Annotated in this window: 48 protein-coding genes (2 of these 48 only partly in view); 20 read left to right on the plus strand and 28 right to left on the minus strand. The window is 64.3% G+C overall.

The genetic code is table 11. From position 1 onward, the window contains the following. Positions 1 to 970: the 3' portion of a stealth family protein gene (locus CHB96_RS11980; RefSeq protein WP_371829008.1), read on the plus strand. Its footprint begins 524 nt before the window's first position; 970 of the gene's 1,494 nt are visible here — the last part of the coding sequence; the start codon falls outside the window, past its left edge; its stop codon occupies positions 968 to 970. Here the strand turns inward: CHB96_RS11980 and CHB96_RS11985 are convergent. Beyond that, positions 967 to 1,872, minus strand: coding sequence for a phosphodiesterase (locus CHB96_RS11985; RefSeq protein WP_089246375.1), 906 nt, complete (start codon positions 1,870 to 1,872; stop codon positions 967 to 969). The genes CHB96_RS11980 and CHB96_RS11985 overlap by 4 nt on opposite strands. Before the next feature lie 192 nt (positions 1,873 to 2,064). Here CHB96_RS11985 and CHB96_RS11990 point away from each other — a divergent pair, with 192 nt between their 5' ends. Then, the gene (locus tag CHB96_RS11990) at positions 2,065 to 2,859 is read left to right on the plus strand and encodes an alpha/beta fold hydrolase (RefSeq protein WP_089246377.1); all 795 of its coding nucleotides are present in this window, start codon (positions 2,065 to 2,067) and stop codon (positions 2,857 to 2,859) included. 35 nt (positions 2,860 to 2,894) lie between these two features. Here the strand turns inward: CHB96_RS11990 and CHB96_RS11995 are convergent, their stop codons facing one another. Continuing rightward, positions 2,895 to 4,010, minus strand: a complete 1,116-nt coding sequence (locus CHB96_RS11995) for an acyl-CoA dehydrogenase family protein (protein ID WP_089246379.1) — start codon at positions 4,008 to 4,010, stop codon at positions 2,895 to 2,897. A gap of 10 nt (positions 4,011 to 4,020) precedes the next feature. Then, entirely contained in the window at positions 4,021 to 5,196 is a 1,176-nt protein-coding gene (locus tag CHB96_RS12000; protein ID WP_089246381.1) for an acyl-CoA dehydrogenase family protein, read from the minus strand. Positions 5,197 to 5,271: 75 nt separating this feature from the next. On the opposite strand from CHB96_RS12000, the gene CHB96_RS12005 reads away from it, so the two are divergent. Genes CHB96_RS12005 through CHB96_RS12020 form a run of 4 tightly spaced genes read left to right on the plus strand, consistent with a single transcriptional unit; the run spans position 5,272 to position 8,559 of the window. Further along, positions 5,272 to 5,838, plus strand: coding sequence for a histidine phosphatase family protein (locus CHB96_RS12005; protein ID WP_089246383.1), 567 nt, complete (start codon positions 5,272 to 5,274; stop codon positions 5,836 to 5,838). A 1-nt stretch (position 5,839) separates the two neighbouring features. Further along, positions 5,840 to 6,322, plus strand: coding sequence for a RidA family protein (locus CHB96_RS12010; RefSeq protein WP_089246385.1), 483 nt, complete (start codon positions 5,840 to 5,842; stop codon positions 6,320 to 6,322). A gap of 12 nt (positions 6,323 to 6,334) precedes the next feature. Beyond that, on the plus strand, positions 6,335 to 7,822 hold the full coding sequence (locus CHB96_RS12015) for an ABC transporter permease subunit (protein ID WP_089246387.1): 1,488 nt from the start codon (positions 6,335 to 6,337) through the stop codon (positions 7,820 to 7,822). Next, entirely contained in the window at positions 7,819 to 8,559 is a 741-nt protein-coding gene (locus CHB96_RS12020) for an amino acid ABC transporter ATP-binding protein (RefSeq protein WP_089246389.1), read from the plus strand. The genes CHB96_RS12015 and CHB96_RS12020 overlap by 4 nt, the downstream gene beginning before the upstream one ends. A 52-nt stretch (positions 8,560 to 8,611) precedes the next feature. On the opposite strand, the gene CHB96_RS12025 is transcribed toward CHB96_RS12020, so the two are convergent. The 6 genes from CHB96_RS12025 to CHB96_RS12045 all read right to left on the minus strand — a co-directional run bounded on the left by CHB96_RS12025 (position 8,612) and on the right by CHB96_RS12045 (position 14,361). Continuing rightward, positions 8,612 to 10,681 carry a xanthine dehydrogenase family protein molybdopterin-binding subunit gene (locus CHB96_RS12025; protein ID WP_089246391.1) on the minus strand — a complete coding sequence of 690 codons (2,070 nt, stop codon included), beginning with the start codon at positions 10,679 to 10,681 and terminating at the stop codon, positions 8,612 to 8,614. Beyond that, a complete protein-coding gene (locus CHB96_RS12030; protein WP_089246393.1) occupies positions 10,678 to 11,673 on the minus strand; it encodes an FAD binding domain-containing protein in 996 nt (331 codons plus the stop codon). Before CHB96_RS12030 ends, CHB96_RS12025 begins: the two co-directional genes overlap by 4 nt. After that, a complete protein-coding gene (locus CHB96_RS12035; RefSeq protein ID WP_089246395.1) occupies positions 11,670 to 12,164 on the minus strand; it encodes a 2Fe-2S iron-sulfur cluster-binding protein in 495 nt (164 codons plus the stop codon). The genes CHB96_RS12030 and CHB96_RS12035 overlap by 4 nt, the downstream gene beginning before the upstream one ends. Before the next feature lie 124 nt (positions 12,165 to 12,288). Then, positions 12,289 to 13,788 carry a carboxylesterase/lipase family protein gene (locus CHB96_RS12040; RefSeq protein WP_176444260.1) on the minus strand — a complete coding sequence of 500 codons (1,500 nt, stop codon included), beginning with the start codon at positions 13,786 to 13,788 and terminating at the stop codon, positions 12,289 to 12,291. Positions 13,789 to 13,862: 74 nt separating this feature from the next. Next, positions 13,863 to 14,036, minus strand: a complete 174-nt coding sequence (locus CHB96_RS29670) for a hypothetical protein (protein ID WP_176444261.1) — start codon at positions 14,034 to 14,036, stop codon at positions 13,863 to 13,865. Next, positions 14,023 to 14,361, minus strand: coding sequence for a hypothetical protein (locus CHB96_RS12045; protein WP_089246399.1), 339 nt, complete (start codon positions 14,359 to 14,361; stop codon positions 14,023 to 14,025). The genes CHB96_RS29670 and CHB96_RS12045 overlap by 14 nt, the downstream gene beginning before the upstream one ends. A 125-nt stretch (positions 14,362 to 14,486) precedes the next feature. On the opposite strand from CHB96_RS12045, the gene CHB96_RS12050 reads away from it, so the two are divergent. Next, positions 14,487 to 16,049 carry a S1C family serine protease gene (locus CHB96_RS12050; RefSeq protein WP_089246401.1) on the plus strand — a complete coding sequence of 521 codons (1,563 nt, stop codon included), beginning with the start codon at positions 14,487 to 14,489 and terminating at the stop codon, positions 16,047 to 16,049. Between the two features lie 496 nt (positions 16,050 to 16,545). Here the strand turns inward: CHB96_RS12050 and CHB96_RS12055 are convergent, their stop codons facing one another. After that, positions 16,546 to 18,339, minus strand: coding sequence for a DEAD/DEAH box helicase (locus CHB96_RS12055; RefSeq protein WP_245865519.1), 1,794 nt, complete (start codon positions 18,337 to 18,339; stop codon positions 16,546 to 16,548). 93 nt (positions 18,340 to 18,432) lie between these two features. Between CHB96_RS12055 and CHB96_RS12060 the strand changes: the two genes are divergently transcribed. Both CHB96_RS12060 and CHB96_RS12065 read left to right on the plus strand, forming a co-directional pair. Further along, positions 18,433 to 19,050, plus strand: coding sequence for a phosphoribosyltransferase (locus CHB96_RS12060; protein ID WP_089246754.1), 618 nt, complete (start codon positions 18,433 to 18,435; stop codon positions 19,048 to 19,050). Between the two features lie 178 nt (positions 19,051 to 19,228). Further along, a complete protein-coding gene (locus CHB96_RS12065) occupies positions 19,229 to 21,016 on the plus strand; it encodes an AMP-dependent synthetase/ligase (protein ID WP_176444262.1) in 1,788 nt (595 codons plus the stop codon). Positions 21,017 to 21,085: 69 nt separating this feature from the next. On the opposite strand, the gene CHB96_RS12070 is transcribed toward CHB96_RS12065, so the two are convergent. Further along, complete coding sequence (locus CHB96_RS12070) at positions 21,086 to 21,700, minus strand: alpha/beta hydrolase (RefSeq protein ID WP_089246403.1); 615 nt, start codon at positions 21,698 to 21,700, stop codon at positions 21,086 to 21,088. Positions 21,701 to 21,756: 56 nt separating this feature from the next. Between CHB96_RS12070 and CHB96_RS12075 the strand changes: the two genes are divergently transcribed. Next, the gene (locus CHB96_RS12075; RefSeq protein ID WP_089246758.1) at positions 21,757 to 25,143 is read left to right on the plus strand and encodes a TM0106 family RecB-like putative nuclease; all 3,387 of its coding nucleotides are present in this window, start codon (positions 21,757 to 21,759) and stop codon (positions 25,141 to 25,143) included. Here CHB96_RS12075 and CHB96_RS12080 read toward each other — a convergent pair. Beyond that, positions 25,140 to 26,324, minus strand: coding sequence for an amino acid deaminase/aldolase (locus CHB96_RS12080; RefSeq protein ID WP_245865522.1), 1,185 nt, complete (start codon positions 26,322 to 26,324; stop codon positions 25,140 to 25,142). The genes CHB96_RS12075 and CHB96_RS12080 overlap by 4 nt on opposite strands. Positions 26,325 to 26,358: 34 nt before the next feature. Then, complete coding sequence (locus tag CHB96_RS12085; protein WP_089246407.1) at positions 26,359 to 26,991, minus strand: TetR/AcrR family transcriptional regulator; 633 nt, start codon at positions 26,989 to 26,991, stop codon at positions 26,359 to 26,361. Positions 26,992 to 27,068: 77 nt separating this feature from the next. On the opposite strand from CHB96_RS12085, the gene CHB96_RS12090 reads away from it, so the two are divergent. Together CHB96_RS12090 and CHB96_RS12095 are read left to right on the plus strand one after the other, a co-directional pair. Continuing rightward, on the plus strand, positions 27,069 to 28,397 hold the full coding sequence (locus CHB96_RS12090; RefSeq protein WP_089246409.1) for a D-arabinono-1,4-lactone oxidase: 1,329 nt from the start codon (positions 27,069 to 27,071) through the stop codon (positions 28,395 to 28,397). 6 nt (positions 28,398 to 28,403) lie between these two features. After that, on the plus strand, positions 28,404 to 29,900 hold the full coding sequence (locus CHB96_RS12095) for a molybdopterin-dependent oxidoreductase (RefSeq protein ID WP_089246411.1): 1,497 nt from the start codon (positions 28,404 to 28,406) through the stop codon (positions 29,898 to 29,900). A gap of 6 nt (positions 29,901 to 29,906) precedes the next feature. On the opposite strand, the gene CHB96_RS12100 is transcribed toward CHB96_RS12095, so the two are convergent. Both CHB96_RS12100 and CHB96_RS12105 read right to left on the minus strand, forming a co-directional pair. Then, the gene (locus tag CHB96_RS12100) at positions 29,907 to 30,839 is read right to left on the minus strand and encodes an adenosine deaminase (protein WP_089246413.1); all 933 of its coding nucleotides are present in this window, start codon (positions 30,837 to 30,839) and stop codon (positions 29,907 to 29,909) included. A gap of 10 nt (positions 30,840 to 30,849) precedes the next feature. After that, on the minus strand, positions 30,850 to 31,641 hold the full coding sequence (locus CHB96_RS12105; protein ID WP_089246415.1) for an enoyl-CoA hydratase/isomerase family protein: 792 nt from the start codon (positions 31,639 to 31,641) through the stop codon (positions 30,850 to 30,852). Between the two features lie 85 nt (positions 31,642 to 31,726). Here CHB96_RS12105 and CHB96_RS12110 point away from each other — a divergent pair, with 85 nt between their 5' ends. After that, complete coding sequence (locus tag CHB96_RS12110; protein ID WP_089246417.1) at positions 31,727 to 32,872, plus strand: acyl-CoA dehydrogenase family protein; 1,146 nt, start codon at positions 31,727 to 31,729, stop codon at positions 32,870 to 32,872. 59 nt (positions 32,873 to 32,931) lie between these two features. Here the strand turns inward: CHB96_RS12110 and CHB96_RS12115 are convergent, their stop codons facing one another. Next, complete coding sequence (locus CHB96_RS12115) at positions 32,932 to 36,315, minus strand: pyruvate carboxylase (protein WP_089246419.1); 3,384 nt, start codon at positions 36,313 to 36,315, stop codon at positions 32,932 to 32,934. Positions 36,316 to 36,583: 268 nt separating this feature from the next. On the opposite strand from CHB96_RS12115, the gene CHB96_RS12120 reads away from it, so the two are divergent. Genes CHB96_RS12120 through CHB96_RS12130 form a run of 3 tightly spaced genes read left to right on the plus strand, consistent with a single transcriptional unit; the run spans position 36,584 to position 40,049 of the window. Beyond that, positions 36,584 to 38,323 carry a PEP-utilizing enzyme gene (locus CHB96_RS12120; protein WP_089246760.1) on the plus strand — a complete coding sequence of 580 codons (1,740 nt, stop codon included), beginning with the start codon at positions 36,584 to 36,586 and terminating at the stop codon, positions 38,321 to 38,323. Then, the gene (locus tag CHB96_RS12125) at positions 38,320 to 39,270 is read left to right on the plus strand and encodes a TIGR03619 family F420-dependent LLM class oxidoreductase (RefSeq protein WP_089246421.1); all 951 of its coding nucleotides are present in this window, start codon (positions 38,320 to 38,322) and stop codon (positions 39,268 to 39,270) included. Before CHB96_RS12120 ends, CHB96_RS12125 begins: the two co-directional genes overlap by 4 nt. After that, complete coding sequence (locus CHB96_RS12130; RefSeq protein ID WP_245865525.1) at positions 39,267 to 40,049, plus strand: SDR family NAD(P)-dependent oxidoreductase; 783 nt, start codon at positions 39,267 to 39,269, stop codon at positions 40,047 to 40,049. The genes CHB96_RS12125 and CHB96_RS12130 overlap by 4 nt, the downstream gene beginning before the upstream one ends. A gap of 52 nt (positions 40,050 to 40,101) precedes the next feature. Here CHB96_RS12130 and CHB96_RS12135 read toward each other — a convergent pair whose 3' ends face one another. Genes CHB96_RS12135 through CHB96_RS12150 form a run of 4 tightly spaced genes read right to left on the minus strand, consistent with a single transcriptional unit; the run spans position 40,102 to position 44,689 of the window. Beyond that, entirely contained in the window at positions 40,102 to 40,929 is an 828-nt protein-coding gene (locus CHB96_RS12135; RefSeq protein WP_245865527.1) for a sugar phosphate isomerase/epimerase family protein, read from the minus strand. A gap of 7 nt (positions 40,930 to 40,936) precedes the next feature. Then, complete coding sequence (locus tag CHB96_RS12140) at positions 40,937 to 42,064, minus strand: sugar ABC transporter substrate-binding protein (protein ID WP_089246425.1); 1,128 nt, start codon at positions 42,062 to 42,064, stop codon at positions 40,937 to 40,939. Between the two features lie 38 nt (positions 42,065 to 42,102). After that, positions 42,103 to 43,131, minus strand: a complete 1,029-nt coding sequence (locus tag CHB96_RS12145; RefSeq protein ID WP_245865529.1) for an ABC transporter permease — start codon at positions 43,129 to 43,131, stop codon at positions 42,103 to 42,105. Between the two features lie 10 nt (positions 43,132 to 43,141). Then, the gene (locus tag CHB96_RS12150; protein ID WP_089246429.1) at positions 43,142 to 44,689 is read right to left on the minus strand and encodes a sugar ABC transporter ATP-binding protein; all 1,548 of its coding nucleotides are present in this window, start codon (positions 44,687 to 44,689) and stop codon (positions 43,142 to 43,144) included. 170 nt (positions 44,690 to 44,859) lie between these two features. On the opposite strand from CHB96_RS12150, the gene CHB96_RS12155 reads away from it, so the two are divergent. Beyond that, on the plus strand, positions 44,860 to 45,387 hold the full coding sequence (locus CHB96_RS12155; RefSeq protein WP_245865558.1) for a VOC family protein: 528 nt from the start codon (positions 44,860 to 44,862) through the stop codon (positions 45,385 to 45,387). A 1-nt stretch (position 45,388) separates the two neighbouring features. On the opposite strand, the gene CHB96_RS12160 is transcribed toward CHB96_RS12155, so the two are convergent. Together CHB96_RS12160 and CHB96_RS12165 are read right to left on the minus strand one after the other, a co-directional pair. Further along, the gene (locus tag CHB96_RS12160) at positions 45,389 to 45,862 is read right to left on the minus strand and encodes a nuclear transport factor 2 family protein (protein ID WP_089246431.1); all 474 of its coding nucleotides are present in this window, start codon (positions 45,860 to 45,862) and stop codon (positions 45,389 to 45,391) included. Between the two features lies 1 nt (position 45,863). Then, positions 45,864 to 47,306, minus strand: a complete 1,443-nt coding sequence (locus CHB96_RS12165; protein WP_089246433.1) for an aldehyde dehydrogenase family protein — start codon at positions 47,304 to 47,306, stop codon at positions 45,864 to 45,866. Positions 47,307 to 47,565: 259 nt separating this feature from the next. Between CHB96_RS12165 and CHB96_RS12170 the strand changes: the two genes are divergently transcribed. The 3 genes from CHB96_RS12170 to CHB96_RS12180 are packed head-to-tail and all read left to right on the plus strand — an operon-like array spanning position 47,566 to position 51,814. Continuing rightward, positions 47,566 to 48,192: a hypothetical protein gene (locus CHB96_RS12170; protein WP_089246435.1), complete on the plus strand. Its 627-nt coding sequence runs from the start codon at positions 47,566 to 47,568 to the stop codon at positions 48,190 to 48,192. Continuing rightward, positions 48,189 to 50,732, plus strand: coding sequence for a putative PEP-binding protein (locus CHB96_RS12175; protein ID WP_089246437.1), 2,544 nt, complete (start codon positions 48,189 to 48,191; stop codon positions 50,730 to 50,732). The genes CHB96_RS12170 and CHB96_RS12175 overlap by 4 nt, the downstream gene beginning before the upstream one ends. After that, on the plus strand, positions 50,729 to 51,814 hold the full coding sequence (locus tag CHB96_RS12180) for an acyl-CoA dehydrogenase family protein (protein WP_245865531.1): 1,086 nt from the start codon (positions 50,729 to 50,731) through the stop codon (positions 51,812 to 51,814). Before CHB96_RS12175 ends, CHB96_RS12180 begins: the two co-directional genes overlap by 4 nt. Before the next feature lie 4 nt (positions 51,815 to 51,818). Here the strand turns inward: CHB96_RS12180 and CHB96_RS12185 are convergent, their stop codons facing one another. The 6 genes in view from CHB96_RS12185 to CHB96_RS29960 are tightly spaced (at most 18 nt apart) and all read right to left on the minus strand, a layout consistent with a single transcriptional unit that may run on beyond the window. Further along, positions 51,819 to 53,066: an acyl-CoA dehydrogenase family protein gene (locus CHB96_RS12185; protein WP_089246439.1), complete on the minus strand. Its 1,248-nt coding sequence runs from the start codon at positions 53,064 to 53,066 to the stop codon at positions 51,819 to 51,821. 15 nt (positions 53,067 to 53,081) lie between these two features. Continuing rightward, complete coding sequence (locus CHB96_RS12190; RefSeq protein ID WP_089246441.1) at positions 53,082 to 54,230, minus strand: thiolase family protein; 1,149 nt, start codon at positions 54,228 to 54,230, stop codon at positions 53,082 to 53,084. Next, complete coding sequence (locus CHB96_RS12195; protein ID WP_089246443.1) at positions 54,227 to 54,613, minus strand: Zn-ribbon domain-containing OB-fold protein; 387 nt, start codon at positions 54,611 to 54,613, stop codon at positions 54,227 to 54,229. Before CHB96_RS12195 ends, CHB96_RS12190 begins: the two co-directional genes overlap by 4 nt. 2 nt (positions 54,614 to 54,615) lie before the next feature. Next, a complete protein-coding gene (locus CHB96_RS12200) occupies positions 54,616 to 56,004 on the minus strand; it encodes a dihydrolipoamide acetyltransferase family protein (protein ID WP_245865533.1) in 1,389 nt (462 codons plus the stop codon). After that, on the minus strand, positions 56,001 to 57,026 hold the full coding sequence (locus tag CHB96_RS29955; RefSeq protein WP_217899946.1) for an alpha-ketoacid dehydrogenase subunit beta: 1,026 nt from the start codon (positions 57,024 to 57,026) through the stop codon (positions 56,001 to 56,003). The genes CHB96_RS12200 and CHB96_RS29955 overlap by 4 nt, the downstream gene beginning before the upstream one ends. Positions 57,027 to 57,044: 18 nt before the next feature. After that, positions 57,045 to 57,671: the 3' portion of a thiamine pyrophosphate-dependent dehydrogenase E1 component subunit alpha gene (locus CHB96_RS29960; RefSeq protein WP_245865536.1), read on the minus strand. 402 nt of this gene lie beyond the right edge of the window; only the last 627 of its 1,029 coding nucleotides appear in the window; its start codon lies off the right edge, out of view; the stop codon is at positions 57,045 to 57,047.

Here is a 57,671-nt window from a genome sequence, read left to right on the forward strand (position 1 = left end):
CGAGAACATGTTCGCCGCACACGCGTCGGACATCGATTTCGACATCGACATCGTCTTCTCCTGGGTCGACGGTTCGTCCGCGGAATTCCAGGCACAACGGGCCCGCCGGATGAAGAACTACGTCGTCGGCGAGGGCGACGACTCACCTGCGCGCTTCCGGCAGATCGACGAGCTCAAGTACGCGCTTCGATCGGTGCACATGTACGCGCCGTGGATCCGACGCATCTTCGTCGCAACGGATTCGGATCGACCCGAATGGCTCGCCGACGACCCGCGCGTGACGTTCGTGCCGAGCGAGACGTTCTTCGTCGACACATCCGTTCTGCCGACGCACAATTCGCAGGCGGTGGAGTGCCAGCTGCACCACATTCCTGGCCTGTCCGAGCACTTCCTGTACTCGAACGACGACATGTTCTTCGGCCGTCCCGTCGGTCCACAGATGTTCTTCTCCCCCGGTGGAATCAGCATGTTCATCGAGGCGACGACGCGAATTGGGTTGGGCTACAACGACGCCGACCGCAGCGGCTTCGAGAACGCGGCACGCGTCAACCGTCGACTCCTGCAGGATCGATTCGGACGCATGACCACTCGGCACCTCGAGCACGCGGCAACACCGCTGCGCAAGAGCGTCATGCAGGAAATGGAGAACGAATTTCCCGACGAATTCGCCTCCACCGCAGCCAGTGTGTTCCGTGCAAGCACCAACATCTCGGTCACGAACTCGCTGTACCACTACTACGCACTGATGAGCGGCAAAGCCGTCGTGCAGCGTGACGCGCGGGTGAAGTACATCGACACCACCTCGCACGCCGGCCTGCACGCGATGGAAGGCCTCCTGCCCAAACGCGCCATGGATTTCTTCTGCCTCAACGACGGAAGCTTCCCCGAAGTGGACCTCGACGTCCGCACCCGACGCGTCACCGAGTTCCTCGAGCGCTACTACCCGATCGTCGCGCCCTGGGAGAGCTAGAGCGAGACCGTCGAATGCCTTGTGCTGTCGGCGATTCGGACGCCGTTCGCTGCGAGGCGGCGCGCGACCTCGTCGGCAGGCACGTACTCACCCACCGTGTCGTACGAGCCGATCGGCACGACGGAATGAACGACGGTGTCGTCGTACACCTGCACCAGATTGAAGGCTTGCGCGCCGTCGCGGCCGCGAATGGCTCCCGGCTCGACACCCAAGTCCTGGGTGTAGCAGGTCGCCGACGCCACCGACACCGGGATTCCGGCGAACGTCGCCGACGTCGAATAGTGAAGATGCCCTGCCAGGATCGAGCGCACATCGGTTCCACGCAGAACGTCCGCAAGGTTCTTCTGATCCAGTAACTCGACGAGAACAGCGAGATCCAGCACCGCCGGAACCGGCGGGTGATGCATCGCGAGAATCGTGCCGAACTCGGCAGGCTCGGCGAGAACATCTGCGAGCCAGTGTAATTGGTCGTCGGATATCTCGCCGTGGTGATGGCCGGGGACCGTCGAATCGAGCGTGACGACGCGAAGCCCGTCGATGTCGTGCACTTGATCGATCGACCCCGTCGAAGGAATCTCGTCGAGCAACCGGGTGCGGAAGGTCGCCCGGTCGTCGTGATTGCCCATCGCCCAGACGATCTGGGCGCCCAGCGCTTCCGCGACTGGTTCGACCAGGGACCTCAGTGTGTCGTATGCACGAGATTCGCCGCGGTCGGTCAGGTCGCCGGTGAACACCAGCGCGTCGGGACGAACCTCCGATGCCTCGATGTTCGCCAGCACACGGCTCAACCGGGCTTCGCTGTCGACGGCACCGTAGAGGTCACCGTCGGCGATGAGATGCGTGTCGGTGATGTGCAGCAAACAGTGATTCGGCCGCGGATACTCCGCTGTCCGAGCCTTCATCGGTCTCTCGCTTCCGATTCGACATCAGTGGTTCCTACGAGTTCACAGTAACCACCCTTCCTGAAACTAACCTTCGGAATACGGGACGAGAACACTGCGGAAACACGAAGCCGGTGCCTGAAAAGCACTCGGCATCCCCGGACACCCCGGATGATCTAGATTGAGGTGCACTCCATCCGAGAGGAAGTGCACATGTTGCTCACTCGATCGAAGATCGCTGCTGTCACCGCAGCCGTAGCCGCCAGTCTGACGTTCGGCTCGGGCGTCGCCGCTGCCCAGGATCTGCCGACCGTCGTGCTCGTGCACGGCGCCTTCGCGGACACGTCCAGTTGGGACGGTGTCGCGTCCGACCTGCGGGCACGCGGCTACGACGTCGTCGTTCCCGACAACCCACTACGTGGCCCCGGCTACGACTCCGCCGCCGTCGAGAGCGTCGTCGAGGACATCGACGGTCCGGTCGTGCTCGTCGGCCACTCCTACGGCGGCACCGTCATCACCAACGTCCATGCCGACAACGTCGAATCGCTCGTCTACGTGGCGGCCTTCGTGCCCGCCGCGGGTGAGCCCGCCGCGCTGGCACTCGACCCGTTCCGGTTCGGGCTGACGTCACTGGTACCGCCGGTGCTCGGACTCGAGATCGTCGACGACTCCACCAACATCATCGGCAAGAACGTCGATTCGTACATCGACCCCGCGCTGTTCCGGCAGTACTTCGCGCCCGACGTCAGCGACGAGCAGGCATCGAAGATGATCGCGAGCCAGAAGTCCATCGCCGCGACCGCCCTCGTCGAACCGAGCGAGCCGCCGTCGTGGGCGGACACGCCCAGCTACGCCCTGATCCCGCAGCAGGACCAGATCATCCCGCCTGCATCGGAGAAGTTCATGGCCGAACGCGCGGGCGCGAAGATCACCGAGGTACCCGGGTCCCACGCAGTGCTCGTGTCGAACCCGGGTGCCGTCGTGGATCTGGTGGTGCAGGCGTCCTAGGCGCTCCGCGCATGTGTGCGGAAATACATAGCCCGCTATGTATTTTCGTGCACGGGCGCTGCCAGGCGCCTCAGATGATCATCCGCACCACCGAGCGTGTGCTCGATCGCCGTCAGACGCGAAACATAATGTCCGACGGGGTATTCGGCGGTCACGCCGATACCGCCGTGCAGCTGGATCGCCTCCTGCCCGAGCTTGCGCGACGACCGTGAAATCTGCAGCTTCGCCCGCGACGCGACGACAGGATCCACCACGTCGTCGGCGAGGTTCATCGTCGCGTACAACGACATGCTCCGCGCCAACTCCAACAGCACGTACATGTCGGCCGCCCGGAACGTCAGCGCCTGGAACTTCGCGAGCGGAACGCCGAACTGCTTGCGCTGCTTCAGATAATCGGTCGTCAGGCGCAGCGCCTCTTCCATCGCTCCGACTGCCTCGGCGCACAACGCTGCCTGCGCGCGCACCTCCGACGCTTCGATCGCCGACGTCGCATCGCCTCCGTCGCCGAGTGGCTCCGCCGCCACGTCCGCGAACGAGATCTGCGCCGCCCGCCCGCCATCGTGGGTGCGATATCCCGTGCGCGTCAAGCCGTTCGCGTCACCGTCGACCAGGAAGAGTCCGACGCCACCGCCAGGCAGCGTCGCGCTGACGACGAGCGTATCCGCGCTCGCGCCGTGGGGCACTGGATTCTTGACCCCGTTCAACGCCCAGGATCCACCGTCCTCGGTGGCCGTCGTTCCGACGGTGATGTTCGGCCAGCGGCTTCCGGTTTCGTTGTGCGCGAACGCAAGAAGCGTCGTGCCCTCGGCGACACCGGGCAGGATTCGCCGACGCTGATCAGTGCTACCGACGTCGGAGATCAGGCCGCCGGGAACAAGGACGGCGTCGAGAATCGGTTCGGGTGCCAGGCGTCGACCCACCTCGGTCATGACGGCCATGATCTCCACCGGACCGGCATCCATACCGCCGTCGTCCTCGGCGAAACTCAGCCCGAGCAGGCCGACCTCGGCGAGCTGCTTCCACACTGCCGTCGACCAGCCTGGGTCGTCGGCGACGATCTTGTTGCGCTTCTCGGTGTCGTAGGCGCGGGTGAGCACCTCACGAGTGGTGTCCCGGAGAAGTTTCTGTTCTTCGTTCAGTTCGAAATCCATGGCTGAAACCTCACAATCCGAGAATCGTCGACGCGATGATCTGACGCTGCACTTCGTTGGAGCCGCCGTAGATCGACACCTTGCGGTAGTTGAGATACGTCGGCACCGACCGTTGTGCCCAACCGGGACTGTCGATGTCGTCACCTGCCTGGTACGGCAACGAGTCCGGTCCGGCGATGTCCATCAGCAACTCGGTGACCGACTGCTGCAGCTCCGAACCGCGAAGCTTCAGAATCGACGACGCCGGGTTCGGCTTACCGTCCGATGACGACGAAATCAGCCGCAGCTGAGTCACATCGAGAGCCTGCACTTCGTTGTCGAGCTCCGCGAACCGAGCCGCGAACGCCGGATCGTCCAGGAGTGTGCCGTTGCCCAGCCTGATCGCGGCCGCGTGCTCCCTCGCCTGCTCGAGCCAGACCTTGGTGTGCCCGAGTCGCGTGATGCCGGTGCGCTCGTTGCCGAGCAGGAACTTCGCGTAACTCCATCCCGAGTTCTCTTCACCCACAAGGTTTTCCGCAGGTACGCGCACGTCCTCGAAGAACACCTCGTTGACCTCGACGCTGCCGTCGATCAACTTGATCGGGCGCATCGTGATGCCGGGAGTCTTCAGATCGATCAGCAGGAACGAGATTCCGGCCTGCTTCTTCGGAGCGTCGGGATTGGTCCGGACGAGCGCGAAGATCCAATCCGCGTACTGCCCCAGCGTCGTCCATGTCTTCTGGCCGTTGACGATGTAGTCGTCCCCGTCGCGCCTGGCCGTCGTACGCAGGGACGCGAGGTCCGAGCCTGCTTCCGGCTCCGAGAATCCCTGACACCACCAGATGTCGAGATTCGCCGTGGGCGGTAGGAATTTCTCCTTCTGCTCCTGCGAACCGAACGTCGCGATGACCGGCCCGACCATCGACGCGTTGAACGTCAACGGCTCCGGAACCGATGCCAGCTGCATCTCGTGGAGCCAGATGTGGCGCTGTGTCTCGGTCCACTCCCGTCCGCCGAACTCGACGGGCCAGTTGGGCACGGCCAATCCATTGGCGTTGAGAAGACGCATCGTCGTGACCATGTCGTCACGCGTCAGTTCGATGCCCACCCTGCTCTTCTCGCGGATCTCCGCGGGTATCTCGGTGGTGAAGAACGTCCGCATCTCCTCGCGGAATGCAGCTTCCTCTTCTGTCAGGGCAAGATTCATGAGATCCCTCCGCTTAACTTCCACATATGTCACCTCGACCGTACTCCCCGGTAACTGGGATACTCTGCGGTTACTATGACTTTTCTGGCGCTGGTTCGGCACGGTGAAACCGACTGGAATCTGCACGGGCGCCTGCAGGGCAGCTCCGACATCCCGCTGAATGCGACGGGACAGGCGCAGGCACGTGAGGCCGTCTACGAACTGGAAGGCCGTTCGTGGGACCTTCTCGCCAGCTCGCCGCTGTCCCGCGCCGCCGAGACCGCCGACATCATCGGCTCTCACCTCGGCATCGCGCGCACCGCGACCTATCCCGATCTCGCCGAACGGCACTTCGGCGAGGCCGAGGGATTCACCGACTACGACGCCTATTCCCGCTGGCCGCACGGCATGTATCCCGGCCTGGAGACACGTCGGGATCTGATGATCCGCGGCGTGCGAGCCGTCGACGAGATCGCGTCGACGCATCCGGATTCCTCCGTCATCGCCGTCGCCCACGGCGGCGTCATACGCGCAATCTTCGACGCGATCCGCGGGGTCGCGTCGCCGCGCATTCTCAATTGCGGCGTCTCGACGTTGACGCACGACGGAACCGCGTGGACCGTGGAGACGATCAACAGCGTTCCCGCACGAAGGACGTGGTGAGATGAACATCGAGCGGAGAATCTCCGAACTCGGATTCGTACTGCCCGATCAGGCGCAGGCGCCGCCCGGATTCGAGTTCGCGTTCGAGTGGGCTCGTGTGCGAGGCAACCGCGTGTACGTGTCCGGCCATTCGCCACTCCACGCCGACGGCACACTCGCCGGGCCGTTCGGGGCCGTCCCGTCGAAAGTCACTCTCGACGCAGCCACCGACGCAGCCCGAGACTCCGCGCTCGCCGCGCTCGCGAGTGTCCGACGGGCCATCGGCGATCTCGATCGAATCAGCGCATGGCTCACCGTGTCCGGGATGGTCAACGCCGACCACGGATTCACGCAGACGACGACGGCGATCAACGGCTTCTCCGACGTCGTCGTGCAGATCTTCGGACCCGAGATCGGCGCACATGCTCGCACCGCCGTCGGAGTGGCAGCACTCCCGATGAACAACGCCGTGGTTGTATCGGCAGAGATCGAAATCGACGGCTAGGAAGGCACTCTCGTGCACCGGAAAGCGTTCGCCCTGTTGGCCGCTGTTGTCGCGCTTCTGGCCGTGGCGGGGTGTGGGTCGTCGTCGGGCCCTCTTCTCGACCAGGTGAAAGAGCGCGGCGTCCTCGTCGTCGGCACCGAGGGGACCTACAGTCCGTTCAGCTATCAGGGCTCCGACGGGCAGCTGACCGGTTACGACATCGACGTCGTCGATGCTGTCGCCGAGGAACTGGGTGTGCGCGTCGAATATGTGCAGACGCCGTTCGATTCGATCTTCGCCGGCCTCGAATCGCAACGCTTCGACCTGATCGCGAACCAGGTCACGATCAACCCGGAACGCCAGGGCGCCTACGACCTGTCCAAGCCGTACACGGTGTCCGAGGGTGAAATTCTCACCGCGGCGAACAACACGTCGATCACGTCCGTCGACGACCTTGCCGGAAAGACGACAGCACAATCGTCGACGAGCAACTGGGCGCAGGTCGCCGCCGATGCAGGCGCGAACGTCGAAGCCGTCGAAGGATTCGTGCAAGCCGTCACCCTCGTCAAGGACGGGCGCGTCGACGCCACCGTCAACGACAGCTTGGCCGTCGCCGAATATCTGAAGACGACCGGCGACACCGGAGTGAAGGTGGCCGCCGAGACCGGCGACACCAGCTATCAAGCCTTTGCGGCTCGCAAGGACAGCGGCTTGATGGACGAAATCGACTCTGCCATCGACACGTTGCAGGCCGACGGCACACTCGCACAGATCTCGGAGAAGTACTTCGGATCCGACACCGCGGCGCCCACCGCCGATACACAGGCGCCGACGTCGGACGCATCGTCGTCGGAATCCCAATCAAAGCTGGATCTGATTCTCGACAACCTGTGGCCGATGCTGAAAGCCACTGTCACGATGACCATTCCGTTGACGGCCATCAGCTTCGTCATCGGCCTCGTCATCGCACTCGGCGTCGCGCTGGCGCGGATCTCGTCGAAGAAGGCGTTGTCGTCGGCTGCGCGCTTCTACGTCTCGATCATCCGCGGCACTCCCCTACTACTGCAGCTGTTCATCGTGTTCTACGCGCTGCCCGAACTCGGCGTCGTGATCGATCCGTTCCCTGCTGCCGTCGTCGCGTTCAGTCTCAACGTCGGTGGCTATGCGGCAGAGGTCATTCGAGCCGCGATTCTCAGTGTGCCCAAGGGGCAGTGGGAAGCAGCCGAGACCATCGGCATGGGATATCGGACGTCGTTGCAGCGCATCATTCTTCCGCAGGCGCTGCGCACCGCCGTTCCGCCTCTGTCGAACACGCTCATCTCACTCGTGAAGGACACGTCGCTGGCGTCGACGATTCTGGTGACGGAACTGTTGCGCGTCGCACAGCTCGCGGCCGCACCGACGTTCGACTTCTTCGCGTTGTACAGCGTCGCGGCGATCTACTACTGGGTGATCTGCATGATTCTCTCGTTCTTCCAAGGCAAACTCGAAGTCCGACTCGACAGGTACGTGGCGAAATGACAGATTTGTTGGAGGTCCGTTCCCTGAAGAAGTCGTTCGGGACACTCGACGTTCTGAAGGACGTCTCGTTCTCCGTGCCACCGGGAACCGTCACCGTCATCATCGGGCCGTCGGGGTCCGGAAAGACAACTGTGCTGCGGGCGCTGAACGCGCTCGATCCCGCCGACTCTGGCACGATCCGTATCGGGGATGTGTCCGTCGACTTCTCGGGCTCGACGACTCAGTTGCGGGCCTTTCGCGCCCAGAGCGGCATGGTATTTCAGCAGCACAATCTCTTTCCGCACAAGACCGTGCTCGAGAACGTCATCGAGGGTCCGGTGATCGTCCAGAAGCGGCCGAAAGACGAGGCCGTTGCCGATGCTCGCACACTGCTGGAGCAAGTCGGTCTTGCCGACAAGGCCGACCAGTACCCGTTCCAACTGTCCGGCGGTCAGCAGCAACGCGTCGGGATCGCGCGCGCATTGGCGCTCCGGCCGAAGCTGATGCTGTTCGACGAGCCCACGTCAGCACTGGACCCCGAACTGGTCGGCGAAGTCCTGTCGGTGATCAAGAGCCTTGCGGCGCAGGGGTGGACGATGGTCGTCGTGACACACGAGATCCGCTTCGCCGAACAGGTCGCCGACGAGGTTCTGTTCATCGAGGGTGGCGTCGTCGTCGAGCGGGGTGCGCCGGCGGATGTGTTGAAGAATCCATCCGAGGTCAGGACTCGCCAGTTCTTGCAGCGGATATTGGCCTGACGGCATGTGCACGAAAATACATAGCGGGCTATGTATTTTCGTGCACATGGGGTTACAAGTGCGGGAGAACCTTGTCGACCGTGATCGGGAAATCCCGGACCCGCACGCCCGTCGCGTGGTAGACCGCATTACCGATCGCCGCGGGTGAGCCGACGATCCCGATTTCACCGATCCCCTTGCCGCCCATGGGATTCAACTCGTCGTCGTTCTCCTCGACCCACACTGCTTCGATGTCGGGGGTGTCCGCGCACACCGGCACGTGATACTCGGCGAGATCGTGGTTGGTGAAGCCGCCGAACTCCCGGTCGGTGTTACCCGTCTCCATCAGCGCCATACCGAGCCCGAACGTCATTCCGCCGATCAGCTGCGACCGCGCCAGCCTCGGATTCATCACGCGCCCGATCCCGAACACACCGAGCATGCGTCGCACCCGAACCTCGCCCGTGTCGATGTCGACCTCGACCTCGGCGAACTGCGCACCGAACGCCATGCGCGCCAAGTCTTTCTGCTCGTCCAAGTCGTCGGAGGTCTCGACGGTCACCTCGGCCGGGCCGCTGGCGTCGTCGATGCTTCCGACTCGGTCGACGAGCGCGCGACACGCCTTCGTCACTGCCCAGCCCCACGACGACGTACCCGACGAACCGCCCGCGCCGGGCGCCTTGGGCAGCGCGCTGTCGCCGAGCTTCAGTTCGACGCGATCCGCGGACACCGCAAGTGCGTCGGCGGCGATCTGGCGCAGCACCGTTCGCGCACCGGTACCGATGTCCGACGCGGCGACGGACACCGTGATCGAACCATCCTCGCTCAATGATGCCGACGCCGACGACGGGCTGATCAGCACCGGGTAGCTTGCCGTCGCGACGCCTGTCCCGATGAGCTTGCGACCCTCACGTCGATGTCCTGGATGCGGGTCACGCTCGGACCAGCCGAAGCGCTCGGCTCCCTCGCGCAGACATTCGACCACACTTCGGCTTGAAAAACGTTGATCGCTTGCGGGATCCACGTCCGGCTCGTTCAGTATCCGCAGTTCGATCGGATCGATGCCGACCGCGTACGACAGCTCGTCGATCGCCGTCTCCTGCGCAATCATGCCGGGTGCTTCGCCCGGGGCCCGCATCCACCGCGGCGTCGGCACATCGAGAACGGCCAGGCGATGCGTCGTACGGCGGTTGGGTGAGGCGTATATGTGCCGTGTCGACTCGGAGGTCTGCTCGCAGAACTCGAACACATGTGACGTCTGCTGAAACGAATCATGCACGAGTGCAGACAGTCTGCCGTTCGAGTCCGCACCGATTCGGAAGTGATTGATGGTCGGCGTCCGGTACCCGACGAGGTCGAACATCGACTGCCTTGGCAATGCCAGCTTGATCGTCCGCCCTGTTGCACGGGCTGCCATCGCCGCGAGAACAGCGTTGGGTCGGGTACTCCCCTTGGAACCGAAACCGCCGCCGACATTTTCGGAGATTACACGGACCTTCTCCGGATCGACATCGAACAACGTCGCCAGATCGTCCTGGACGCCGGACGGCGCTTGCGTCGAATCCCACACGGTCAGAACGTCATCCGCCCATCGCGCCGTCGTCGCATGAGGTTCCATCGGATTGTTGTGATTCGCGGCCGTCGAATACCACCGATCGATCACGTGTTTCGCCGACGCGAGTGCCGCGTCCGGGTCCCCGATGGTCACGTCCGTCGGGAATCCGGCGTTGACCGATTCCGGTGCGAACAGCGACGAATGGTCCGCCGTCAGGCCGTTGTCGGGGGTCTGTTCGTCGGCGTACGTCACCTGGACGCGATCGGCGGCGTCCCGTGCAGCCTCGTACGTCTCCGCCACGACCGCTGCGACGATCTGTCCGCGGTACGACACCCGATCCGATTGCAGCACAGCAAGTTCACCGTCTTCGATGTCGCCGAGCTTCTCGGCATTACCGTGCCAGAGGAGTTCGACGTCGCCGTCGGCCATGACGTCGACAACCCTGCCTTTCGCGATGGCGGCGGGAACGATGGCGCAGTACGCGGTTGCCGCATCCTTCGGTTGGTCGACCGCGTACCGCGCGGCGCCGGTGACCTTCGCGATGCTTTCGGTACGGACGATGGGCTGGCCGATGGCTGCGGTACTCATTCGGAGGACTCCCGTCGGGTCAATTCGGTGAGGGCCTCGGTCACGAGACCACGCACCAGCGGGATCTTGAACGTATTGTCGCGCAGCGGTTTCGCTGCCTTCAATTCCAGGTCGATCGCTTCACGGAACACCTCCGGTTTTGCTGCCCTCCCCAGCAGATCACCTTCGGCGGTGTACGCACGCCACGGCTTGTGCGCGACCCCGCCCAGTGCGATCCGCGCCTCGGTCACCTGGCCGTCCTCGACGCGCAATACGGCCGCAACCGAGGCGAGCGCGAATGCGTACGACGCCCGATCCCGCACCTTGCGGTACAGCGACACCGTGCCCGCGGGGAGTTCGGGAATCTCGAGACCGGTCACGATCTCGTCGTGCTCGATGGTCGTGTCCGTCTGTGGAGCGTCACCCGGGAGTCGATACAGCTCGGCGATCGGCACCCGGCGCGTCCCGTGCGGACCCGCGACATCGACGACGGTATCGAGAGCCGTCAGCGCGACAGCCATGTCCGAGGGATGCGTCGCAACGCAGTGTTCCGACGCGCCGAGAATGGCGAGATTGCGATGTTCCCCCTCGATCGCGGGACATCCCGAACCGGGCTCACGCTTGTTGCACGGCTTGCTCGAGTCCATGAAATAGACGCACCGAGTGCGCTGGAACAAGTTGCCACCGGTGGTGGCCATGTTCCGCAGCTGCCCCGAGGCACCGGACAGAATCGCCCGCGACAGAACCGGGTACCGACTGCGCACGACGGGATGCACCGCTAGATCGCTGTTCGTCACCGCCGCGCCGACGCGCAGGCCACCGTCGGCCGCGATCGTGATCTCGCCGAGCGGAAGACGGGTGACGTCGATCAGCGAAGTCGGTTGCGCCGAACCGAGTTTCATCAAGTCGACGAGGTTGGTCCCGCCGCCGAGAAGCGAGGCACTCGGATCGGCGACGAGGCGGGCAATGGCGTCGTCGACATCGGTTGCGACGTCGTAGTCGAAGGTCTTCACCGACCCGCCTCCTGCACGGCTGGAATGATGTTGGCGTACGCGCCGCAGCGGCAGAGATTTCCGCTCATGCGCTCGCGGACTTCCTCGCGGGTGAGTTTCGGCGGAGCGTCCTCGGTGACCGCGCTCGGCCACCCCTGTTTCGCTTCTTCGAGTACGCCGACGGCGGAACAGATCTGCCCCGACGTGCAGAATCCGCACTGGAAGGCGTCGTTGTCGATGAATGCCTGCTGCACCGGGTGAAGGGTGTCGCCGTCGGCCAGACCTTCGACGGTGGTGATGTCGCGCCCTTGGTAGCCGATCGCGAACGCCAGACAGCTGTTGATGCGTCGGCCGTCGACCAGCACCGTGCACGCTCCGCACTGGCCGTGGTCGCAGCCCTTCTTGGCGCCGGTGAGGTCGAGGTGTTCGCGGAGTGCGTCGAGCAGAGTGGTCCGCACGTCGCAGTCGATGGTCTGTTCGGTGCCGTTCACACGGAGGGTGACTCTGCTCATGTCGGGGCGATTACCCCTCCTCTTGATCGCCAAACTCTAAGTGCGACAGGGTAGGTGAGGCAAACCTACCAACCCATGTGCATAGAAATACGTAGTGGGCTATGTATTTCTATGCACATGGGTTTCAGGAGAAGGCCACGACCTCTTCCCCCCACGCCCGGCGGAGCTCGAAGTCCGGGTCGTCGACCTCTCGGTCCTCCTTGTCGATGAGCAGCGTGGTCCGCGACGTCTCGTCGTACGACGTCCACGGCTGCCTGCCGTGCGCGAAGTCGATCCACCGCTGCTGCATGCGCCGCGCGACGATCTTCGCAGCCTTCCGACCACCGAGTTTGTACGTCGGATCCTTCGGGATCACGCCGAAGTTACCGAACACGTACGGCACTTCCGTCCCGTGCGTCGCGCCGATACCGGTCAGTCTGAACAGCGGAGACGCATGATCGAAGCGGTACACGTACGTCGGCGCGAGTCGGCTGTGCGCTTCGGCGATCCACAGCGTCGGCATGCGGAACGCCGCATCCCGGGAAATCTCCATCGCTGTCTTCCTGGACGGATAGTGCGGGTATGCGAGCGCGATCTCCGCTTCCTCATCCTCCGGCAGTTGCGGGTGATCAGCGGCGATTGCCTGGAACATCTCGTGAATCTTGTCCGGTGTGATCGGCATCAGTGGCGACTTCATCAGCTTGAACAGCGACGCTTCGTCACGGTTGGTCCCGATAAGCAGAGGCACCTGCGACTGCCTCCCCTTCTGGAACGATGCCACCGGGTAATGGGGTACGACGTCGCCGTCCACCGTCGGTGCCACCGCGAGTGTTCCGGGCACCTTCGACGGGATGTCCTGGACCAACTCGGCGCCGACACGAACGAACTCGTCGACGGACAGCTCGCGCAACCGGTCCGGCTTCACATCTGCCAGTTCGAGAAAACGCTCCGCGATCGACGACGCCCTCGCCGCCCCGTAGACCGATGTCGCCGGCGAGCTCTCGGCGATGGCACGGTGAAACAGCCCCGCGGCTGCAGGCGAGGTCAGCAGTGTCGTCACGGCGCCACCACCCGCGGATTCACCGAACAGAGTGACGTTCGACGGGTCCCCACCGAATGCGTCGATGTTGTCGCGCACCCACTCGAGTGCGGCGATCTGGTCCCGTAGACCGAGATTGGAATCGAAATCCCCGAACGACGAGAAGTCCAGGAAACCGAGTGCACCGAGCCGATAATTGATCGTCACGAGTACGACGCGACCCTGTCGGACCAGATTGTGGCCGTCGAACATGCGTTGCGCCGACGACCCGATGAAGTACGCGCCGCCATGGATCCACACCATCACCGGCAGATCATCCGCGTTGTCCGGCGCCCAGACATTCAGCGTCAGACAGTCCTCGCCGAGGGTCAGACCGGGATCGATCGGCATCGGACCCTGCGCGCTCTGCGGTGCGATGTGCCCGAACTCGGTCGCTGAGCGCACTCCCGTCCACGACTCGGGCTTCGTCGGGGCTCGTAACCGCAGCGCCCCGATGGGCGGCGCCGCATACGGGATGCCCTTCCAGACGGCGATACCGTCGTCGACGATGCCTTCGACCTGGCCGTACCGAGTCCTCGCGATCACCGTGCAATCATGCCTCGCCATGTGTCCGAGGGCTCCACAGTTCCGAGAAACGCCACAGCTCGCCCCTCCAAGCGTGGGACGTGACGATTGTCGCGCTAGCTCCCGATCCGATCAGGCCCAGCAGTCGGACGACCAGCGGCGGCATCGCGCAGCCAAGAGGGAACTTCGCGACCGGCGCGTTGACGCATGTCGATCGCAGCGCGTGCGGCTGCCGCTGCTTCGCGCAGCCAGTCTTGCCGCTGAGAGGTGTCGTTTTCAGTTGCAGTCATTGCGCCCCTCCTCGGAATTCTTGGATTCAGTCTCCTCCGCTGCAGCGATCCGCGCCAGCCGTCTTTCGGCTGCGAACTCCGCCGCCTCCGTCAAAACCTCCTGCTCGGTCGGGGTGATGAGCTTGGACCGGGTCAGGGTGCTGTACAGACGCCAGCCGAGTTCGACTTCATTCGTGTTGTCCCTGACAGTCCGGTCGAGACACCAGGTAATGCGCTGCCACGCTTGTGCGCGTGCGTCGGCAACGGTGCGCTGTCTGATGGTGCCGATGACACCGGCGACGCCGAACACACCGATGATCAGGGTGATCCAGGTTTGTGCGGGCAAATGACGGCCTTCCTGCCGGTCCGGGCGGGGGATTGCCGGGACAGTAGAGGATCGCACCGACAAGAAACCGTCGCTCCAAGTCCCTTCCAACCGGTCTCCAAGTAGGTGCGGCCACAGTTCCCACCATGACAACAACAGCCCGCAGAGCATCTGCAGCCGCACTGGCCATGGTCGCCGGCGCCGCACTCCTGTCCGCATGTTCCTTCTCCATCGGCACCGGCGGCGACGCCGAGGCGAGTCCCGACGGGGCCGTCGAGTTCAAGGATCTGCAATCCGCGACGATCCAGCTCGAGGCCCTCGGCACCTTCGTATCCCCGCAGGAAGGTGGCTACGAAGCCGCCGGACGCGGTTCCGGTTTCCTGATCTCGTCCGACGGTTACGCCCTCACCAACAACCACGTCGTCACCGGCGCAGGCACATTGAAGGTCTGGCGAGGCGGAGACCAGAGCGACACACTCGGTGCCCGCGTCGTCGGATCGTCGGAATGCCTCGATCTGGCCGTCGTGAAGCTCGAAGGCGACGACTTCCCGTTCGTCGCCTTCCACGAGGGAGCCATCGACACCGCCGACGAAATCTACGCTGCCGGTTACCCGCTCGGCGATCCGACGTTCACGATGACCAAGGGCATCGTCTCCAAGGCGGACACTGCCGGTGACACGCCGTGGGCATCGCTCGATCACGTCATCGAGCACGACGCGAAGATTCGCAGCGGCAATTCCGGTGGCCCCCTCGTCGATCCCGACGGCCGACTCGTCGGTGTCAACTATGCGGGTAACGACAAGTACGACACCAACATGGCCATCCATCGCGACGAAGTGCAGAACGTCGTCGACGACCTCAAGAGCGGACAGAACGTCCTCAGCCTCGGCATCAACGGCGAAGCGCTGACCGACGACGAGGGCACCGGGCTCGGCGTCTGGGTCAACTCGGTTGCGTCGGGATCCTCTGCAGACAAGGCCGGAATCGAAGCCGGCGACCTGCTGACCAGCATGGAAGGCGTCACCCTCGGGACCGACGGCACGATGGCCGATTACTGCAGTGTCCTGCGCACTCACGGCCAGGATGCGACGCTGTCGGTCGAGGTCTACCGCCCGTCGAGCGACTCGTACCTGCGCGGACAGTTCAACGGTGACGCCATCGAGGAGACGACGACCGTGTCCTCACGGGTGTCGACTCCGTCGAACGGAAGCAGCGTGTCACCCACGAGCACAGGCGGATTCACGATGGTCGAGGACAACGACGGTGTCGTCAGCGTCGACGTCCCGGCGGCATGGAACCAGGTGGACGGCAGCAAGTTCGTCGACGACCGCAACAACTACTTCTTCGGCGTCGAAGCCAGCGCGAATCTTGCTCAGTACCAGGGTGGTTGGGGCGCCGTCGGCACATCGGTGATGGCATCGGACACCGCGGTGGCCAACTCGTCGCCCGAGGATTTGCTGAATTGGGCGACGGCGTCACTGCCGCAGTCGGGATGCGTCTCGACCGGACGCGAAGATTACAGCGACGCACTGCACACCGGACGGTTCGAGGTCTGGACCGGCTGCGGAGAGACCGCCGCAACGTACATTCTCGTTGCTGCACAGGCGGATTCGGGTCGATACCTGACACTCGTCGCGGTGCAGGCCAACAGCGACGCCGACCTCGACGCCGCCGACCGAGTGATGAACAGCTTCACCGTCACGCTCTGACCCTCTACCGAGATCGAAGTTACGTCCCGTTTCCCAGCGAATTCGGGACGTAACTTCGATCTCGGCGTAAGGGGGGGGCGGACCCTCGGTGAGCGAGGGCCTCCTTCGGTCACTCAGAGTGACCGAATGTCACATTCGGTCCACGGGGGTGGGTTTTCGGTCCACACAAGGCGAGGAAATCCGAATGGTCTTTATTTATAGAATATTTATCTTATTTCGGAATTGTTTCGCCACGCACTACTCGGTCGCGGGATGAGGGTTTACCCTGAAGTTCGGCGTACCGACGCGCCAGCTCCACACCCCCTCATTTCAAGGAGTTCACCATGTTCGACCTCGCATTCTTGTCCGACTTCTTCGGCGCCTTCTCCGATTTGTTCGGCGCTTTGGACTTCTTCAGCGGATCAGCTGACGCGTAATAACAGACGTGCGGTTTTGAAATGACGGAAGCCTCGGATCGAATTGATCCGAGGCTTCCGTTGTCCCATTCGACAAACGCTCAGTCGCGCGGGCGCCGACCCTTGAACTTGCCGCCACCACGCGGAGGACGCCCACCGGGAGGACCCTGGTCGGGCTGGAGCTGAATCAGCACACCACTGATTCGGGTGCGCCGCAACGCTTCCACGGTTTCGTCCGCGAGATCGGCAGGCAGTTCCACGAGCGAGTGGTCGGGCCGAATACTGATGTGCCCGAAATCGCTTCGGCGTAGGCCACCTTCGTTCGCAATTGCGCCGACGATGGCACCCGGTGCGACGTGATGCCGCTTGCCGACGGCGATGCGGTACGTCGCCATCTCCTGGCCGGTCTTGCGGTGATGCGAGCTGGCCGCATCCTCGTCGAAGCTGCGGGGAGGCCGCGGCTCGCGCTTCTCGCGGGGCGCACGCGGCGGGGCCGGCGGCTCGGGCTTGAGCAGGAACTCCTCGCCGTCGCGGGACTGTACTGCCAGAGCTGCGGCGATGTCGGCGAGCGGAATGTCGTGCTCACGCTCGTAGTCCTCGATCAGCTTGCGGAACAGTCCGAGATTCTCCGAGTTCAAGCTCTCGGTGATCGAATCGCCGAACTTCTGCACGCGCTGCGCATTGACGTCCTCGACGCTCGGCAGCTGCATCTCGGTGATGGGCTGACGCGTCGCACGCTCGATCGCCTTGAGCAGATGACGCTCCCGCGGAGCGACGAACAGCAGAGCCTCGCCCGCGCGGCCGGCGCGGCCGGTACGACCGATGCGGTGAACGTACGACTCGGTGTCGTGCGGAATGTCGTAGTTGATGACGTGCGAGATACGTTCGACGTCGAGGCCACGAGCGGCGACGTCGGTCGCGACGAGCACGTCGATCTGGCCGTTCTTGAGCTGGCCGATGGTGCGCTCACGTTGGGCCTGCACGATGTCACCGTTGATCGCCGCAGCCGAGAACCCGCGGGCCCGCAGCTTGTCGGCGAGCTCTTCGGTGGCCTGTTTGGTCCGGACGAACATGATCATCGCCTCGAACTCTTCGACCTCGAAGATTCGAGTGAGCGCCTCGAGCTTGCGCTGATGCGCGACCTGCACGTACCGCTGCGTGATGTTGGGAGCCGTCGAGGTCTTGGTCTTGACGGTGATCTCGACCGGATCGTGTAGGTACTGCTTGGAGATCTTGCGAATCGCGGGCGGCATGGTCGCCGAGAACAATGCGACCTGCTTGTACTCGGGGGTGTCGGAGAGGATGCGTTCGACGTCGTCTTGGAAGCCCATCTTGAGCATCTCGTCGGCCTCGTCGAGAACGAGGTACTCGAGCTGCGACAGGTCGAGCGTGCCCTTTTCGAGGTGATCGATGACACGACCGGGCGTTCCGACGATGATCTGTGCGCCCTTACGCAACCCCGACAGCTGGATGCCGTAGGCCTGGCCACCGTAGATCGGGAGGATGTGCAGGCCGGGGATGTTGGCCGCGTACTTGCCGAAGGCCTCGGCCACCTGCAGTGCGAGCTCACGCGTCGGAGCCAGCACGAGCGCCTGCGGCACCCGGCGTTCGACGTCGAGGCGCGACAGGATCGGAATGGCGAAGGCGGCGGTCTTGCCCGTGCCGGTCTGCGCGAGTCCGACGACGTCGCTGCCGTTCATCAACGGCGGAATGGTGGCAGCCTGGATCGGCGACGGGGTTTCGTAACCGACGGCGTGGAGCGCCTTCAGAACCCTCTCGTCGATGCCGAGGTCCGCGAACGTCGCCTGTGCGTTGTCGTCGGACGAATCCGGGCTGGTGGAACTGGACTCGTCTTTCGTCACGGCGGCATCCTGGTTCGGCTCTGTTGTGCTCATATACAGCCGAGTTTAGTCCCTGTCACGAACATCCTTGACCGAGTGGCCGGATTCGCCCGCGAACGACCGACCGCAGCTCTAGCGTCGAAGGCGATGATGTTCACCGATCGCACCGAAGCCGGCCGGATTCTGGCGAAGGATCTGGACCGTTTCAGGGACCGGAATCCGTTGATTCTGGCGCTCCCGCGCGGGGGCGTGCCCGTCGCCGCCGAGATCGCTTCCGCGCTCGACGCCGAGCTCGACGTGATCCCTGTCCGCAAGCTCGGGGTTCCCCATCAGCCCGAACTGGCGATGGGCGCGATCGGCGAGAACGACATCGTGATTCTCAATCAGCACGTCATCGATCGGATGCAGATCTCGGCCGACGACATCGACCTCGTTCGACGGCAGGAAGAGATCGAGCTCGTGCGTCGCGCACATCGGTGGCGGCGGCATGGGCCACGCTCACGCGTCGGCAGGCTCGCGATCGTCGTCGACGACGGGATGGCGACGGGCGCGACCGCGGAAGCCGCATGCCGCGTCGCTGCCGCCGAGGGCGCGGCCGGGATCGTGCTCGCGGTCCCGGTCGCATCCCCCGATGCCGTGGCCCGAGTCCGGCCGCTCGTGGACGAGGTCCTGTGCCGCGTCGATTCGACTCTCAGTGGCGTCGGCGCTGCGTACGGCGATTTTCACCAGCTGACCGACGACGAAGTGACCGCCCTGCTTACGTGATCCAATCGACACTCACAGTCGAAAATGCTGCGGATTACCGTTATTGTGCACTGCGAGTCACACATAACTCCGCACGCCAGGTCGAAAATTCGCAAACCGGACAACCATCGGTAGTGCACTACGACCCATAATGTGATGAAATGCACACCAATACGTCAGTTTTTCGGAGGGGATTCAAGTGCGCGAATATTCTGTGCCGGCATCGTTCACCATTCCAGACGATGCCTCGATGGCCGATACCGTGTTCCGATACGAGAAGGAGTCCCCGAACCTCGTTCCGTTCCAGCGCCTGGTCGACGGCGCGTGGAGCGACGTCACCGCGGCGCAGTTCGCGCGTGAGGTGAAGGGCGTCGCCAAGGGTCTCATCGCGTCGGGCATCGAGCTCGGCGACCGCGTCGCAATTCTTTCTGCCACTCGGTACGAGTGGGTCGTTCTGGACTACGCCATCTGGACCGCGGGTGGCTGCACCGTCGCCATCTACGAGACGTCGTCGCCCGACCAAGCTCAGTGGATCCTCGAGGACTCGTCCACCAAGCTCCTCGTCGTCGAATCGCCCGCGCACGCCGAAGCACTGAAGGACGTCACCGAAGGTGCGGCCGAGCTGCGCGAGGTTCTGCAGATCGACGCGGGCGCTCTCGACGAACTGACCACCCGTGGCGCCGACGTCAGCGACGACGACCTGCATGCTCGCCGTGGCCAGGTCACCGCGACGTCGCCCGCGACCTTGATCTACACGTCGGGAACCACCGGTCGCCCCAAGGGTGTCCAGCTGACGCACTCCAACTTCTACGCCGAGACCAAGGCCGTTCAGCTCGCACTCGGCGACGCCATGAAGGAGGGCAGGCGGACGCTGATGTTCCTGCCGATGGCCCACGTGTTCGCGCGTGCCATCTCGTTCGGCGCCTTCGAGTCGAAGACCACCGTCGGCCACACGTCCGACGTGACGACGCTGCTCGATCAGTTCGCCCTCTTCAAGCCGAACTTCATCCTGTCGGTACCGCGTGTGTTCGAGAAGGTCTACAACTCGGCGAAGCAGAAGGCGCACGACGGTGGCAAGGGCAAGATCTTCGACAAGGCTGCGGCTACCGCGATCGAGTGGAGCGAGGCGCAGGACAAGGGCGGCGCAGGTCTGCTGCTGAACCTCAAGCACACGGTGTTCGACAAGCTCGTCTACTCCAAGCTCCGCGCGGCGCTCGGCGGCGAATGCGACCGTGCCGTGTCCGGTGGCGCTGCGCTCGGCGCGCGTCTCGGCCACTTCTTCCGCGGCGTCGGCATCCCGGTCTACGAGGGCTACGGCCTGACGGAGACCAGCGCGGCCGTCACGGTGAACACCACCAAGGACCAGCGAGTCGGCAGTGTCGGCAAGCCCATCAACGGTCACGCCGCGAAGATCGCCGAAGACGGCGAGCTGCTGGTCAAGGGACCGGTCGTCTTCGGCGGCTACTGGCACAACGACAAGGCCACCGCCGAATCGATCGTCGACGGTTGGTTCCACACCGGTGACCTCGGATCGATCGACCAGGACGGGTTCGTCTCCATCACGGGCCGCAAGAAGGAAATCATCGTCACCGCGGGTGGCAAGAACGTCGCACCCGCTGTTCTCGAAGATGCACTGCGTGCGCACGCGCTCATCAGCCAGTGCCTCGTCGTCGGCGATGCGAAGCCGTTCATCGGCGCGCTGATCACCCTCGATCCCGAGGCGCTGCCCGGCTGGAAGGAACGCAACGGCATCACCGACGGCATCGCGTTCGCGGAACTGTCCACACACGCCGACCTCGTCGCCGAGATCGATCAGGCCGTTGCCGACGCGAACAAGAAGGTCTCCAAGGCCGAGCAGATCAAGAAGTACAAGATCCTGGAGCTCGACTTCACCGTCGAGACCGGCGAGCTCACGCCGACGATGAAGCTCAAGCGCAACATCATCCACTCCGAGCGTGGGGCCGAGATCGAGTCGATCTACAGCTGATATTCGTCGAGATCGAAGTTGTGCACAGTATTCAGCCGATTTTCGTGCACAACTTCGATCTCGCGAGTGCTATACGTAGCTGAGCAGGAAATCCGCAGCCTCGAGCGACACCGTGCGATGCACCTTCTCGTGCAGTAGATCGTGGCCTGCGTTCTCGAACTCTCGCAGACGCGCGCCGGGAACCGACGGAATCCACGCACGGACCGCGTCGATGGGTGCCATTCGGTCGTCGACTCCATGCATCGCCAGCAGCGGCACCGTCGAGGTGTTGAGGTCGGACGCCTTTCCCGTCGTCGACGTCGGCGTTCCGCACAGCACGGCCGAGACGAAATGATCCGGATCCTTGTGCAGCGCCGCGATCGCCGTCGCGGCACCGAGCGAGTGACCCATCAGTGCCATCGGAACACCCGTCCTCTCGGACCTGGCGATCTCGGCAAGTTGCAGAGCGTTGTCGGCGAGACCACCGATCTGCGACGCGTCGGACAGCTCGCCCTCGGTCAGCCCGTGGCCGACATGATCGACGGCCCACACATCGATGTTCTCTGCGTTCAGCACCCGAGCGAAGCGATGGTAGTTCCCGCTGTTCTGGCCGAGACCGTGGAGAAACACCAGAACTAGACGGGGATGTGCCGTCGTCCATGATCGATAGTGGACAGCACCGGTGACTCCTTCGAAAAACGGCATTGGGCTATTTTGCCTGGTTCGGTTTCGTGTCGTTGCATTCCCCTACAGTTATGCGCGTGTTCCTCCTCGACGACCAGGTTGTCTACAGCGCGAGCGACCTCTCGGCGGCGGCCGTCTGCGAGTACGCCATGCTGCGCACGCTCGACGCACATCTGGGCCGCGTCGAGGCCGTGCGCACCGAGGCCGATCCGATGTTGGAGCGCACGTCGTCGCTCGGATTCGACCACGAACGTCGACAGTTGGAGGCGTTCCAGAAGACGTTCGGCGCCGGAGTGTCGATCATGCCGCGGCCCGAGCGCACCCGCCTCGCCTACGCAGACGCGAACGCAGCCACCATCGAGACAGCGCTGTGGGGATACGACGTCCTGTATCAGGCAACGTTCTTCGACGGCCGGTTCCTCGGTTTCTGCGACTTCCTCGTCAAGGAGGATCACGGCTACTCGGTGTACGACACCAAGTTGTCCCGGTACGCCCGCGTCCCGGCGTTGCTGCAGCTCGCCGCATATGCAGACGCGCTGGAGAGAAACGGCATCGAGGTCGCGGACTCGCTGCATCTGATGCTCGGTGACGGCACGACGACCGACCATGCGCGCAAGGATCTGCTGCCCGTCTTCCGTCGTCAGCGAGCGCACCTCGAGGACATACTCGATCAGCACGTCGCCGACGACGCACCTGTCGACTGGGCCGATCCGAGGTATACCGCCTGCGGCCGGTGCGACGCCTGCGAGGAACAAGTGGTCGCGCGTGACGACCTTCTTCTCGTCGCGGGACTCAGCGGCGGCCACCGTGCGCACCTGATCGACGCGGGTATCACCACGACCAGGATGCTCGCAGCGCACGACGGCCCCGTCGACGGCATGTCGTCGCGCATGCTGACGAACCTGCGGTCACAGGCCGCTCTGCAGGCGAAACAAGCCGACAGCGGCGTCGCAGAATACGAGATCCACGACGCCGACGCACTCGGCGTCATCCCCGAGCCGGATCCGGGCGACATCTTCTTCGACTTCGAGGGCGATCCCTTGTGGGCCGAGCCTGGCTCGACCGAATGGGGCCTCGAGTACCTGTTCGGCGTGCTCGAGGTCGACGGGACCTTCCTTCCGTTCTGGGCACACGACCGCGCGCAGGAACGCCAGGCGCTCATGGATTTCCTCGAGTACGTCACTTCGCGACGCAGACAGTTCCCCGGGATGCACGTCTACCACTACGCGGCCTACGAGAAGACCGCCCTTCTGCGGCTCGCCGGACGCTACGGCGTCGGCGAGGACATCGTCGACAATCTGTTGCGGCAGAACGTGCTCGTCGACCTGTACCCCGTGGTGCGGTCGTCGCTGCGGATCGGCGAAAGGTCCTACAGCATCAAGAAACTCGAACCGCTGTACATGCCGGCGAGCCGAGACGGCGACGTCACCAATGCTGCCGCGTCGATCGTCGAGTACGCCAACTGGTGCGACCTACGCGACGAAGGCCGGACCGAGGAGGCAGACGCACTGCTGTCGGCGATCGCCGACTACAACGAATACGACTGTGTCTCCACAATCCGATTGCGAGATTGGTTGCTGGACAGAGCATCCGAAGCAGGTGTCGCACCCCGGCCGATCGCCGAGATCCCGCTCGAGATCGACGACCAGGCGACGCCGCTCGAACAGTCACTCCGCGAGTTCGCAGGCATCGGTGAACGGAACGAGATCCAGCAGGCGGTCGCGCTCTACGGTGGTTCCATCGGCTACCACCGTCGGGAACGAAAGCCGTTCTGGTGGGCGCACTTCGACCGACTGCAGAAGCCCGTCGACGAATGGGCCGAAGCGGCAGACGTGTTCACGATCGAAACCGGTACGGTCGAATCCGAGTGGGCGAAGACGACGCCGCGGCAGAAATTGTTGCGACGACGTCTCCGACTGACCGGACACGGGGGCGCCGACACATCGGTGCGGCTGTTGTACGACGTGCCCGCTCCCGACGGGCTCGAACAACCGAATCCGACCTATCGAGCATGCAGCCGCGGCGACGTGGTGGAATTCGGCGACACGTTCGTGGTGGTCGAGGAGAAGCTCGTCGCGGGTGCCGACGCCTATGCCGACCTCCCGATGGCACTGGCGCCGACGTCGCCGATTCCGACGGCGAGCATGGAAGCAGCCATAGCGCTTGCGGCAGAACATGTTCAGAGCGCGCTTCCGATACTGCCTCACACTGCCGTCGCCGATCTGGTCTCGCGTTCGGCACCCAGAACTCTGTCCGGTGAGCCGCTCCCCCGGGCCACGGACAGCGACTACATCGGTGCGATCCGCGCCGCTCTCCTCGACCTGGACAACTCGTATCTTGCGGTGCAGGGCCCACCCGGGACCGGCAAGACCTATACAGCGGCGGCCGTCATCTCGTCGTTGGTCCTCGACCATCGGTGGCGGATCGGCGTTGTCGCGCAATCACATTCGGTCGTCGACAACTTGCTGCAGGGCATCGCGAAAGCCGGTGTACCGGTGGAGCTGATCGGCAAGAAGAAAGCGCCGGACGGGCTCACCGAGCTGAAAGAGGGCGACTACCCGAGCTTCGTCGCGGACGCCGCCGACGGCTGCGTCGTCGGCGGCACGGCGTGGGATTTCTCGAATGCGAAGCGTGTGGAACCGGGCGCGCTCGATCTGCTCGTCATCGACGAGGCCGGGCAGTATTCACTGGCGAACACCATCGCCGTCGCGCAGTCGTCACGAAACCTGTTGCTGCTCGGCGATCCTCAGCAGCTGCCCCAGGTGAGCCAGGGCACACACCCCGAGCCCGTCGACGAGTCGGCGCTCGGCTGGCTGTCGGCAGGCCACGGCGCGCTACCGGCGGACCGCGGTTACTTCCTCAGCCGAACGTGGCGCATGCATCCCGATCTGTGCGCACCTGTCTCCGCCCTGTCCTACGAGGGAAAACTCTTCTCCAACGAAGCGCACACGCTACAGCGCACCCTCGTCGGCCTTCGTCCAGGTCTGCACACCGTCTACGTCGAGCATCACGCGAACACCACGGACTCCCCTGAGGAGGCCGACGAGATCCGTCGACAGATCGAGAAGCTGCTCGGTGCGCAGTGGACCGATCCCAAGACCCACGACGGCAGCCGCGGACTCGAGCCCACCGACTTCATCGTCGTCGCTCCGTACAACGCCCAGGTGAACCGCATTCGCGAACATCTCGACGACGCCGGACTGGACGACGTTCTCGTCGGTACCGTCGACAAGTTCCAGGGACGTGAGGCGCCCATCGCGATCGTGTCGATGACCGCGTCGAACCTCGGTGAATCACCCCGTGGCGCAGGCTTTCTGCTGTCGAAGAACCGGCTCAACGTCGCGATCTCGCGCGGACAGTGGGCCGCGTTGCTCGTACAGTCGTCGACGTTGACGCAGTATCTCCCGTCGACACCGGACGGCCTCGAAATGCTGGGCGCATTCATGGCGCTCAGCGACGGCTAACCGAAGTTCTTTCCCTCGCCGCGGTAGGTCGGCACGGTGGTGACGCGGCCGTCGGACTCGACGATGTGCAGCGCGTCGAATCGCTCGCAGACCTCACCCGCCTTGGCGTGGCGGAACCAGATCCTGTCACCGATCGAGATGCCGGTACCGGTGACGGGTGTCTGCACCTCCCCCGCACCTTCGTTTCGGAGAAGTTTCAGGCCGCCGCGAACCACGCTGCTGCCGAACGCGATCGGCGACGGCAGCCGCGACGTCGATGCAGGCCCCGACGCGATGTAACCACCACCGAATGCCGTGGCCACCTTCGGAGTCGGGGTTCGGACGACCGACAGCGCAAAATACAGAGCGGGATTCGACTCGAACGCCTTGTAGCGATCGAACAGAGTCGGTGAGAACAGTCCCGAGCCCGCCGTCACCTCCGTCACGACGGGATCAGCACTGCTGACCTCGAGCGAACCGGTGCCCCCGCTGTTGACGAACTCCAGATCGCCGACGGCGTCCTGCACCGCGTCGACGACGGCCTTTCTGCGCGTGCGTAATTCAGCGGCCGACGCACGTTTGACGAGCTCGACGGCGAAGTTCGAGTCCGGCAACCCCGCAATCTGCGCCTCGTAGAACATGAGTCCGACGACGCGGAATCCACGGTCCTTCGCCTCGCGCGCGAATCGGGCGACCTGCGCAGGCTCGCGCAGCGGTGACCGACGCACCCCGAGGTGCAGGGGCCCGAGCCGCAGCGATGCGTCGACGTCGATGCATACGCGCGGCTTGAGTCGGTCCGAGCCTGCGGCTGCGCGGATGATGTCGAGGTGCTTGGTGTCGTCGACCATCAGTGTGATGCGGCCGGACAGCACTCGGTCGCGAGAGATCGCGGCGATCGCGGCGTCGTCGACCGTCGGATATCCCATCAGGACGTCCTGTGCGCCGAGACCGGCAAGCCAGAGCGCCTCGGCCGGTGAGTACGTCATCAGTCCGCGAAAGCCTTCTCGCGCAGTGAAATCCGGGCCGAGGACACGCTCGAGAACGGCGCGGGTGCGGACGGACTTGGATGCGACCCGCACCGGCTTTCCGCCTGCCCGACGGGTCAGCTCGGCGGAATTGGCGTCGAGCGCGATGGCGTCGACGGCAGCGAACGGTGGTTCGAGCGCCTCGGTGGCCGAGGCGATACGGTCGAGTGCGGTCACGCGGGTTACGTCCTTGTCGGTGAGAAGTGTGATGTCACACTTCTACAGCCTTGGACGCGATGATGCCGGACAGGTCGTCGAGAGCTGCGATGACGGCGACGTCGTCGTGGTCGACCAGCCACCGCAGAATGAGCCCGTCGACCGTCGCCATGCCGAACCTCGCAACGGCGTCGATCGGTTCGATCCATCGCGTTCCGGTGTGTTCGGCGCAATGCTCGAAGAACCTCAAGGTTTCGGTGTCGCGGATCCGGTACTGCCCCGTTGCGATCGACGCGGCGAGCTCCGAGCCGAGCGCACGGTGGCGCAGCAGGTAGGTCTTGATCTCGTAGGACAGCAGTTGCCGGTCCGCGGTCTTCTCGACGATCGGCCAGATGGCGGTGAGGCCACTGTGCACGAGTTCACGGAGACCGGGCACGCCCGGCAGGTTGACCGAGTCGGTGAACGCAGCTTGCAGTGCACTGGTCACGTCGACGACGAGACCCTCACCCATCGCGATGACGAGCGACTCCTTGGAATCGAACCAGTAGTAGACCGATCCCTGGCTCACACCGGCTTCTTCGGCCACACCGCGGACCGTGAGTGCTTCGATTCCGACCCGTTCGGCGCGGTCGACGGCGGCGGCGACCAACTGTGCACGCCTTGCGTCCGCCGACAGCCGGGTCTGCATGCCCCTGATAGTAAGCACGGACGGTGCCGGTGGAGAGGTAATTGACCTCCTCGGCGGTGCGCATTCATAGTTGACCGATGAGCGAGGTCGAGTGGAGAAACTGGGCTGGAAATCAGACTGCTCGCCCACAGGAGTCCGTGAGTCCGGGAACCGTCGACGAACTGCGACGCACGGTCTTGCGCGCCGCCGAAACCGGACTGCGCGTCAAGTGTGTCGGGGCAGGTCACTCCTTCACGTCGATCGCGGTGACCGACGGAATCCACGTGAATCTCGATCGGATGACGGGAATCGAATCGGTCGCGCCTCTGCCCGACGGCGGCGCCTCGGTGACCGTGCTCGCCGGAACGCGCCTTCGCGAGTTGAGCCCCCTGCTGTGGGACCTCGGGTTGGCCATGACGAACCTCGGCGACATCGACGAGCAGTCGATCGCAGGGGCGATCTCGACCGGAACGCACGGCACCGGGGCCCGCTTCGGCGGCATCTCGACGCAGGTCACAGCACTGGAACTGGTGACCGCCGACGGCCGCGTCGTCGAGTGCTCACGCGAGACGGACCCGGAACTGTTCGACGCGGCCCGCGTCGGACTCGGGGCTCTGGGGATCATCACGACGGTGACGCTTCGATGCGAACCGGCGTTCGTGCTGCACGCCGTCGAGGCGCCTGCGACTCTGACCGGGACCCTGTCGTCGCTGCAGGACGTCGTCGACCAGGTGGACCACTTCGAGTTCTACTGGTTTCCCCACACGGATCGGGTGCTGACGAAAACCAACGCGCGGCTGTCTGCCGGCAGTCCACTAGCTCCGCTCGGCAAGGTGCGGGCCTATGTCGACGACGAGTTGCTGTCGAATCGCGCGTTCGAGGTCGTCAACCGGGCTGTGACACGTTTTCCTTCGGCCATTCCGCGCGTCAACGCATTCTCTGCACGAGCACTGTCGGCACGAGAGTTCACCGACCGCAGTTATCGCGTGTTCGCGTCGTCGCGCACGGTTCGTTTTCGTGAGATGGAATATGCGGTTCCGGCTGAGTCCATCGCGTACGTGCTGCGAGAGGTGGACCGCTGGCTGCAGACGTCGGGATTCGCGGTCGCCTTTCCCGTCGAAGTGCGCTTCGCCGCCGCCGACGACATCTGGCTCTCGACTGCCCACGGCCGCGACAGCGCCTACATCGCGGTGCATCAGTACCACCGACGGGACCATCGCGAGTACTTCGACGCCGTCGAGAAAATCGCCCGCAGCGTCGGCGGCCGGCCGCACTGGGGGAAGTTGCATTCGCTGGTGGCCTGCGATTTCGCCGAGATGTACCCGCGGTTCGCCGACTTCGTCGCGGTGAGGGACAAGCTGGATCCGGGTCGTGTGTTCGGGAACGAATATGTGGCCGCTACGCTGCATGTGCACGGAAGTACATAGTGGGTTATGTATTTCTATGCACATGGGCCGAAGGCCCTTGCCGGAATTCTCGCCGCTGCAGTGATCCTCGGCGTCGGGGAGCTCGTCGCCGTTCCGTTCGGATCGAGCGCATCCCCGTTCGTCGCCGTCGGATCCGCCGTGGTCGACAACACCCCCGAGGCGGTGCGGGAATGGGCGATCGGGACGTTCGGAACGTCGGACAAGACAGCGCTGTTCGTCGGAATGGCGCTGGTGATCGCGTTGATCTCGGCGTTGGCCGGTCTTCTGCGACCACCGTGGGGTGCCGTGCTGTTCGGCGTCCTCGGTGCGGTAGGAGTTCTCGCTGCAGTCACGCGGTCGACGTCCACGCCGCTGTCGGCCATCCCCACGATCGTCGGGGTTGCCGCTGGGATCGTCGTGCTGAACGCGCTACTGAGAACGAAAGAACCCGTCGCCGACGGCATGTCTCGCCGGAATTTCCTCGGCCTCGCCGTCGCCGCAGGAGTCGTCGCCGTCGCGGCAGGGACCGCGGGCCGACTGATGCTGCAGGCCCGCGACGTCACGGCCAACCGTCTCGGGTTCCGACTCCCGACGCCGACGCCTGCGCCCCCGATTCCGGCGGGTGCTGACCTGCGGATCGACGGGGTAGCGTCGTACATCACGCCGAACGAGGATTTCTACCGCATCGACACGGCCTTGGTCGTGCCACAGGTCGATTCGGAGAGTTGGTCGTTGCGGATTCACGGGATGGTCGACCGTGAGCTGGAGATCACGTTCGCCGACCTCGCGTCCAGGCAGGCCGTCGAACGCACCGTGACGTTGACGTGCGTGTCCAACATCGTCGGCGGCGATCTCGTGGGCAACGCGACGTGGATCGGCTACCCGCTCAAGGACATTCTCGAAGAAGCCGGCATTCAGGACGGCGCCGACATGGTGCTGTCGTCGAGCCACGATGCCTTCACCGCGGGAACGCCTCTCGATGTACTGCTCGACGGCCGGGACGCGTTGCTCGCGGTCGGCATGAACGGCCAGCCGCTGCCGGTGGAGCACGGCTACCCGGCTCGATTGGTCGTGCCGGGACTGTACGGCTACGTGTCGGCGACCAAGTGGGTCACCGACCTCGAGATCACGCGCTTCGACAAGGCCAGCGCGTACTGGACCGATCGCGGCTGGGGTGAACGCGGCCCGATCAAGACGGCCTCGCGCATCGACACCCCTCGTCCAGGTGCCGCCGTCGATGCAGGAACCGTCGTGATCGCAGGCGTCGCGTGGCACCAACACACCGGGATTTCCGGTGTCGACGTGCAGATCGACGACGGCAACTGGGTCGCCGCAACGTTGTCGGAGGAATACTCGAAAGACACGTGGCGCCAATGGATCTACGAGTGGGACGCCGCCCCGGGCGAGCACACCATCCGGGCCAGGGCCACCGACGGCAACGGCGACATCCAGACGTCGATGACCGCCGACACCGTGCCCGACGGGGCAACCGGCTACCCGAAGGCGTTCGTCACCGTCAGATGAACAGCCTCAGATGAACGAGGCCTTGATGCTGTTGTCGTACAGGATCTCTCGTTCACGATCGGTCAGGCCGAGCGTGTCCGTCAGTGCTGCGAAGTTGTCGTCGACGTAGCCACCGAAGTACGCCGGATCGTCCGAGTTGACGGTGACGACCAGGCCACGCTCGATCATGTTCCGGATCGGATGGTCTCGCAGATCCGGAGTGACCTGCAGACGCACGTTCGACAGCGGGCAGACCGTCAACGGAATCTCCTCGTCGACGAGCCTGGTCACGAGAGCATCATCGTCCAGGCAGCGAATACCGTGATCGATGCGCTCGACTTTCAGAAGATCGAGGGCCTGCCAGATGTACTCCGACGGGCCCTCCTCCCCCGCATGCGCGACGACGCGAAGGCCCTCGGCGCGCGCTTTGGCGAACACGTCCACGAACAACGACGGCGGAAAGCCCATCTCCGCGGAATCGAGACCGAGACCGATGATCGGGGCCTTCAGCTCCAACAGATCGTCGAGGAGCTTGTTGGCATGCAGAACCGGCTTGTCACGCAGGATCGACGCGATGAGCCCACTCTTGACGCCGAACTCGCGCTCGCTCGACGCCGACGCGTCCGCCAACCCCTCGACGACGGCCTCGAGCGCCACACCCCTGGACGTGTGCGCCTGCGGATCGAAGAAGATCTCGGCGTGCGTGACGCCACCCGCTGAAGCCCTGGCGAAATACGCACGCGCGAGGTCCGCGAAATCCTCTGCAGTCCGCAGGACCGACATGTTGGCGTAGTACAAGTCCAGGAACGACTGCAGATCCGTGAACTCGTACCGCGCTCGCAACTCGTCGATATCGTTGTACGGCAACGCAATCCCGTTGCGCTCGGCGAGTGCGAAAATCTGCTCCGGTTCGAGCGATCCTTCGATGTGCATGTGCAGTTCGGCGAGCGGGGTAGTCATCCCGACGACTTTACTCGCCTGTGTAACTCGCCTTCCCCGGACCGTTTTCCAGGAAACTCTTCACCGCACCCTTCAGATCCTTCGTCTCGAACAGTGCCCCCGAGACGTCCGCGGTGATCTCGTCCGCGTGCTCGACACCGCCCGAACGCCACGCTGCCACAATCTTTTTGGTGGCAGCGTGAGCCACCGTGGGACCGGAGGCCAACCGCTCCACCAGTTGTGCGGCAGAGGCGTCGACATCGTCGTGGATGCTGTTGACGACGCCCCACTCCTTCATGGTTGCCGCGTCGTAGAGGTCGCCCGTCATGACGAACTCGCGCGCGCGTCCGGAGCCGGCGCGTTCGGCGAGGCGCTGCGGGCCACCCATCGACGGGGTCAGCCCGACGACGATCTCCACCAGGCCGAATTTCGCCTTCGGCGACGCGAGGATGATGTCGCAGGCGAGTGATATCTCGAACGCTGCCGTCAGGGTCAGCCCGTGTGCGGCGTAGACGACGGGGCACGGCAGGGCTTCGAGTGGATGAGCGATCTCGGCGAACAGCTTCCGCCACAGATCGGCGCCCTGCTGGGCCGACAGCCCGTCGAACACATGCACGTCGACGCCTGCGGAGTTGACCTTGCCCTCCGCCCGCAGCAGCACGGCCCTGGGCGGATTCGCCGTCAGATCGGCGATGTTCGCGGCGACGGCGCCGAACATCGCGTGATCGAAGAGGTTGAGCGGGCCGTGGTCGAAGGTCAGTACCGCGACCTCGGCGCCGGCGTCGGTGGTGTACCTGACGAGAGAGGTGGGTTGATCAGCCATGACCGTCAGAGTGCCATACGCTGCAATCCCCGAAGTTACCGGCGAGTATATTGCGTCGATATAGCCGTTACCGGGAGGAACACACATGAGGCGCAGCCTGTTCGAGAAGGACCACGACGCGTTCCGCGAATCCGTTCGCGAGTTCGTCGCACGCACCATCACACCCGTCGAAGAGAAGCTGATCGAACAGCGCTTCATCGATCGGGAGATCTGGCTCGAAGCGGGCCGCAACGGCTTCCTCGGCCTCGAAGTGCCGGAAGAGTACGGCGGCAGCGGCGCCGACGACTACCGCTTCAACGCGGTCCTGGGTGAGGAACTGTCGCGGTCGAGCGCCGCGGTGGCGTCGTGCTTCGGCATTCACTACGACATCGTCGCGCCGTACCTCGTCCAGCTGACCACCGAAGAGCAGAAGAAGCGCTGGCTACCCGGGTTCTGCAGCGGCGAAATCCTGACGGCTATCGCGATGACCGAACCGTCGGGCGGATCGGACCTCGCGTCGCTGAAGACCACCGCGGTGAAGGATGGCGACGACTACATCATCAACGGGTCGAAGACGTTCATCACCAACGGCAACAGTGCCGACCTCGTCATCGTCGCGACGCGCACGACGCCGGAGAAGAAGGCGAAGGGCATCACGCTGTTCGCCGTCGAGAACGGTACCGAAGGCTTCTCCCGCGGACGCAAGCTCGACAAGGTCGGGCAGCCCGAATCCGATACGGCAGAACTGTTCTTCGAGAACGTTCGGGTGCCGTCGGCCAACATGATCGGCGAATTCGACGGCGGATTCATCCACATGATGCAGCTGCTGCCGCAGGAACGCATCAGTGCTTCCGTGGCGAACCTCGGGCACGTGCGTCCGATCCTCGACGAGACGATCCAATACGCCAAGGACCGCAAGGCATTCGGGCAGCAGATCGGCTCGCTGCAGTGGAACAAATTCCTGCTCGCCGAGCTCGTCACGAAACTCGATGTGGCACAGGCATTCGTCGACAACTGCATCGTCGCCCACGGCAACGGCGAGCTCACCGCCATCGACGCCGCGAAGGCGAAATGGTGGACGTCGCAGGTGCAGAACGAGATTCTCGACCACTGCGTCCAGCTGCACGGCGGCTACGGATTCATGAACGAGTACCGCGCCGCGCGTGCATGGAAGGACGCGCGGGTCACGAAGATCTGGGCCGGGTCGAACGAGATCATGAAGGAACTGATCGGGCGGGATCTGGGGTTGTAGGGGCTGCGCCCATGTGCACGAAAATACATAGAGGGGTAGGTATTTTCGTGCACATGGGGTCAGGTGACGACCAACAGCAGATCACCGCCGTCGACCTGAGCGTTGGGCCCGATCGGAACCCTGGTGACCACGCCGGCTTTCGTCGAACTGATGGTCGCCTCCATCTTCATCGCTTCGATCGAGCCGACGGGCTCTCCCTCAGCGAGAGTGTCCCCCTCCTTCACCGACAACGTGACGACGCCGCTGAACGGGGCGGCGAGGTGTCCCGGGTCGGCGCGATCGGCCTTCTCCGCCGATCGGGTACTGCTCTCGACGCTGCGGTCTCGCACTCGAACCGGACGCAACTGGCCGTTCAGGATGCACAGTACGTTCCGCATTCCGTCGGCATCCGGCTCGGAGATCGCTTCCAAACCCATGAGCAATTCCACACCCTTGTCGAGTCGAACTCGATGCTCCTCCCCCTGCCTCAATCCGTAGAAGTATTGATTGGTCGAGAGCTGAGACGTGTCTCCGTACCGGGTTCGGTGTTGTTCGAACTCCTCGGCCGGTCCTGGAAAAAGCAAGCGGTTCAGCGTAGTTCGTCGTTCCTCGCCCGACTTTTCGAGTGCTGCGACGTCGTCGACGGTCAATTCGGCGGGTGGGCTACCCGGTGGACGTCCGGCGAGCGCTCGACGTCGAAGTGGTTCCGGCCATCCACCGGCAGGCTCGCCGAGCTCTCCGCGGAGAAAAGCGATGACGGAGTCCGGGATGTCGTACTTGGCCGGTTCGGCGGCGAAGTCGGCCGCTGTCGCGTCCGCTCCGACCAGGGCAAGCGCAAGATCACCGACGACCTTCGACGACGGTGTCACCTTGATCAAGCGTCCCAACGCTCGGTCGGCTCCCGCATACGCTGCCTCGACGTCCTCGAAACGATGCGACAGGCCGAGCGCGGCGGCCTGCTGGCGCAGATTCGACAATTGCCCGCCTGGAATTTCGTGGGTGTAGACACGTCCCGTCGGCGCAGGCAATCCCGACTCGAACGGCGCATACGTGGAACGCACTGCCGCCCAGTACGGTTCGAGGTCGCATACGGCCTTCAGATCCAATCCTGTGTCTCGTTCCGTATGTTCGGTGGCGGCCACGATCGCCGACAAAGCCGGTTGGCTGGTGGTGCCTGCCAACGCTGCGCTCGCGCCGTCGACGGCGTCGACCCCCGCTTGCCACGCCGAGTAGTAGGTCGCCAGCTGGCCGCCCGGTGTGTCGTGGGTGTGCAGATGCACCGGTAGGTCGAAGCGTGAACGCAGAGCGCCGACCAGCGTTGCGGCCGCCACCGGACGCAGCAGGCCTGCCATATCCTTGATGGCAAGGACGTGGGCGCCCGCGTCGACGATCTCCTCGGCCAGCCGCAGGTAGTAGTCGAGTGTGTACAGGGATTCGCCGGGATTCGACAGGTCACCGGAATACGACATCGCTACTTCCGCAACGGCGGATCCGGTATCGCGGACCGCGTCGATGGCGGGCTTCATCTGGTCGACGTTGTTGAGCGCGTCGAAGATTCGGAAGATGTCGACACCGGTGTCGGTGGCTTCCTGCACGAACGCGTGGGTCACGCGGTCGGGGTAGGCCGTGTACCCGACGGTGTTCCGGCCTCGCAGCAGCATCTGTAGACAGATGTTCGGTATCTCCTCGCGCAGCGCAGCGAGCCTCTCCCATGGATCTTCGTGCAAGAACCTCAGAGCCACATCGTAAGTGGCGCCGCCCCATGCCTCTACCGAGAGCAGTTGCGGTGTCAGCCGAGCGACGTGGGGCGCGACTGCGACCAAATCTCGTGTCCGCACCCTGGTGGCCAGAAGCGACTGATGAGCGTCACGGAATGTCGTGTCGGTGACCGCCAACGCCGAGGAAGCTCGCAATTCGGCCGCGAAGGCCGACGGGCCGAGCTCGGCGAGCCGGTCGCGTGAACCCGACCGTGGCCTCACATCGAGATCCACCGGAGGAAGCTTGTCCGTAGCGTAGACGGCCGACGGACGTTCGCCGTGCGGGCGGTTGACGGTGACATCGGCCAGATACCGAAGAATTCTCGAACCCCGATCTGCGGAGACATTCCGAGTCAGCAGTTCAGGATGTTCTTCGATGAACGTGGTGGTGACCCGCCACGCCAGGAAGTCGGGACTGTCCAGTACCGCCTGCAGGAACGGGATGTTCGTCGAGACGCCGCGGACCCGGAACTCGGCAACGGCGCGTCGTGACCGCGCACAGGCGGTGGCGAAATCACGACCGCGGCATGTCAGCTTCACGAGCATCGAATCGAAGTGGGAGCCGATCTCGGATCCCACTTCCACTATGCCGTCGAGTCGCACACCGGAGCCACCAGGTGTGCGGTAGACGGTCACCTTCCCGACGTCGGGCCGAAATCCGTCGGTCGGATCTTCTGTCGTGATGCGGCATTGAAGCGCGGCGCCGTGAATTGCTATGTCCGCCTGCGTCAGTCCGAGTTCGGCCAGCGTCTCGCCTGACGCGATACGCAGCTGCGACGCCACGAGATCCACATCGGTGATCTCCTCGGTGACCGTGTGTTCGACCTGAATTCGCGGGTTCATCTCGATGAACACGTACGTGCCGTCCGCGTCGAGAAGGAATTCGACCGTGCCGGCGCACGTGTACCCGATGTGCTTGGCGAATCGGACGGCGTCGGCGCAGATACGTTCCCGTAGAACGGGATCGAGCCCAGGAGCCGGAGCTACCTCGACCACTTTCTGGTGTCGTCGCTGTACTGAGCAATCACGTTCGAACAGGTGGATGACCTCCCCTGTCGCATCGCCGAGAATCTGCACTTCGATATGACGCGCATCGACGACGGCTTGTTCGAGGAAGACCGTGCCGTCACCGAAGGCCGTCTCGGCTTCGCGAGACGCGGCCCCGATCGCCTCCCTCAACTGGCCCAGGTCCGCCACCCGTCGCATCCCGCGGCCTCCACCTCCCGCGACCGCCTTGACGAACAGCGGGAACACCAGGTTCTCGGCCGCCGCGACCAACTCGTCGACGTCGCCGGACGGATCGGACGACGCAAGGACCGGCAGGCCTGCCTCCTTCGCCGCTGCCACCGCCCGCGACTTGTCTCCGGTCAGCTGGAGAACCTCGGCCGACGGACCGACGAACGTGATGCCGGCCGATCGGCACGCAGCAGCCAATGCCGCGTTCTCCGAGAGGAATCCGTATCCCGGATAGATCGCGTCGGCACCTGCCTCGACCGCGACGTCGATGATCGCCTCGACCGACAGATAAGCACGGACAGGATGGCCCTTCTCGCCGATCTGGTAGGACTCGAACGCTTTTGCGCGGTGCGCGGAGTTTCGGTCCTCGAACGGATAGACAGCGACGGTGGAAGCACCCAACTCGACCGCCGCGCGAAACGCCCGGACAGCGATCTCTCCACGATTGGCGACGAGAACTTTCTCGAACATGAGTTCCTCCCGGGTTCGACCGTGCACGCAACGCGACGACTGCGCTTCGGGGCGCTGTCCACGTTCGGCGGCAGGGACGCAGAATGTGACCCGAGTCTCGCACAGTGCGCGACTCAATACTAGATTCGACTTAAAGTTAGTAGATCGTGAAGAACATCGATATTCGGTGCTCAACTTGCCACGGAACATCTCTGTACATGGTTTCATAAGCACGAACTTTCTATAGTGCGACTTGAAATACAGCCGCACACTCTCGGAGGAGGACTCGATGAGCGACGAGCAGACACCCGACCGCTGGATCACCGACTGGGAGTTCAGCGAGCGCTACCCCGTGTACACACGGGCCAACGCAGGCGAAGTTCTCCCCGACCCGTCGAGTCCGCTCAACGTGACCCTCGTATGGAACAAGGGTCTCAACATCGGGTGGCGCGAGGGATACATCGAGCATCTCGGCACGCATCTGGCGTCCGAGATCGACGAGACGATGCCGGAGATCATCGGAAACTTCGGTGGGTACCACTACACGAACTTCTCGATGACCGAACTCAACGGAGCGCGACTGCCCGGGTTGACCGTTCCCGTGTGGAACACCCTCTGGGTAGGAGACCATCCGGACATACCGGACTACGTAGAGAATCCGTGGCATCAGAACGACATGCTCACCGAAGGTCTCGCGAAGAAGACCGCATGGGCACTGACCACCGACACGTTCCCTGAAGCGGAAGAAGCAAAGCGGCGTGCGGATCTGGCGCGCACAAATCGGCCGGACGTCACCACACTGAGCGATCAGGCTCTCGTCGACCATGCCCGATCCTTCGTTCCCGATCTCGTCTTCTGCTACGCCTACCACCCTGTGACCACCACACTGTCCACCATGGGTCCCGCTGTTGCGGGCGCGTTGCTCGAGAGCATCGGCGAGGCAGACAAGCTCGGTGACCTGCTCAGTGGCCTGGGCGGGGTCGATTCCGCAGCACCCTCGTACGCACTGTGGAACCTGGGACGACTGGTTGCCGGGTCCGAAGAGCTCACGGCCCTGTTCGACGACGGCCTGTCCGCCCTTCTCGACGCGGTCGACGCCAGTGGATCTCCCGACGCGAAACAGTTCCGTATCGACTTCGACGACTTTCTGTACAAGTACGGGTCCCGTGCGCCGAACGAATGGGACATCCGTTCGGACAGTTGGGAATCGAAGCCGGTCCTGGCGCTTCTCGCGATCAACGGCATGCGGTCGAGCCAGGAGGACTCCGACCCGGAGAAGATTCGCGCTCGAAACGAGTCCAAGCGGATCACGCTCACTGCCGAACTCGCGGACAAGATGCCCGACGACGCCACTCGGCAGAGTTTCCTCGACGCCGCGAAGTCCATCACGAAGTTCATGCCGTGGCGTGAACGCACCAAAACCGCATGCGTGAAAGTGATGGGCGAAATGCGCACGGCGCTCTACGAATTGGGCCACCGGATGGCGGAACGCGGCGTCATGGCCGATCACCACGACATCACGATGCTGCTCGACGACGAGCTCGATTCCTTCGTCTCCGACCCCGAGTCGTTCGCGAGCACCATCGCCGAACGACGCGAACAGTACCTGGCGCTGTTCGATCTCGAGCCGCCGTTCTTCCTGTTCGAACCGCTTCCGTTGTCGCAGTGGCCGCGTCGCACCGAACACAAGGCGCAGATCGCCGTACCGGGTGACACGTTGCCGGGCGTCGCAGGTGCACCCGGTGTCAGTCGGGGTCGCGCTCGAATTCTGCACAACCCGTACGACGTCGGTGATCTCGCCGAGGGTGACATCATCGTCGCGCCACAGACCGACCCGGCGTGGACACCGCTCTTCGTCTTCGCAGGCGGTGTCGTCGTCAATGTCGGCGCCACCATCACTCACTCGTCGATCGTCTGTCGCGAACTGGGCATTCCGTGTGCGGTGTCGGTGCAGGACGCGACTGCGCGCATTCCCGACGGCGCCATGATCGAGGTCGACGGCAACACAGGAACGGTGACGGTTCTATGAGTCTGCAGATCGGCCTCAGCCTCCCTCAACTCGGCGACCACGTCGACGTCGTCGCCGTCCGCGACTTCGCCGTCGCGGCAGAGGAACTCGGATTCTCCAGCCTGTGGGTACAAGAACACCTCTTCTATCCCGAGGCCAACGAATCCATCTACGGCGGACGACACACCACGAGCGTGCACCCGGCGTATCGCTCGGTGCTCGGCGCGACCGAGCTGATGGCATTCGCCGCAGCATGCACCAAGACGGTCGCGATCGGCAGCAGCATCCTGGTAGCCGGGTATCACCGTCCGATCGAGCTCGCACAACGGCTTTCGACTCTGGACGTCCTGTCGGGTGGACGCTTGATCGCCGGCCTCGGCGCCGGCTGGTCCGATGAGGAACACGCTCAGATGGACGTCGATCCGCGAACTCGCGGCAGACGCATGAGCGAACTGATCGAGGCGGTTCGGGCCTGCTGGGGTCCCGACCCCGTGCAGTTCGACGGTGACTTCTTCACCATTCCGCGTTCCGTCGTACGCCCTAAGCCGCTGCAACAGCCGCACCCACCGCTCCTGTCGGGGCTACGGTCCGCAGCCGGATTGGCCAGGACCGCAGCACTGTTCGACATATGGAACCCCAGCAGCGGAACCGTGGATGCTCTGGCAGGCCAGCTCGACACCATGGCGAACCTGCGCCCGACGGGCATGGACCCGGTTCGACTCTTCCTTCGGTCCTACCTGCAGCGCCCGACCGACGACGTCGGTTCGAGCGGACAGGGAATCCGCGGCGTCGAGAACGACATTCGCACCGCAATCGCGTCGGGCGCAGAACACTTGCTCGTCGAGCTGAACTTCTGGGACGAGATGCGTTCACCTGCCGACTGGGCAGAAGCACCCTCCCGGTTGGCGTCGCTGCTGGAGACCGCCGACGAACTGTCCACCGAATCCGAGAAAGTGAGTACGTCGTGACAGAAGTGGCCGGCATCGTCGCGGTGGTGACCGGTGCCGCGTCGGGGATCGGGCGCGCGACGACCGAGATCATCCTCGAACGGGGCGGTTCCGTGATCGCGTTCGACACGACACCGGAGTCCTTGGAGTGGTTGGCGGGCAACGACAATGCAGTGCCGTTCGTCGGAGACGTCACCCATCCGGCCGACAATCGAGCCGCCGTCGTCGAAGCCGAACGGAAATTCGGTCGACTCGATGCGCTCGTCCTCAACGCAGGCGTCCCCGCTTCCGGTTCGATCGAGACTCTCGATATGGACGTCTTCGACCGATCCATCGAGGTCAACCTGCGTGCGGTCGTTCTCGGTGTACGCGAGTCGATTCCAGTTTTCAGACGGTCGGGAGGCGGATCGATCGTGATCACCGCATCCGCGACCGCGATGGGCGGTGAACCGAATCGGTGGCCGTACGCCGCCGCCAAGGCAGGCGTGGTGAACTTGGCGAAGTCGTTCGCCCTCGATCTCGCCAACGACGGCATCCGCGTCAACGCGGTGTGCCCCGGGCCGATAGGAACGGGCATGACCAAGCGCATCGAAGTGAACACACCCGACCGTTACGAGACACTGAAAGCCATGGTGCCCCTGCATCGTTGGGGCACGGCACGAGAAGTCGGCGAAGTCATCTCCTTCCTCGCGTCGCCTCTCGCGTCCTTCGTCACCGGAACCGCAATTCCCGTCGACGGTGGCGCCACGTGTGGCAGCGGGCAAACCCTTCCGATACCCGCGCCGCTCGCGGTCGGATAGTCACCACGAGAAGAAGGGCCCGTCACCTCGTGGTGACGGGCCCTTCTTCTCGCTACTCGACTGAAGTACGTTCCAGGACTTCCCTGGTCGTTCGACCGAGATGGGCGATCCACCCGGCTGGGTCGTCGACTCCGCGAGCGGAGGGCACTTCGACACTCACCGCGGCGGTCGACGGCAGTGCCGCCACGAGCGGAGCGAGCGAGAGCACACCCTCCCCCGGCGCCATCCTGTCGGTCCGAGCCTCCGCGACCGCCGTGTCCAGATCGACGAAGGGTCCTGCCGATGCGGCATCACAGATCTGGAAGTACGGAAAGCGTTCCACCGAAACGGGATTCAAGTCATCGATGGTGGATCCTGCACGCTCGAAGTGAAGAGCGTCCACCAGAAGTCCGGCATCGACACCGGGGACGCCTGCGAGAAAATCCGACGCCGACGCCATGTCGCGTACCGACGAGAACACCATGGGTTCCAGACAGCATCGCAGGCCGTGCTCGGCCGCGAGCTCTGCCAAGTTCGCGAACGTGTCCCCGGCGCGACGATGATCCTCGTCCAGCACGGTCACCAGCACATAGCTGGCACCCAACTCCGCCCCGGCCTCGAGCACCGACATCCAGTCCCCGCGCACGCTACCGGCGTGCAGCTTGACCACCTCGACGTCGAGCACCCGCAACCCGTTGTCCGCCAGTGCAGATCGGGTGTCACGAAGGGCTGTGGATCCCGATGGAAGCTGAAAACCTCTCTCGGCCGCCGTGTGTGCAACGCGCAGGCTCACCGCGTCGAACCCGCCTGCGGCGGCGAGTTCGACGAGCCGAGGCGGCTCCACGTGCAGAGCCGACAGGTGAGACAGCGAGACGATGCGCCCGGAAGCGGGATCGCTCACCGCCACATCACTTCTGCCACAGGGTCGCGAACTGGTCCTGATAGTCGGCGACACCCACGTAATATCCGGTGTCCTCGTCCAGGACAGCCGATTCGATGTTGTCCGCATTGAGAAGCTGGGTCGGCATGAACGCGGCGTCGGCGACGGCAAGGTCGTCACCGTTGAACTGACGCGCCAATGTATCGAGGACGCGCCACCCGAGGATCTGGACCGGGAATCCGACCCACACACTGTTGTCGCCGTCCTTCAGCGACTGCAGATTGTCCGGCGTCGGCGTCTGGCCTGCGAACGTCACCTGATCCTGCAGGCTCGCACCGCGCAGTGCCGCGTCGACTCCGAGCACCAGATCACCGAACGAGAACAGCGCGTAGTTGATCGTCGGATCACGTTGAAGCGTACTGACGACGCTCTGCGGTGTCTTCGTTCCCAGATCCGTGACCTGCTGGTTGACGAGCTGAACCTTGCAGTCCGGGCACTGTTCCTTCAACTGTGCGGTGAACGCATCGGTGAACACGTTGAGGATCGAGTAGTCGGTGATCGAGAAGATCGCGACGTTCGCCTCACCTTCGCTGTCCGCGACCACTTGGCTGGCGACCATCTTGCCCCACTCCTGGACCTGCGCGTCACCGTCGAGCGCCGTGGAGATCACGCCTGGTACCGGCGGGCCGGCAATGCTGTCGGCGATCACCGGAATGCCCGCTGCTCGCGCTGATTCGATCTGTTTCGTCAGCATGGTCAACGGGGTGCCGGCAACGTGGATGGCGTCGGGTTTCAACGCGATGGCCTGATCGACGGCCTTGGGCGCAGCCTCGGCATCGGTGCCCATCAGAATGCGTTGGTAGCGCCACCCGAGGACGTCGGCGGCCTGTTGGATGGCGTCGTTCTTCGCGCTCGAGATCGGTTGGGGCGTCTCGATACTGATCACGTATTTGCCTGCATCCGGCGCCCGGCTGAGCGGGGTGTCGAGAACGAGATCCGTCGGCGCGGCCTCGTACTGATCGGCCACCGCTTGGGCAGCGGCGACGTCGGCTGCGACGCCGGTGCTTTCGTCGGCAGAGCTGCTGCTGCATGCCGATGCCATCAGGGCTGCGGAGACGACGGCAACGAATGCCCTCGTCCGGGTTCGGGTCAACACATGCGTTCCTTTCGGGAAGTTCACTTGCGACGGGCAGTTCACTTGCGACGGGCAGTGCGCGCGGCGAGAGCCACGGCGACGATGAGGGCGAGACCGTTGAAGAGGTCGTTGACGAAGCTGGGTGCACCGGCGAGCTGGAGCCCCTTGACCCCGGTCGCGAGGAGGTAGATGGCGATCAACGTACCGAGCACGTTCACGCGTCCGGCTCGGATCTGTGTGGAACCGAGGAAGACCGCCGAGAATGCGGGGAGCAGGTACGAGGGCCCGATATCGGGAGCCGCGGTACCGAGTTTGGCGGCCAGCACCACACCCGTCAGCGCTGCGACCGTAGCAGATGTGACCAAGGCGCCGAACATGATTCGCTCGACACGCAGGCCCGCCAATCGCGCAGCCTGACGGTTTCCGCCCGTCGCGTAGAGATAGCGACCCAGTGGGGTCTTCTCCAGGAGGACGTACATCACGATGGCGACCGCGATCATGTAGAAGAACGGCAACGGCAGCCCGAGGAACGGCTTGCTGCCCATGTCGAGGAAGCCGTCGGTGAAACCCTCGGTGATCTGCTTTCCGTCTGTGACCCAATAGGTTCCGGCAAGAAGGATGCTGGACATACCGAGCGTCGCGATGAACGAATCGACGTTCAACTTCACCACGACGAAGCCGTTGACCGCGCCGATCAACGCGCCGCACAGCAGAGTCGTGACGACCGCGATCGGCGCGCTGATGCCCTGCGACAGTTGATAGGACACCATCGCGACCGAGAACCCCATCACCCCGGCGATGGACAGATCGAACACTCCCGCTGCCAGCGGAACGATCAGACCGATCGCCAACATGGCCGTGATGGCCTGATCGCCTGCGATGATCCTGAAATTGCCTTCGGTCATGAAGGTGTTCGGAATCCAGATCGCGAACAACACGATGATCGCGACCCAGACGTACAGCCCGCTGAAGCGATCGAGCCCCAGCTTCGGCATCCGCCGCGGAGGCTTCGCCGGTGTTGCGTCGTCACCCCCAGGCTGTGGAGTCTGCGGCGCTGCGGACGTTCCTTCGTGGGATTGTGTTGTCATGGTGATCCTTTCACCGGTTCCGAGCGCCGGTGTAGGCAGCGGTCGCGAGGGCAGGTTTCTTGAGTGTCGATGCGGTCAACCGATCCGGATCGATCCGCGGCCGGACGAAGTCGTCGACGACGCTGCCGACGGACAGAACGATCACGCGGTCGCACAAACGGGTGAGCTCTCCGTGATCGGTGGAGACCACCAGCACGGCCGCCCCGGACTCCGCGACCGAATCGACGAGTGCGTGAATATCGGCTTTCGCTCCGATGTCGACCCCCTGGGTCGGCTCGTCGAGCAGCAGCACCCTCGGTGTGCGGCGAAGCCACCGTGCGAGAACCACTTTCTGCTGATTGCCTCCGCTGAGGGTGCCCAGTGGGCGTTCGGTATCGCCCGTCGGACGTACGCCCAGCCGCTCGAGCCAGTGCGCGACATCGGATTTCTCTCGCTTGGTACTCACCATGCCGCGACGGGTGTACGCCCACGGATCGGCGACGGAGACGTTCTCACGTAGCGAGGCTGCTGCAAAGGCGGCGTTGCTCGACCTCTCGGCCGGGACACATCCGATGCCCGCCGACATCGCCAGATCGGGCCGACCCGGCTCGACGACGCGCCGGTCGACGGTCACTGTCCCTCCACGACTCTCGGCACCGAACAACGCAGGCACGATCTGCTCGCGACCGGATCCGGTGATGCCCGCAATCCCGAGAACTTCACCCGGACGGATCGTGAACGCCAGATCCCGCACCGCACCGCAGGAGAGTCCTTCGACCTCGAAGACCGGGTCCCCTTCGCGTTCGGTGGTCTCCTCGGGCTCCGCAAGGAATTCCTCGACACGACGCCCGATCATGAGTTCGACCAGACCGGACTCCTCCAGATCTTCGAGCGGCCTCGTGGTGACGACCTTTCCGTCACGCATGACGGTGACGGTGTCGCACAGGGTGAAGACCTCGCCCAGGTGGTGCGAGACGAACAACACCGCGACCCCACGATCCCTGATGCGCCGAACCAGGTCGAACAGCCGAACCGCCTCTGCCGCAGGTAGATTCGCGGTGGGCTCGTCGAGCACCAGCACTGACGTCGTGCCGGATCGGTCCTGCACGGCTCTCGCCGTGGCCAACATCGTTCGTTCGCTCATGCTGAGCGATCCGGCGAGTCTGTCGAGAGGCAGGTCCAATCCCAGTTCCCCGAGCGCAGCCTTGGCGCGTTGTCGTTCGGCGCGAAAGTCGATCGTCCCGAGGGCGGTGGTCGCGTACCCGTGTCCGAGCGCCAGATTGTCGATGACATCGAGGCTCTCGACCAGTCCCAGATCCTGATGGACGAACCGCAACCCTGCCGCCTCGCCGCTTCCTGGTACCCCGAGATGCAGCTGCACGCCGCCGACTTCGATCCGTGCACCGTCGTCCGGGTCGTGATATCCCGCAAGCACTTTGATGAGGGTGGACTTACCACAGCCGTTCTGGCCCACCAGGCCCCGAATCTCGCCGGGTGCCAACGACAGATCGACGCCGTCGAGTGCACGTTGACTGGAAAAGGTCTTCGAAAGCCCGGTGATGCACAGCGCATCTGTCATGGAGGCCTACCTACGTGAGGTGAGTTACTTGAACCCTGCTTTTGTTACCTACGTCATACTTAACTATGTACAGGGATAAGTCCAGACCCGATTTCATGCGCTCGAACAGCCGATAAGAGAACCGCCGGCGTGCGAGTATCTCTAGTCGGATCAAAGTTAAGAAAGGAATGATGTCCGTGGGTGATCCCAGGCTCGGGGCGATCGTGCAGACGGCCTACGTAGTGGACGACGTCAGAGCGGCGGCCGAACGCTTCGCGAAGACGACGGGAGCCGGCCCGTTCTTCGTGCGCCGCAATCCGATAACCGTGGCAACCGGACCGAACGGAAGTGCTGCCGAGTTCGATCACACCTCGGCCTACGGGCAGTGGGGACACATTCAGATCGAACTGGTCGAAACCCATTCGGCTGCGCCCGCAGCATTCTTCGAGACGACACAGGCGGTCGGTCGAATCCACCACGTCGCGATGATGGTGGAATCGTTCGCCGACCAGCAACGGACATTCACCGATGCGGGGTGGCCTGCCCTGCTGACCGCGACCACCCCGAACGGCAACAACTTCGCGTTTCACGACGCTCGACCCGATCTCGGACACCTCGTCGAGATCTACGAACCTCGTCCGACCATTCTCGAGTTGTACCGACGCGTCGCCCGGGCGGCCGACGACTGGGACGGCTCGAACCCGGTGCGCGAAATGTAGATCAGGCAGCCTCCAGAAGAGCAGCGGCCCTCTCCCTGGCCATGGCGAGGACCTGAGGATTCCCCGAGTTCCAGAGGACCGTCAGCTGTTTCTTGCAGATTCTCCACTCACCGCCGACGAGCACCACGGAGTCCGTGTAGTAGCCGCCGATGGTGAACACCGCGTCGCCCGCGGTGTTCGGAAGTACGTGCTCGGCGCGCACGTACGAGACGACGGTGCCTCGATCTCCATCGACGGTGATGTCGAGGTTGGACAAGAAGTGCTGTGATGCAGCAAGTCCGGGGAACAACATGCGCCCGCGCTGCACCCAGTCTTCCGCCTTGAACATGCCGCCGTTGCCTGCGCGATAGCTCGTGTAGTCGATCTCGATCTCGTCGGTGAACACCGATCGGTACAGGTCCCAGTCGCGAAGGTCGATTCCGCGCGCGAAGCGCGCCATCAGCTTCGTGATCTGTTGGTGTGCGTCGAGGCTCATGTCAGTTCGCTTCCGTCCGTAGTTGAAGTGAGATCTTCTCGAAGTACTCGTCGAGACCTTCCGGTCCGAGTTCGCGGCCGATTCCCGACTTCTTCATCCCGCCGAACGGCGCGCTCGCGTTGAAACGACCGCCATTGATGGAGACCTGCCCGGTACGCAGCCTCCGCGCGATGGCGATCGCCTTGTCGTCGTCGGCCGCGAACACCGCGCCCGAAAGTCCGTACTCGGAATCGTTCGCGATGGCGATCGCCTCGTCGATGCCGTCGTAGGCAATGACCGTGAGGACAGGCCCGAACACCTCTTCACGTGCGATCGCGGAGTTGTTGTCCACCCGACTGACCACGGTGGGTCGGACGAAGAAACCGGAGCGTAGTCGGTCGTCCAGACCGGTGACATCCCCCGGGCCACCGACGAGGAACTTCGCGTCGGACGGGACTTCCGACAGGTACCGCAGTACCGATCGCTGCTGCTCGCGTGACGCCATGGGTCCTATGTCGGTCGCGGCGTCGAGGGGGTCTCCGATGATCTGCGAACCCACGAGTTCGACCAACTTGCCCTCGACCTCACCCAGACGGTCCGACGGAACCAACAAGCGAGTTGTCGCCGTGCAGGTTTGGCCGTTGTTCACGTAACAACCGCGTACCGCGGCAGCGAGAGCGGCGTCGATGTCGGCATCAGGGGCAATCACGAACGCCGACTTGCCACCGAGTTCCAACGTTACTTTCTTGATCCCAGCTGCAGCCACCTGCCCGACCCTGGCACCGGCAGACGTGGATCCGGTCAGGCTCACGAGGTCGATGTCGGGGTGTCCGGCCAATCGCTCGCCCACTCGACTTCCCGCACCGGTCACGATGTTGAGCACTCCTGCCGGCAACCCGATCGATTCCGCGATCTCGGCGACGACGAAGGCCGCCAGCGGTGCAACACTGCTCGGCTTGACCACCGTGGTGCAGCCCGCCGCTATCGCCGGCGCAACCTTCGCCGCCAGCTGGTAGAGCGGGTAGTTCCACGGAGTGATCGCGCCGACGACACCGATTCCGACCTTGAGGATCAGGGATGTGCCCCTGCGCTCCTCGAGCGAGGTGGTCTCGAGAATGTCCGCCATCGACCGAAAGATCGTGACACCGAGACCGACCTGCACGGAACGCGACCGCGCGATCGGCGTTCCGACCTCACGGGCCATCGTCTCGGCAAGCTCGTCCTCGCGCGCTTTCAGCTCATCGGCGATCCGCCGCAGCACCGACACCCGCTCGTCGACGGGCGACCGAGACCACCCGCCGAATGCAGCCCGAGCCGCGGCTACCGCGTCGTCCACATCGTGTTCGGTGCCCGAGGGAACACGAGCGAGCAGCTCACCCGTCGCAGCCTCCATCACGTCGATGGTTCCGCCGCCCGAGGAGTCGACCCACTTGCCGTCGATGTAGAGCTGGTGTCGATCGTCCATGCGGCGCCTCGCTTCGTCCGTGCCCGCTCGTGCCCCGTCGGCCGAGTGGCAGCCATCACACCGAGCCTAATCGACTTAGCATACTCAATGTCAAGTAACGGAATGCTTCGAAGTCTGTACATAGTTGGCCGTTTCGTTTCTTGACAAGCACTGCTATTTGGGTAGGTTATGAGCACCGTCACATTGCATGCGACGGCTGGCTCACATCACCTGTTCGCGTTCGTCCCGAGTCGGGACCGACATTGCTTCGAGGAGCACCATGAACGACCTCGCAACCAACACGTCCGAGCCGACCACCGCATCGAGCGAATTGGTCGATCTGGTAGTCAAGGGAATGGTTCGAGGCCCGATCACCCCTGAACTACAAGGAGTGATCGACGCGGGTGACGCCGTCGCCAAAGGGCCCGTCGTCATGCCCACGCAGGCCGGCATCGCGGCCGCTGCCTCGATCGTTCGGCTACCCGACGCATCCGACGAGCGCACCGCACTGACCGATCTACTGCACGCATTCCTTCCGGTCAATCGCCGGCTGCGCGAGCTCTGCACCGCGTGGCAGTGCCGCCCCGACGGCTCGCCGAACGATCATTCCGACGCGCAGTACGACGCGAAGCTTCGCGACGATCTCGAGGACATCCACACCGACGTGACCAAGATGCTGCGACGGACAGGCAAACAGTGTGCGGTCTTGCTCGACTACCGCGAGCGCCTGATCGTCGCCCTCGAGCGTTTCGACAATGGTGACACCGCGTCGTTGACATCACCCCTCACGGACGGCTATCACACCGTGTGGATGTGGCTCCACCAACATCTCTTGATGATGCTCGGACTCACCCGAGCCGAGGACGAGGCGCTGGAGGAGAAGCTCGTTTCCGGTACCGCCGAATGACACTGTCCGACAGCGCGGTTCATTCGTCCACTCGTGCGGCGGTGCCGTACGGACAGGGCCGGGCCCGTGGACTCGGCGCCGACGTGATGGGTGTCCACGGCGTCGAGATGGACAATCTCGTCGCCCTCGGACTACCGGTGGTTCCGGGCCTGACCGTCCCGATCGGATCAGGGGCCGGACTGCAGACACGCGAAACTGCGAACACCGTGATCGACCTGCTCGAAAAGCTGGCCGTGCGGGGAATCTGGCCTGCGGTTCGTACCGAGCGCAGACCGATGCTGATGCACCTCCGTTGCAGCGCACCGGTTCCCGTATCGGCACTTCCACCCGCGATCTCCGTCATCGGGTTGTCGAGTCGCAACATCGACGCGCTCGTCGAAGTGATCGGACGCGAGCGGGACATCTACGACTCGTGGGCCGCGAACCTTCGATTCGTCGCCGAGGGCGCGTTGGGGATCGACACCGACGATCTCGACGACCTGGACGACGACCACCCGGACAGCAGAGCCCGCGTGCCTGCGCTTCTCGACCTGATCGAGACGACCACCGGCGCACCGTTTCCCGCCGATCCCGCCGAACAGCTCGGACTCGCCGCGAAGGCGATGCTGGCACGGTGGGCATCGCCCCGCGGCCAGCGGGCGCGCTGCGCACTGTCGCTGCCCGAGGACATGGGCATCGCACTGCATGTTCGCGCTCTACGACTCGGCTCGTGGAACGAATCCGGGCATGGTTCGGCCGTCAGCCGAGATCTCGACACCGGTAAGTACGCCCCCCACGGTGTCTTTCACCTCGGTGTTCGGCGCACCGATCCCAACCAGGGGCCGGGCGAACCGCTCACTCACATGCCGGGCGGCACCCAGATTCTCGATCAGATCTTCGCGACCCTGGAACCACATCTACGTGCAGTCGCGAAGGTGGAGTTCGAGGTCCGCGACCGGCAACTCGCCCTGCTCAGCGCGGGAGCGCTCGAACATCCAGGTCCACGCGCTGTCACCAACCTCGCCGTGGATCTCGCGAATGCGCGCTCGATCGAACGCAGTGATGCGGTACGAATGGTGAAGCCCGACCTCATGCAGGACCTGCTGCACGCCCAGCTCACCGTCACCGGCAGGGAACAGCTACTCGCGCGCGGACTTCCGGCATCGCCTGGCGCAGCCGTCGGCGAGATCGCACTGTCGAGCGATCGAGCACTACACCTTGCCGCCGAAGGCAGAGACGTGATACTGGTCGCGTCGGAGACCAGCCCCGCCGACGTTCCTGCCCTGCTCGCGGCCACGGCCGTGCTCACGTCGAACGGCGGACTTGCCTCACATGCAGCGGTGGTCGCACGCGGCGCAGGCCGCCCGGCGGTCTGCGGTGTCACCTCGTTGCGCATCGACCCGCGAGCGGGCACGGTGACCGCCGACGGCGTCACCCTGTCCGAGGGCGACGTCGTGTCCATCAACGGCCGTACCGGTGACATCTACGTCGGAGCCGTCCCGATACGGCCGGCAGAACCGTCGCCCGAACTGGAACTCCTTCTCGGATGGGCAGACGAGATCCGCCGACTCCGAGTGCGCACCAACGCCGACAACGCCGAGGATGCAGCGACCGCGTTTCGATTGGGCGCCGAAGGAATCGGCTTGTGCCGCACCGAACATCAGTTCCTCGGTGATCAGCTGCCTCTCGTTCAACGGCTGGTTCTCGCCGACACCGAAGCCGAAGAGATCGAGGCCATTGCCGCCCTGACCCACGCGCAGCAGTCGGACTTCACCGACTTGCTTCGCGTCGTGGGCGACCGGCCCATCACCGTCCGACTGCTCGACGCGCCCTTGCACGAATTCCTGCCGTCGGACGGGCATTACCGCGATGCAGCACAGGCCGCGCGAGCAGCGGAAACTCACGAATCGAATCCGATGCTCGGGCTGCGCGGGGTTCGCTTCGCCATGGTGCAGACACGGCTGTATCCCGCTCAGGCCGAGGCGCTCTTTCGTGCCTGGATGACGGTGAACTCCGAAGGCCTTTCCCCGAAACTCGAGGTCATGATCCCCTTGGTGTCGCTGCCGGGCGAACTGGCCGAGGCCATCGCACAGGTCGACCGCGCGGCACGAGACGTCGCGGCGGACACCGGCGTCAAGGTGCCGTACGACGTCGGCAGCATGGTCGAAACCCCTCGGGCAGCACTGCTTGCCGGAGCACTGACAGCAGATGCTCAGTTCCTGTCGTTCGGCACGAACGACCTGACCCAGCTCACCTACGGGTTCTCACGCGACGACGTCGAGAAGACCATGCTGACCCACTATCTCGAGCATGGTCTCGTCAGCGACAGCCCGTTCGCCGTGCTCGACCGCGACGGTGTCGGGGCGCTGATCACGATGGCAGCCGACGCGGCACGACGTGCTCGGCCGAACGTCAAGTTGGGTGTGTGCGGTGAGCACGGCGGAGATCCCGAGTCGATCTCGTTCATCGACTCGGTCGGTCTGCACTACGTGTCGTGTTCACCGAGGCGTGTGCCCGTCGCACGCTTGGCAGCTGCACACGCGACGCTTGCCTGCTCATGACGTCGTCCTCGATGCTCACCGAACTCGACGCACTTCGATCCTCGGTTCGGGCCGCGACTGCCGACGTCGGTGGGCACGATCTCTGCCGTGCCCTCGATCCGTCGGGGCCCGGATGGGACGCACGAGCGTGGTCGGTGTTGGCCGAACAGATCGGTATCGGCGCCCTCGGACTACCCGAACGATGTGGCGGCCTAGGGGCCTTGCCCGAATTGACCGTCGTGGCAGAGGAACTGGGCGCGACGCTCATGCCGGTGCCGTTTCTGTCGACCGTGCTGGCGGGCCAGGCGCTTCTCGGCGCAATCGACGTGGACGACGTGATCGCCGACATCGCCGGTGGCGTACCCGCAGCCTTTGCCGGACTCGATCGAAAGGGGTGGTGGTCACCGGACGTCGCGCTGTTCACCGCAACCGAGACGTCGTCGGGATGGACCTTGACCGGTCGGGCACCGACGGTGCTCGGTGCGGCAGGCGCACGCTGGCTTGTGGTCGTCGCCGACACTGCCGACGGACCAGATGTCTTCGTCGTCGACGCCTCGGCTACCGGGGTGGAAATCGCGCCGCTCAGAACCTTGGACCTGTCCCGAGCTCAGTCCTCCGTTCGACTCACGCATACACCTGCCCGACGAGCCACAGCAGGCGGAAGTGCCGGAGCAGCAGTGTTTCCCGCTCTGCACACCGCGTGCATCGTGCTGGCCGCCGAGCAACTGGGCGGCGCGCAAGCGAGCCTCGATCACACGGTGTCCTACACGAAGGAACGCCGTCAGTTCGGTCGAGCGATCGGAAGCTTCCAGAGCGTGAAGCACACTCTTGCCGACCTGTTGGTTCTCGTCGAATCGAGCCGGTCGGCCGTGACACGAGCCGTCAGATCGATCGATGCAGCAGAAGCGAGTGCGGTGGCACAGGCATGGTGCTCGGACGCGTATCGAACCGTGAGTGCCGAGGCCGTGCAATTACACGGTGGCATCGGTTTCACGTGGGAACATCACTGCCACCTGTATTTTCGTCGAGCACGCGCGGACGCACAGCTGCTGGGCGGGGCCGCCTTCCATCGAGAGCGCCTCGCCACCGCACTCGCGTGGTGACGCGTCAGCGTCGGTCGCGTCCCGACCAGGGCTGATCGCGGTTCTCCCGTGGTTCGGATGGGAGCCCGAGAACACGCTCGCCGATGATGTTGCGCTGAATCTGGTCCGTGCCACCTGCCAGTCGGTAACCAGGGCTACCCAGAAGATGCTCGGTCCATGCGAACTGGTCCTCGTCCACCTCGGCGGTGATGTTCGCGCCCAACAGATCTGCCGCGATCTCCCCGATCCTTCCCAGCACATCCGACGCCATGAGCTTGCCGACCGATGCGGCGGGCCCTGGCGAGACCCCAGCAGCCGACGCCTCGGCCACACGATCGGCCGTGGCGGCCCGAAGTTCCGAGCGGATGTAGACGTCGGCGATCTCCTGCCTGACCACTGGGTCGTCGAGCACCCCGAGAGACCGTGCAAGCGCAACGAGTTCGACGACCGAGCCGCCCTTCTTTCGCGTCACCGAACCCGACGCAGTGCGCTCGAACGCCAGTGTGGCGCCTGTGACCTTCCAGCCCTCTCCCACTCCCCCGAGTCGCATGCTGTCCGGTACCCGGACAGCGTGCAGGAACACCTCGTTGAACGACGCACCGCCGCTCATCTGCCGGATCGGACGGATCTCGACCCCGGGAGCGTCGAGGGGGATCAAGAAGGCGGTGATGCCTTTGTGTTTCGGCACGTCGGGGTCCGTACGGGCCAAAAGCATTCCGTAGTCTGCGAAACGGGCGCCCGAGGACCACACCTTCTGTCCGTCGAAGACCCACCCGTCCCCGTCGCGCACGCCCCGGCAGCTCAGTGCAGCGAGGTCCGACCCAGCCCCTGGCTCACTGAAGAGCTGGCACGCCAGAAGGTCGGTGCGCAACAACGCCTCGGCGTAGGTCGAGCGCTGCTCGTCGGATCCGAACATCGCAACAGCCGGGCCGACGAGACCTGTGGTCACGCTGATCAGTTCGGTCGATGCTGGTACCGCGAACTCCTGCTCCACCCGCGCAATCACCGACGCGAACGACGACGGCAGACCTCGCCCGCCGTGTTCGATAGGCAGCGTCACGGCGCCGTAGCCTGCGTCGAATCGTCGGCGTCGGTAATGGCGCACGTTCTCGAGCAGGGTCGCCTCGTCCTCGTCCGACAGGTTGCGGAAGACAGCCAAGTCGGGACGATCGTCCGGCGTCGGCTCCGGCCGTACCGGCAGAATCGTGCTCAACCAGGACCGGACTTCTTCCTCGAATTCGGCCGTGTCCGGGATATCGACAGTGGTTGTCACAGAATGCCTTTCGAATCAGACGGCCAGCACCGTGCACGCCGAGATCCCCGGCGCGCCGTACACATGAGTGAATCCGACGGTCGGCCGACGCACCGAGTTGCCTGCTGCACGGCCCTGCAGTTGTCGGACGACCTCGTGCACCTGCCGCAGGCCGGATGCGCCGATGGGCTCACCGCCTGCGAGACACCCTCCGTCCGTGTTGACCGGCAGCTTCCCGTCGTGGTGTGTCGCACCGGACGCCAGAAGTTCCGATTGCTCGCCGTGCTCGCACAGACCGGTCTCGGCCATGTGGATGATCTCCGAGCCGGAGTCGGTGTCCTGCAGTTGCGCGACGTGCACGTCCGCCGGACCCACACCGGCACTCGCGAACGCGGCAGCTGCGGCGTCGATGCTCGGGCTGTGGACAGGATCGGTGGACAACGACGGCGAGAACACTTCGAACGAGCCCGGCCGTCGGGTCCGTACATCGACTGCAGCAAGACGAACCGGGTTCTCGCACAGGTCGAAAGCTCGGTCTGCGCGCGCCAGTATCAACGCGACCCCGCCCTCTCCCGGTGAGCAGAACATGTACTGGGTCAGCGGGTCGTTGACGGTGGGCGACGCCGATACCTGCTGAGCGGTCAGTGGAGTCCGTCGCCATGCCATGGGATGTGCAGCACCGTTGGCGAACGCTCGCTCCGATACCGACGCAAGCAACGCGTCGTCGAGGCCGTACCGGTGGAAGTACCGTCGTGTCTTCATGGCGAAGTACTGAGTGGTGACCATCATTCCGGAGAGTGCATACCACTGCCCAAGACCGTAGTTCGCCGGATCGGAGCCGAACGCGCCGCGAGGATGTTTGTCGAACCCGACCACCGCGACCACATCCGCACGCCGCGCGCGCAGCATGTCGACCGCCGTCGCGAGTGCGACACCGCCCGTCGCACAACCGTTTCGGACCGTAGTGAACGGAATGCCCGTGAGCCCGAGCCTCGACACCAGAGAGTCGGGCTTGCCGGAGACGTTGCTTCCGCCGACGGCCGCGTCCACGTCGGCCCACGTGATACCGGCGTCGTCCAGCGCAGCCCGGAGGGCATGCTCCCCCATGTCCATTCCTGACACGCCGTCGTGACGACCGAAGGCGTGCATTCCGGCGCCGACGACGTACACGTCGGACGCACTCACGACTCGACCTTTCGGAACGCGAAACCGAGTTCCGTGCACCCGATCTCGGTGAGGACCAGTTCCACGTCGTCGCCGATGGCCACAGCACCCTCCAACCTCGATTCGACGAGGACCGAACCCAGATCGACGTACCCGACGGCAAATGCCTCGAAGCCCGACTCCGGCGTCTCGTACGGAGGCTTGGGCGTGAACGACTGTGTGGTCCATGTCCACACGGTGCCGCGACCCGGCAGCGCCAGTCGCTCGACGGTGTCCGCGGCGCACGCCGGACATCGCGTCGTCGCCGGAAACACCACCACGTCACATCCGACGCACCTGCTGCCGACGAGCAGCGGTGGTTCCAACGACGCGAACAACGATGCGTCGATCACGGGCCGGTCCATAGCTATCCTGCGAGCAGACGGAGTGGCCGACCCAGTATCGCCGCAACGGATTTCAGGTAGTCGGCGGCAGGCGCGCCGTCGACCGCACGATGATCGAACGTCAGGCTGAGAGTGAGAACTCGTGTACGCACGGGAGTGTCTCCCTCCCAACGGAAGCCGTCCTTCACCCGACCGACCCCGAGAATCGCGACATTGCCCGGATTGACGACGGGTGTGAAGAAGTCGACGCCGTAGGCGCCGAGCGTGCTCACCGAGAAGGTGGCACCTTCCATGTCGGAGAGTCCGAGAGTGTTGCCACGCGCCGCCGAGGCGAGGGCACTCGTCCGGCCCGCGATCTCGCCGACCGACAACGAGTCGGCTCCGCGAACGACCGGAACGACGAGTCCGCCCGGAACGGCGACGGCGACACCGATGTCGATCGAGGAGAACAGGGTGATCTCGTCGCCGAAAATGCCAGCATTGAGGATCGGGTGTTCGCGCAGTGCCAGTGCCGCTGCCTTGACGACGAAATCGTTGAGGCTCGGTGGTTTCGCACCGATCTCGGCGGTCTCGGCTTTCAGTCGATCGCGTACTGCGACCAGCTCGGTCACGTCCACTTCGTAACCGTGAGTGAGCTGAGCCATCGTCTGCAAGCTGTCGATCATGTTGCGCGCGATCGCCCCTCGCATTCCCTTCAGGGGAATGACATCGCCCGGCTGTGGACCTGCGACGTGTCCTACGACGGTGGCGCTCGGGGTCGGCGCTTCGGAACCGGCAGCTCGCTCCACATCGGCGGTCGTGACCCGACCACCGACACCCGATCCGACCACGTCGGCCAGGTCGACTCCCAGTTCGCTCGCGCGGCGGCGAACGATCGGCCCCACGAACCGCGCGGCGGAATCGGACACGGCCCGTGCGGGTTCCGCGACCGGAACCGACGCCGCATACTCCTCGACATCCTCCGAAACGATCCGCCCACCAGGACCGGTGCCCCGGATCGCAGCGAGGTCCACGTTCGACGCGGCCGCGACCCGGCGGGCGTTCGGCGACGACTTGATCCGGGTGCCGTTCAGTGCCGCAATCGGAGCCGACGCGGCCTCCGAAACAGATTCTGCTGCATGGCTGTTCACTGGTTCCGTGGGAGCAGATGCGCCGCCGGGCACAGCCTCGCCGTCGGCGAGCAGCCACCCGATCACCGTGCCGACCGGTAACACATCGCCGGCTCTTGCCGTCGTCGCCAAGATACCGCTGCCCTCGGCTTCGACGTCGACCTCGACTTTGTCGGTCTCGAGCCGAACGAGGACATCACCCGTTCCTATGTGCTGTCCCGACTGCGCCAACCACTCGCCGATGACGCCCTCCTGCATCGTGAGCCCCAACTTCGGCAGCACGATCTCCTGAGCCACGGTCATTTCCTTTCGAGCAGGCGTCGTGCCCCGGCCACGATGCGGTCGGCATCCGGCACGTAGGCGGATTCGAGCGGAGTGCTGAACGGCACCGGCGTGAACGGTGCACCGATTCGCAGAACAGGCGCGTCGAGATAGTCGAACGCTTCTTCCTGAATCTGCGCGGCGACCTCGGCTCCGATTCCACCGAACGTGACAGCCTCGTGCACCACGAGTATGCGATTGGTCTTCGACGCCGACTTCACGACGGCCGCCGTGTCGAGTGGCTGGACCGTTCGTGGGTCGACGACCTCCACCGACACTCCGGATTCGGCAAGGATGTCCGCCGCGGCAAGAGCCTCGGTGACCATGCGTCCGAACGCGACGATGGTGACGTCGTCGCCCTCTCGGGGAATCGACGCCTGCCCGAGCGGAATCGAGTACACCTCTTCCGGCACCTCGCTGCGAGCTCCGAGGAGCACTTTGTTCAGCATGAACACGACTGGATTGTCATCCCGTACCGCCGACACCATGAGGCCCTTGGCGTCGTACGCGTTCGACGGCATGACCACCTTGAGACCGGGCGTGTGGGCGAGCCAGCTCTCCAGACTCTGCGAATGTTGTGCGCCCGCACTGACTCCGGCTCCGTAGGCCACCGAGATGACCATGGGCACCTTGACCTCACCGCCGTACATGAACTTCATCTTGGCGGCCTGGTTCACCACCTGATCGAGAGCGACGGCGAGAAAGTCCATGAACATGATGTCGACGATCGGCCGCAATCCGCGGGCCGCGGCGCCGACGCCGAGTCCGATCAATCCCATCTCGGCGATGGGTGTGTCGACCATGCGCCGCGTGCCGAATTCGGCGAGCAAGCCGTCGTACATATGGAAGACGCCGCCGTACGCAGCGACGTCCTCACCGATGACGAAGACATCGTCGTCCTCGCGCATGACCTGTGCGACGGCCTCGTTGTAGGCCTTGACGTAGGTGGTGACCCGGGCAGTTCCTGCATCGGCCGGCGTCGTGGAAGCAAGTGCAGTGGACATGGATTCGGCTCTTTCGGGTCAGTCGCTGTAGACGTTGAGGGCGAAGTCGGCCACGTCTGGGAACGGGCTGGCTTCGGCAAAGGCCACGGATTCGGTGATGTCGGCGTCGACCTCCGCCCACACTTGCGCGAACTCCGCCTCGGTCACGATGCCCTCGGCAACGGCGCGCGCCTCGAGGAGCTTGATCGCATCGCGTTCCCGCCAGGCTTCGACCTCTTCCTGGGTGCGGTAGGTCTTGCGCAGACCCTTGACGCCCTGGTGGTCGTAGTACCGATAGGTCTTGGCCTCGACCAGTGTCGGACCGCCTCCCGCACGGGCCCGTTCGACCGCACGCCCGACTGCGGCCCGGACCGCGATCGCATCCATTCCGTCGCAGATCTCGCTCGGAAAACCGTACGCGGCAGCGCGATCGGCCACGTTGTCGAGTTTCATGTGGTCACGGAGTGCGGTGAACTCGGCGTAGCCGTTGTTCTCGCAGACGAACACGACGGGAAGTTCCAGGATGCCTGCCATGTTCGCGGCCTCGTGGAAGGCACCGATGTTGCTGGCGCCGTCGCCGAAGAAGGGGATGGCGACGGAATCCTCACCGCGGTACTTCGCTGCGAATGCGGCGCCGACTGCAATGGGGATGCCGCCGCCCACGAT

This window comes from Rhodococcoides kyotonense, assembly GCF_900188125.1.
Lineage (GTDB): Bacteria > Actinomycetota > Actinomycetes > Mycobacteriales > Mycobacteriaceae > Rhodococcoides > Rhodococcoides kyotonense.

Bases quoted from the DNA above. Each gene is read 5' to 3' on its own strand.
- CHB96_RS11995 (WP_089246379.1), bottom strand. From the start codon at position 4,010: ATGGATTTCGAACTGAACGAAGAACAGAAACTTCTCCGGGACACCACT.
- CHB96_RS12110 (WP_089246417.1), top strand. From the start codon at position 31,727: ATGAGGCGCAGCCTGTTCGAGAAGGACCACGACGCGTTCCGCGAATCC.
- CHB96_RS12150 (WP_089246429.1), bottom strand. From the start codon at position 44,689: ATGACAGATGCGCTGTGCATCACCGGGCTTTCGAAGACCTTTTCCAGT.
- CHB96_RS12020 (WP_089246389.1), top strand. From the start codon at position 7,819: ATGACAGATTTGTTGGAGGTCCGTTCCCTGAAGAAGTCGTTCGGGACA.
- CHB96_RS12005 (WP_089246383.1), top strand. From the start codon at position 5,272: ATGACTTTTCTGGCGCTGGTTCGGCACGGTGAAACCGACTGGAATCTG.
- CHB96_RS12050 (WP_089246401.1), top strand. From the start codon at position 14,487: ATGACAACAACAGCCCGCAGAGCATCTGCAGCCGCACTGGCCATGGTC.
- CHB96_RS12055 (WP_245865519.1), bottom strand. From the start codon at position 18,339: ATGAGCACAACAGAGCCGAACCAGGATGCCGCCGTGACGAAAGACGAG.
- CHB96_RS12060 (WP_089246754.1), top strand. From the start codon at position 18,433: ATGATGTTCACCGATCGCACCGAAGCCGGCCGGATTCTGGCGAAGGAT.
- CHB96_RS12070 (WP_089246403.1), bottom strand. From the start codon at position 21,700: ATGCCGTTTTTCGAAGGAGTCACCGGTGCTGTCCACTATCGATCATGG.
- CHB96_RS29955 (WP_217899946.1), bottom strand. From the start codon at position 57,026: ATGTCCACTGCACTTGCTTCCACGACGCCGGCCGATGCAGGAACTGCC.
- CHB96_RS12000 (WP_089246381.1), bottom strand. From the start codon at position 5,196: ATGAATCTTGCCCTGACAGAAGAGGAAGCTGCATTCCGCGAGGAGATG.
- CHB96_RS12105 (WP_089246415.1), bottom strand. From the start codon at position 31,641: ATGGCTGATCAACCCACCTCTCTCGTCAGGTACACCACCGACGCCGGC.
- CHB96_RS12165 (WP_089246433.1), bottom strand. From the start codon at position 47,306: ATGGACGATCGACACCAGCTCTACATCGACGGCAAGTGGGTCGACTCC.
- CHB96_RS12095 (WP_089246411.1), top strand. From the start codon at position 28,404: ATGTATTTCTATGCACATGGGCCGAAGGCCCTTGCCGGAATTCTCGCC.
- CHB96_RS11985 (WP_089246375.1), bottom strand. From the start codon at position 1,872: ATGAAGGCTCGGACAGCGGAGTATCCGCGGCCGAATCACTGTTTGCTG.
- CHB96_RS12025 (WP_089246391.1), bottom strand. From the start codon at position 10,681: ATGAGTACCGCAGCCATCGGCCAGCCCATCGTCCGTACCGAAAGCATC.
- CHB96_RS12160 (WP_089246431.1), bottom strand. From the start codon at position 45,862: ATGAGCCTCGACGCACACCAACAGATCACGAAGCTGATGGCGCGCTTC.
- CHB96_RS29670 (WP_176444261.1), bottom strand. From the start codon at position 14,036: ATGACTGCAACTGAAAACGACACCTCTCAGCGGCAAGACTGGCTGCGC.
- CHB96_RS12200 (WP_245865533.1), bottom strand. From the start codon at position 56,004: ATGACCGTGGCTCAGGAGATCGTGCTGCCGAAGTTGGGGCTCACGATG.
- CHB96_RS12090 (WP_089246409.1), top strand. From the start codon at position 27,069: ATGAGCGAGGTCGAGTGGAGAAACTGGGCTGGAAATCAGACTGCTCGC.
- CHB96_RS12180 (WP_245865531.1), top strand. From the start codon at position 50,729: ATGACGTCGTCCTCGATGCTCACCGAACTCGACGCACTTCGATCCTCG.
- CHB96_RS12040 (WP_176444260.1), bottom strand. From the start codon at position 13,788: ATGGCGAGGCATGATTGCACGGTGATCGCGAGGACTCGGTACGGCCAG.
- CHB96_RS12010 (WP_089246385.1), top strand. From the start codon at position 5,840: ATGAACATCGAGCGGAGAATCTCCGAACTCGGATTCGTACTGCCCGAT.
- CHB96_RS12035 (WP_089246395.1), bottom strand. From the start codon at position 12,164: ATGAGCAGAGTCACCCTCCGTGTGAACGGCACCGAACAGACCATCGAC.
- CHB96_RS12085 (WP_089246407.1), bottom strand. From the start codon at position 26,991: ATGCAGACCCGGCTGTCGGCGGACGCAAGGCGTGCACAGTTGGTCGCC.
- CHB96_RS12175 (WP_089246437.1), top strand. From the start codon at position 48,189: ATGACACTGTCCGACAGCGCGGTTCATTCGTCCACTCGTGCGGCGGTG.
- CHB96_RS12120 (WP_089246760.1), top strand. From the start codon at position 36,584: ATGAGCGACGAGCAGACACCCGACCGCTGGATCACCGACTGGGAGTTC.
- CHB96_RS12170 (WP_089246435.1), top strand. From the start codon at position 47,566: ATGAACGACCTCGCAACCAACACGTCCGAGCCGACCACCGCATCGAGC.
- CHB96_RS12115 (WP_089246419.1), bottom strand. From the start codon at position 36,315: ATGTTCGAGAAAGTTCTCGTCGCCAATCGTGGAGAGATCGCTGTCCGG.
- CHB96_RS12155 (WP_245865558.1), top strand. From the start codon at position 44,860: ATGTCCGTGGGTGATCCCAGGCTCGGGGCGATCGTGCAGACGGCCTAC.
- CHB96_RS12195 (WP_089246443.1), bottom strand. From the start codon at position 54,613: ATGGACCGGCCCGTGATCGACGCATCGTTGTTCGCGTCGTTGGAACCA.
- CHB96_RS11990 (WP_089246377.1), top strand. From the start codon at position 2,065: ATGTTGCTCACTCGATCGAAGATCGCTGCTGTCACCGCAGCCGTAGCC.
- CHB96_RS12145 (WP_245865529.1), bottom strand. From the start codon at position 43,131: ATGACAACACAATCCCACGAAGGAACGTCCGCAGCGCCGCAGACTCCA.
- CHB96_RS12125 (WP_089246421.1), top strand. From the start codon at position 38,320: ATGAGTCTGCAGATCGGCCTCAGCCTCCCTCAACTCGGCGACCACGTC.
- CHB96_RS12100 (WP_089246413.1), bottom strand. From the start codon at position 30,839: ATGACTACCCCGCTCGCCGAACTGCACATGCACATCGAAGGATCGCTC.